Origin of the sequence: Streptomyces aurantiaciflavus (genome assembly GCF_049808595.1) — a bacterium.
In the GTDB taxonomy this organism is placed as follows: Bacteria; Actinomycetota; Actinomycetes; order Streptomycetales; family Streptomycetaceae; genus Streptomyces.
Genome location: NZ_JBNCAQ010000007.1, coordinates 115,679 through 173,349 on the forward strand (window position 1 = coordinate 115,679; position 57,671 = coordinate 173,349).

Sequence of the window (57,671 nt, forward strand, 5' to 3'; positions counted from 1 at the left end):
GGTTGGTGGGGGCCCCCCCCCGGGGGGGGGCGGGGGGGGGGGGGGGGGCCGGGGGGGGGGGGGCCCCCCCCCCCGCGGCCCGTGTGTCCGGATTTCCGTCAGCCGGCCTCGGGGGCGGGTTCCCTGACCGCCGACTGCGCCGGGACGCCCGCGGTCGACGCCTCGTCCGAAGCGTCCGGGGTGTCGGGAGCCTTGCCGGCGGGCCTCTCGGGCCCCTCCTCGCTCTCGTCCGGCAGGGACGCGACGTCCCCGTCCAGCACCTTCCTGGCCCGCTCCAGGTCCAGTGCACCCTCCCAGCGGGCGACGGCGAAGACCGCCACGCAGTTGCCGAGGAGGTTGGTGACGACGCGCATCGAGTCCATGATGCGGTCCACGCCCAGCAGCAGGGCGACCGCGCCGGCCGGGACGGCCCCGAGGGAGGAGGCGGTCGCGGACAGGGCCAGGAAGGCCGAACCTGGGATGCCCGCCATGCCCTTGCTGGTCAGCATGAGCACCAGGATCACGGTGAGCTGCTGGCCCAGGCTGAGGTCCACGCCGACGGCCTGGGCGATGAACAGCGTGCCGATGGACAGGTAGAGCGAGGCGCCGTCGAGGTTGAAGGAGTACCCCGTCGGCAGCACCAGGCCCACGGCGTCGTCTCGGGCGCCCGCCCTGCGCAGCTTCTGCATCACCCGGGGCAGGACGGACTCGGTGGAGGCGGTGCCGAGCGCGAGGAGCATCTCCTCGCGGATGTAGCGCAGGAACTTCCAGAGGCTGAGCCCGGCGACCATCCGGAGAGCGACGGCGAGCAGCACGACGAAGAGCGCCGCGGCCGCGTAACACAGGATGATCAGCTTGGCGTACGTCTTCATCACGCCGAGCCCGTACTGGCCGACCAGGACGGCCATCGCGCCGAACACGGCGATCGGGGCCAGCCGCATGACGAAGCCGACGATCGCGAAGACGATCTCCTGTGCCTGCTCGACGGCGGGGAGCACCTGCGGCACCCGGGTGTGCCCGAGGTGCAGCAGCGCCGCACCCACCAGACAGGCCAGCAGGAGCACCTGGAGCAGGGCGTTCTCGGCGAAGGCGCCCAGGAAACTGGTGGGCAGCGCGTTCAGGACGAACTCGGTCGTCGAGGGCAGCGAACCACCGCCGGTCTTCTCGTCGATCGCCGAGGCGTCGAGCGTGGACGGGTCCACGTTCATCCCCGAGCCGGGCTGCACGACGTTGGCTGCGACCAGACCGATGAGCAGAGCGGCCGTGGACGCGATCTCGAACCAGATCAGGGCCTTGAGCCCGATCCGGCCGAACGCCTTCAGGTCACCGGCCTTGGCGATGCCGACGACGACCACGCAGAACACGAGCGGCGAGATCACCGTCTTGATGAGCCTGGTGAAACCGTCGCCGAGCGGCTTGAGATCCGTGGCGACGCCGGGCCACAGCTTCCCGACGACGATGCCGAGCACGAGCGCGCAGGCGACCTGCGCGAAGAGAGAGGTACGCAGTATGCGTGCGACGCGTCGCGGCAGGGACGGTACGGACTGCGGCACAAGCACTCCTAGAGGGGACGTGGACTCACAGAAGCCGGGAGAGAGACTTCTGCGATACGGAAAGCGGATTCCGTGACGCTCACTCTGGAGGGCGAGTCGCTCAAGCGGAATGCCTCCGTGTTGCGTGCGCGTAAAAGGCCACACGAGTGACACATGGCACACCACTCATCTCCGCACCTGCCGCGCCCCCTTCACGTCAGCAGCCGCCGCGGTCCTCGGTGAGGACGCCCTGCACGGTCGTCAACTCGCGGTCGTGGCAGCCCGAGGAGCCGTGGAACCGGTAGCGCTCGCTCGTCGTGCCGACCGCGTGACGCTGGTCGCGCGGCACGTTCACGGTGAACGTGGCGTCACCCGTGTAGGTGTCGTCGAGCCGCGACCACGCCGTGCGCCGGCCGTTCAGGGTCGTCACGGCGTCGGCCCGGTCGCCGAGGGTCAAGGCCGTGCGCAGCCGGTCGCCGGCACCGAGCGTGGTCGTGCCGTTCATCGTGTAGGTCCGGTGGACACGCGTCGTGCGCGTCGGCCCGCGGCCGTCCACGGTGACCGACTCGTCGTCCCTCCAGGTGGCGTCGAGGCCGTCCACGGTCTCGCCGTCGGTCCAGCGGTGCGCGAAGGTGGCGGCCAGGGAGCGGGTGACGGTGGTCGTCACCCGGCCGTGGGAGGTGTCGACGTAACCGGCGACGGTCAGACGGTGACCGCCCTCGGTGTCCACGCGATGCTCCGCACCGGGCGTGTAGGTGGTGGGGTCGGTGAGGCCGCCCGCCTCCCGCCGGACGAGCTTCCCGCCCACCACGGCCTTCTTCTCGTCCTGCCAGACCAGCACGTTGACCGGTGTGCTCCAGCCGCTCTGTCCCTCGGGCACGCCGACGACGGACACCTCGACGCGGTGCGGACGACCGTCGTTGAGGAGCCCGGCGAAGGGGGTCAGGTCGTATTCGATCGGCTTGATGTCGAAGGCACGGGGGCCCGGAATCACGTACCAGAGGAACGGGTTGGACCAGCCGCCGGTCCACACGTGCGGGAAGGGTGCGGCGATCCCGGCCAGTTGTCCGTCGATCCGGAGCTGCACCTCGCGGTACGGGCCGTCGTCCGCGTGGCAGGAGTAGGGCGCGTCGGCGGGCACCGTCAGGTACCAGTACTCCTCGCAGCCGCCGCCGGAGCCGGTGGCGTAGACCTCGGCGACGATGCGTTCGCTGTTGCGGGGCGTGGTGAGGGTGGCGCCGTCGGCGAGGGTGAGGACGCGGTCGGGGGTGGCGGACGGGCGTCCCGTGAAGAAGGTGAGCGTCACCTTGACGTCGATGACGCCCGTGTACGTGTCGTCGACGACGTTCCCGATGAGCATCTCGACGTCGTGCGTGCCACGGAGGGTGTCGCTGTAGCGCGTGACGTCCTTCTCGACGGACCACTCGATCCCGTCGGGCGACGGCTCTGGCGTCGAGGTACGGAGGATCTCGGCACCGCCCACACGCAGATGGCCCAGACGGTCGAACTGCCGGCCCTTGACCTTGCCGTCGAGCCGCAGCACCACCTTGCTCCAGCGGTCGCCGCAGTCCTTGGGCGGGCTGTACGTCCCGCGGTACGGCGTGAAGTCACGGAACTGCGCCTCGGCGACGGTGACTTGGCAGGATCTGGTGGCCGGCTTGGTCACGGGCGGGGCGGCGGTGAGGGGGTCGCGCCAGTCGGTGCCGAACTCGGCGGGGACCTCTGCTGGTCGAGAGCCGGCGACCCCCGTGTCGACGGAGGCGCCGACCACAGGTGTGGAGGCCGCGTGGGCGGGTGTCGCGGGCAGGGGGGCCGCGTGGGCGGGGGCGGTGCCGAGGAGTGCGCTCGCCAGGAGGGCCGCTCCGGTGAGCATGGACATGATGATCCGGCTTCTCATGGCCGGTGTTCTACGGGGAGTTGAGCCCTCCCGCAATGACGCCTCCCCCGGACGGGTTGCCGGAATCAGGACGTCCGCGCCGCGTCGGGCGGCAGCCGGATCCATGCGCCGCCATGGAAAATCGGTTGATTTTGACCACCCTCCGAAGCGAACCTTGCACGGTTTGTTGCCGCCGCTCCTCCGTCGCGGACTCCCCCTTCGTCCGCTTCCCCCATTCACCCCCTGACACGAGCCACTGGGACGTCATGCAGATCCAAGACCTTCCGTATCCCGACCCGGGTGTGCCCGACGCGCGCTCGGGGCCCCGCTTCCTGTGGTGGCTCGGCCGCAACCAGCTGGGCGGCCAGCTCAGGTCACTGGCCTGGGGACTGCTGCACTTCGTGGCCGTCTCGGCGCAGCCCTTCTGCGTCGGGTTCGCCGTCGAGGCCGTCGTCGACCGCTCCGGTTCGCGGCTCGCTCTCGCCGGCGGGCTGATGGCCCTGTGCGGTGCGGCCACCGCCCTCGGGGACACCTTTCTGCACCGTACCGCCGTCACCAACTGGATCACCGCGGCCGCCCGCGTCCAGCAGCTTCTCGCCCGCAAGGCCTCCCAGCTGGGCTCCGCGCTGAACCGACGGGTCGCCGCCGGAGAGGTCGTCGCCGTCTCCACGGGAGACGTCGAGAAGATCGGCTGGTTCGTGGAGGCCGTCTCCCGCTTCACCGCCGCCGCCCTCACGGTCGTGCTGGTCTGCGTCGGCCTGGTGGTCTACCAGCCGGCCCTCGGCGTGGTGGTCGCGGTGGGCCTGCCCGTCCTCGCGGTCGCGGTGCTGCCTCTGCTGCCCCGCGCGACCCGGCGCGCCGACTTCCAGCGCGAGAAGGCGGGCCGCGCCACCGAGCTGGCCTCGGACACCGTGGCCGGCCTGCGGGTGCTGCGCGGCATCGGCGGCGAGGAACTCTTCCTCGACCGCTACCGCCGCGCCTCCCAGGAAGTCCGGCACGCGGCCGTGCGCAGCGCCCGCATGTGGTCCCTGATCAGCGCCATCCAGGTGCTGCTGCCGGGCCTGCTGCTGATCGCGGTCGTGTTCTACGGCGTCCATCTGGCCCGCGAGGGCCGGATCTCCGTCGGCGAACTCGTCACCGTCTACAGCTCCGTCATGGTCCTGGCGTATCCCCTCCGTCACTTCGAGGAGATCGCGATGGCCTACTCCTTCTCCCGTCCGTCGGCGAAACGCGCCGCCGGGGTGCTGGCGCTGGAACGGGCCACGGACGTCGGCGGGACCCGCCCGGCGGACCTCCCTTCCGGCGATCTGTACGACCCGGCCACCGGGCTGCTCGCCCCGGCCGCCCGTCTCACCGCCGTGGTGTGCGGCGACCCGGACGCGGCCGGGCGGCTGGCGGAACGTCTGGGCGGGCACCCCTCCGAGGGCGGCCCATCGGTCCTCCTCGGCGGGGTTCCGCTGGACGAACTGCCACTGGACTGCGCGCGCACCGCCGTCCTCGTCCAGGACAAGGACCCGGTCCTGCTGTCCGGCTCCCTGCGCGACCTGCTCGACGTGCCCGCCTCGGGGACCGTCGACGCGGCGGCGGCACTGGCGGCCGCCCAGTGCGGGGACGTTCTCGAAGCCCTCGTCCAGGGCTCGCTCGACGCGGACGACCCGCTGGACGCCCGCATCACCGAACGGGGCCGCTCCCTGTCCGGCGGCCAGCGCCAGCGGCTGGCCCTGGCCCGGTCGCTGCTCACGGACCCGGAGGTCCTCGTCCTGGACGAACCCACCTCCGCCGTCGACTCGCACACCGAGGCACGGATCGCCGAGGGGCTGCGGGAACTGCGCGCCGGGCGCACGACAGTGGTGTTCACGTCGTCCCCGCTGCTCCTGGACCGGGCGGACCGGGTCGTCCTCGTGCACGAAGGCCGGGCGGCGGCGGTCGGTGTGCACCACGAACTGCTGCACACCGAGCCGCGGTACCGCGCCGTGGTGACCCGGGAGACCGACGAAGAGGCCGCTCTGAGCGGTGTGCTGACCCAACTGCACGACACGAAACTGGAAGAGATCGAGGAGACCGCATGATCGGCGTGGCGCCACCGGCGTACGACCCGGCGGCACCGACGACGGCGAACACGCTGCCCGTCGGCGCACCCGCCACCGTACGCGCCTACGTGGCCGAACTGTTGCGCAGGCACCGCCGCGCCTTCCTGCTGCTCCTCGCCGTCAACACGGTCGCCACCGTCGCCTCGATGGTGGGCCCGTGGCTCCTGGGCGATGTCGTGGAAAGGCTGTCGGACGGGGCACGGGAGCTGCATCTGGAGCTCACCGCCGCCTTGTTCGTGCTCGCCCTGGTCGTCCAGGCCGCCTTCGTCCGGCAGGTACGGCTGCGGGGCGCCATGCTCGGCGAGCGGATGCTGGCCGACCTGCGCGAGGACTTCCTCGTCCGGTCGGTCCGGCTGCCGCCGGGTGTGCTGGAGCGGGCCGGGACGGGTGACCTGCTGTCGCGCATCACCACGGACATCGACCGGCTGGCCAACGCCATGCGTGAGGCCGTGCCCCAGCTGACCATCGGCGTGATGTGGGCCGCGCTGCTGCTCGGCGGACTCGTCGTCACGGCTCCGCCCCTGGCACCGGCCGTGCTGGTCGCCGTGCCGCTGCTGGTCGTCGGCTGCCGCTGGTACTTCAGGCGGGCACCGGCCGGCTACCGTTCCGAGGCCGCCGGGTACGCCGCCGTGGCCGCCGCCCTCGCCGAGACCGTGGACGCCGGGCGCACCGTCGAGGCCCACCGCCTCGGCGACCGCCGGATCGAGCTGTCGGAGCTGCGGATCAAGCAGTGGACGGCCTGGGAGCGGTACACGCTGTGGCTGCGGTCGGTGCTCTTCCCGGTGATCAACGTCGTGCACGTCACCGTGCTCGGCTCGGTCCTCATGCTCGGCGGGGTGTTCGTCCTGCAGGGCTGGATCGGCGTCGGCCAGCTCACGACGGGCGCCCTCCTCGCCCAGATGCTGGTCGACCCGGTGAACCTGATCCTGCGCTGGTACGACGAGCTGCAGGTGGCCCAGGTGTCGCTGGCCCGTCTCGTCGGCGTGCGCGACATCGAGCCGGACGCCGGGGATCCCGCGCTGGAGCCGGACGGGCGTGACGTGCTCGCCGACCGGGTCCACTTCGGCTACCGCGAGGGGGTCGACGTGCTGCGCGAGGTGTCCCTGGAGGTCGCCCCCGGCACCCGGCTGGCCCTGGTCGGCCCCTCGGGCGCGGGCAAGTCCACGCTGGGCCGCCTCCTCGCCGGCATCTACGCGCCGCGGGACGGCCGGATCACGCTCGGCGAGGCCGAACTGTCCCGGATGACCGCCGAACGCGTCCGCTCGCACGTGGCACTGGTCAACCAGGAGCACCACGTCTTCGTCGGCTCGCTGCGCGACAACCTCCGGCTCGCCCTCCCCCACCCCCGGCTCCACCCCGGCGAGGGGACCGGGGAAGGCGCCGAGGACGCCGAGGACGCCGCACTGTGGGCCGCGCTGGCCGCCGTCGACGCGGACGGCTGGGCACGGGCACTGGACGACGGCCTCGACACCGAGGTCGGCTCGGGCGGGGTCGCGCTGACCCCGGCGCAGGCCCAGCAGATCGCTCTGGCCCGGCTGGTGCTGGCCGACCCGCACACGCTGGTCCTCGACGAGGCGACCTCGCTGCTCGACCCACGCGCCGCCCGCCACCTGGAACGGTCGCTGGCCCGCGTCCTCGACGGCCGCACCGTCGTCGCGATCGCCCACCGTCTGCACACCGCCCACGACGCCGACGTCATCGCCGTCGTCGAGAACGGCCGCATCAGCGAGCTGGGCAGCCATGCGGACCTGGTCGCCGCGGACGGGGCCTACGCGGCACTCTGGCGGTCCTGGCACGGCTGAGCGGGGCGACGGAGCGGCCCGGCCGGTGACGGGGGGCGCCGGTCCGGCGGGCGGCAGTGCGGCGACGGGGCCGTGAGCGGGCGGTCGGCTCCGGGGCTCGGCCACCACGGCGGAACGGCCGCTCTGACCGGTCGAACGACGGTCCTCGTCGGCTGAACGGCGGTCCGGATCGCCTGTGGGCACGGTTCCGCGTCCGCACGGGCGGCTGCCGCGCATTCCGGGTCGGAGCCTCCGTGCCCCGCCTCCCGCGCCCGGGGTCCGGCCGTCCCCTTCCGTTTGCCGTTGCGCGGCCCCGAGCCGGGGTGGAACGCTGGAGAGCGGCACCCGCACTGGAGGCGGTCGGGCTGATCCGTCCGGAGCGCGCCGCGTTCGGCCGGTGTCCCGTGCGGCGGTGTCCCACCGCCGACCGCGGTGAGTACGGGCCCGTCATCCCCTGGAGGTACCCGTGAACAGCCCCGATGGATGGGGGGACGACGTCTACCAGCCCGACGCATCCGAGATCCAGGACGATGCGGGACTGCTCGACGCGGAGGACACACTGGTGAACGACGGCGTCGGCGACCCCCTGGACCGGGGCTGGTCGCCTCCCGAGAGGCCGTGGGCCGTGGAGCACACCGGCGTGACGGCCGCGGAGCGCCGACAGGGCGAGACCCTCGACCAGCGGCTCGCGGAGGAGCTGCCGGACATCGCCCCACCCGACGGCGACGGCCTCGGCGACTGCGACGGCACAGACGGGGAACTCCTGGACAACGAGGTCGGCGCGGCCCGCTCCGGCCGACTGGTGGCGCCGGACGAGGGAGCCCACGAGGACGAGGAAAGCGCTCTGATCGCCACCGACGTCGGCATCGACGGGGCGGCCGCCTCCGCCGAGGAGGCCGCGATGCACATCGTCGACGAGGACACCCTGTCCGGCTGACGGGGCCGCCCCCGGCCCGTCGCCCTTGACCCCACCGCACGAGGAGCACGTATGCAGCAGGACAAGCACCCCGACTACCACGCGGTCGTCTTCCGTGACCGCGCCGCCGGCTACGCCTTCCTGACCCGGTCCACCGCGACGAGCGACCAGACGATCGAATGGGACGACGGCGAGACCTACCCGGTCGTGGACGTGGAAATCTCCTCCGAGAGCCACCCGTTCTACACCGGCAAGGCCCGCACGGTGGACACGGAGGGCCGCATCGCCCGCTTCGAGCGCCGCTACGGCGAGGGCACGGCGACCTGAGCCGCCCCCGCCGACGCGGCCGGGGTTCAGATCACGTTGAGCGCGGCCGCGCCGCCCACTCCCCCGAGCACCATGAACACCGGCATCAGCACCTTCAGCTCGACCCAGCTGCCCGCCCGGAACCGCATCGCCTTGGGCGGACCCAGCGGATACCAGCGCTTGCGCCCGATCGGGATGGGCCACAGGATCGGGCAGCCCGAGACGGTCAGCGCGTCCCCGATGTCGTGCACCAGGGCGCCCAGCAGGATCGGCAGCCCGAGCCACAGGTACTCCTGGCCGGGCTCGGTGAACAGCCAGTCCGCGCCGTTGCCCGGCTTGTCCAGGACCCCGGCCAGGATCCAGGCGCTGGTCGCCGCCAGCAGCCACACCAGCACGTCGCTGCTGGAACCGCGCGCCGCCCGCCACAGCAGACCCTCGATCGCCAGCACCATGTGCACGAAGAGGATCGCCAGCACCGCCCAGCGGCCACCGGTGATGGCCAGCACCGAGGTGCCCGCGCCGATCATGACCGCCCACAGCCAGGTGTGCGTCAGCGTGCGGTGACCTCCGGAGCGGCGCGGGTCGCCCTGCTTCTTGGTGGCCTTGTAGACGCCGTAGGAGAGCTTGTCGACGACCTCGCACAGCCAGCGCGAGAGGGGACCGAAGGCTCGGGAGATCGTCGCGGCCTTGTGGTCGAGATCGGGAGCGAGCGCGGCGCCGGCGGAGATCAACGCACCGCACAACAGGACCGGCCAGGGCATGGAGTGCCCGGCCGCGGCGGCTGCCGCACCGACGCCGAGCCAGGCGGCGGCGCCCGACAGTGAGTGTGCTGGTCCCATCATGGCCGTTGCCCGCCCCATTCCTCGTGAGCCGCTGTCCAGTTGACCGGGTGCGATGACGCTCCGTCGGCGAGACAGCGTAGCGGCCGTGATCTTCGGTCCGGCATCCGATTCCCCCCTCGGGCACCGGGGCAGGCAAGATGGGGGCGTGACCCTCATCGATCAGTTGCCGCCGACCGCAGATCCCGACGCCCTGTACGACGCCTTCGAGTCCTGGGCCCAGGAGCGCGGTCTCACGCTCTACCCGCATCAGGAGGAGGCGCTGATCGAGGCGGTCTCCGGCGCGAACGTGATCGTGTCGACGCCCACCGGCTCCGGCAAGAGCATGATCGCCGCGGGTGCGCACTTCGCCGCGCTCGCCCGGGACGAGGTCACCTTCTACACGGCCCCGATCAAGGCGCTGGTGTCGGAGAAGTTCTTCGAGCTGTGCAAGATCTTCGGCACGGAGAACGTCGGCATGCTGACCGGCGACGCGTCCGTCAACGCCGATGCCCCGGTCATCTGCTGCACCGCCGAGGTGCTCGCCTCGATCGCGCTGCGCGACGGCAAGGACGCGGACGTCGGCCAGGTCGTCATGGACGAGTTCCACTTCTACGCGGAGGGCGACCGCGGCTGGGCCTGGCAGATCCCGATCCTGGAGCTGCCCCAGGCACAGTTCGTCCTGATGTCGGCGACGCTCGGCGACGTGTCCTTCTTCGAGAAGGACCTCACCCGCCGCACCGGCCGCCCCACCGCGGTGGTCCGCTCCGCGACCCGGCCCGTGCCGCTGTCCTACGAGTACCGGTACACGCCGCTCACGGAGACGCTCACCGACCTGTTGGAGACGAAGCAGGCTCCCGTTTACATCGTGCACTTCACGCAGGCGCAGGCCGTGGAGCGGGCGCAGGCGCTGATGAGCATCAACATGTGCTCGCGGGAGGAGAAGGAGCAGATCGCGGAGCTGATCGGCAACTTCCGCTTCACCACGAAGTTCGGCCGCAATCTCTCGCGTTACGTGCGGCACGGCATCGGGGTGCACCACGCCGGCATGCTGCCCAAGTACCGGCGCCTGGTGGAGAAGCTCGCCCAGGCCGGTTTGTTGAAGGTGATCTGCGGTACCGACACCCTCGGCGTCGGCGTCAACGTGCCCATCCGGACCGTGCTGTTCACCGCGCTGACCAAGTACGACGGCAACCGTGTGCGCACGCTGCGGGCCCGGGAGTTCCACCAGATCGCGGGCCGGGCCGGCCGGGCCGGTTTCGACACGGCGGGCTTCGTGGTCGCGCAGGCGCCGGAGCACGTCATCGAGAACGAGAAGGCGCTCGCCAAGGCCGGCGACGATCCGAAGAAGCGCCGCAAGGTGGTGCGCAAGAAGGCGCCGGAGGGCTTCGTCGGCTGGACGGAGAACACCTTCGAGAAGCTCATCGAGTCCGAGCCGGAGCCGCTGACGTCGCGCTTCCGGGTGACGCACACCATGCTGCTGTCCGTGATCGCCCGCCCCGGCAACGCCTTCGAGGCGATGCGGCACCTGCTGGAGGACAACCACGAGCCGCGCAGGCAGCAGCTGCGGCACATCCGGCGCGCGATCGCGATCTACCGCTCGCTGCTGGACGGCGGGATCGTCGAGAAGCTCGACGAGCCGGACGCCACGGGCCGCATCGTCCGCCTCACCGTCGACCTGCAGCAGGACTTCGCGCTGAACCAGCCGCTGTCCACCTTCGCGCTGGCCGCGTTCGAGCTGCTGGACCCGGAATCGCCGTCCTACGCGCTCGACATGGTCTCCGTCGTGGAGTCCACACTCGACGATCCGCGCCAGATCCTCGCCGCCCAGCAGAACAAGGCGCGTGGCGAGGCGGTCGCCGCGATGAAGGCGGACGGCGTCGAGTACGAGGAGCGCATGGAGCGCCTCCAGGACATCACCTACCCCAAGCCCCTGGAGGAGCTGCTCTTCCACGCGTACAACACGTACCGCAAGAGTCACCCCTGGGTCGGCGACCATCCGCTGTCGCCGAAGTCGGTGATCCGGGACATGTACGAGCGGGCGCTGTCCTTCACGGAACTGGTGTCCCACTACGAGCTGGCCCGTACCGAGGGCATCGTGCTGCGCTACCTGGCCAGCGCCTACAAGGCCCTCGACCACACGGTCCCGGACGACCTCAAGTCCGAGGACCTGCAGGACCTGATCGAGTGGCTGGGCGAGATGGTGCGCCAGGTCGACTCCAGCCTGCTGGACGAGTGGGAGCAGCTGGCGAACCCGGAGGAGATGACCGCCGAGGAGGCCCAGGAGAAGGCCGACGAGGTCAAGCCGGTCACCGCCAACGCGCGTGCATTCCGGGTCCTCGTGCGCAACGCGATGTTCCGCCGCGTCGAGCTCGCCGCCCTCGACCAGGTCGACGAGCTCGGCGAGATGGACGCCGAGTCCGGCTGGGACGCCGACGCGTGGGGCGAGGCGATGGACAAGTACTGGGACGAGTACGACGACCTGGGCACCGGTCCGGACGCCCGCGGCCCCAAGCTGCTCGTCATCCAGGAGGAGCCGCAGAACGGGCTGTGGCGTGTCCGCCAGATCTTCGACGACCCGAACGACGACCACGACTGGGGCATCAGCGCGGAGGTCGACCTCGCGGCGTCGGACGCCGAGGGCCGCGCGGTCGTCCGGGTCACCGACGTCGGCCAGCTGTGAGCACCGGATCAGGCACAGAAGCAGGCACAGGAGAAGCGCACCGATGACGAATCCGGCCGAGAGGCTCGTCGACCTGCTCGACCTGGAGCAGATCGAGGTCAACATCTTCCGGGGCCGCAGCCCGCAGGAGTCCCTGCAGCGGGTCTTCGGGGGCCAGGTGGCCGGCCAGGCGCTGGTCGCGGCCGGCCGGACCACGGAGGGCGACCGGCCCGTGCACTCGCTGCACGCGTACTTCCTGCGCCCGGGCCGGCCGGGCGTGCCGATCGTGTACCAGGTCGAACGGGTGCGGGACGGGCGGTCGTTCACGACCCGCCGGGTCACCGCCGTGCAGCAGGGACGCACGATCTTCAATCTCACCGCCTCCTTTCACAAGCCTGAGGAAGGTCCCTTCGAGCACCAGCTGCCACCTGCCCGCGAGGTCCCGGACCCGGAGTCGCTGCCGACGGTCGCCGAGGAGGTCAGGACTCATCTGGGCGCGCTGCCCGAGCAGTTGGAGCGGATGGCGCGTCGTCAGCCCTTCGACATCCGTTACGTGGACCGGTTGCGCTGGAGCGCCGAAGAGGTCAAGGACGCCGAGCCGCGCAGCGCCGTGTGGATGCGCGCGGTCGGGCCGCTCGGCGACGACCCGCTCGTGCACACCTGCGCGCTGACGTACGCCAGCGACATGACCCTCCTGGACGCCGTCCGTCTCCCGGTCGAACCGCTGTGGGGTCCGCGGAACTTCGACATGGCGTCGCTGGACCACGCCATGTGGTTCCACCGGCCGTTCCGCGCGGACGAGTGGTTCCTGTACGACCAGGAGTCGCCGATCGCGACGGGCGGACGCGGTCTCGCTCGCGGGCGGATCTACGACGTGCGGGGCCGTCTGCTGGTGTCGGTCGTCCAGGAGGGACTGTTCCGGCCGCTGTAGGCCGCCGGGAGCGTCACGCGTTTCTGCGGCGCAGCCAGCCCAGCAGCCCGCTCCTGGCTCGCCCGGGGCGCTCGTGGCCGCCGGTCGGCTCGGGTTCCGCCGCCGGGCGCGGCGGGGACGACTTCGGCTTCGGATTCGGATACCGCTTCGGCTTCGGCGAGGGACGTGGCGCGGGTTGATGCGAGCGGGCCTCCTCCAGGGCCTGGGCGAGGTCGGAGCGCAGCCAGTCGATCTCGTCGGGGTCGTCCGCCGTCGTGATCTTTTCGACGAGGTGCGCGGCCGGTGTCCCCGGGGCTCCGTGGGCCGGCGGCCCCGGTCGGAAGCGGTTCAGGTGGGAACGTTCGTAGGGGTCCTTGACGATCTCCGCGATCTGGACGGGGTCGAGCAGTGCGGCCAGTGCTCCCGCGCGTTGCCAGGGGCCGTCGGCCTGCCGCAGCAGAAAGCCGAGGTGGCGTCCGCGCCAGTTGCGGGGCCGCAGGTCCAGGCCGGTGGCCAACTGCTCCCGCAGGTTTCCGGGTGTCCGGCCGGTCAACAGGGGTGCGTTGTCCTTGTCGTCCGCGAACTGCCGTAGTTCGTCGGCGAGATACAGCCAGACGACGGCCCGGTAGCGGTTCAGGTAGAACTTCACGGGCACCACGAGCCCCAGCCGCGCGAGGCGGGTGAAACGGGTGGGCGGCACCTCCATGACGGCCGCGCCCTCGCTGGTCCCCACGGTTTCGACGCTTTTGCGCAGCGCCTCGGGGAGACCGGGCGTCGCCCGCAGCCGGTCGAGCTCGGCGCGGGCCACCCGGCGGCCCCCTCCGCCCTCGTCGGGCACTGTCCTGATGCGTCCCAGATGCACGGCGAGGTCGAACTCGATGCGTTTCAGGCCCAGTTCCCTCGCCGCACGGCTGAAGGTGCAGGAAAGGGTGTGCGGTTGCGTGGCGGTGTTGCCTGACATGGTCCGTCTCCCCCGTGGAGTGAAGTGGCCCGCGCCGTCCGCGGTGGCCTCGAAAAAGACCGTAGCCGGATTCGCGGATCTCGTGGCAGGCCTGTGGATAACTCCACGGGGGATAACGAAAGTGCAGGTCAGAGGTCTGTCAGTGACGCTCGCTCGGGGTGGCGGGCGTCCACCGTGAGGTGCTCGCCGACCCGGTTGACGAGCAGCGCCATCTCGTAGGCGATCTGGCCCATGTCGGCCTGCGCGCCGCTGAGGACGCACAGGCAGCTGCCGGTGCCGGCCGCGGTGACGAACAGCACCGCGTCGTCGAACTCGACCATCGTCTGGCGTACCTGCCCCGCGCCGAAGTGGCGTCCGGATCCCTTGGCGAGGCTGTGCAGTCCGGACGAGACGGCTGCGAGATGCTCGGCGTCCTCCCGGCGCAGTCCCGTGCTCGCGCCGGCCACCAGCCCGTCGTTGGACAGGACCAGTGCGTGCCGCACGTGGTCGACCCGCTCGGTCAGGTCGTCCAGCAGCCACCCCAGTCCTCGCTTCTGCGCCATGTTCCGTCTCCCCGTGTGACGTTCCCCGTTGGTGACGCCCCGCCCGGCCGGCGGGACTGTCCGTCAGCCTTCACCACCACCGGCCACCGAGCAAGGAGGATGGGGGCATGGCACAGAAGATGACCGATGAGGAATGGCGGGCGTTCGTCTCGCACGGCACCCGCACCGGAAAGCTGTCGACGGTCCGGACGGACGGACGTCCGCACGTGGCACCGATCTGGTTCCTGCTCGACGGGGACGACGTGGTCTTCAACACGGGCAAGAACACCGTGAAGGGCCGCAACCTGGCCCGGGACGGCCGGGTCGCCCTCTGCGTGGACGACGACCGACCGCCGTTCGACTACGTCGTGTTGCAGGGTCACGCCGTGATCTCGGAGGATCTCGACGAGGTACGGCACTGGGCGGCCCGGATCGCAGCGCGGTACATGGGCGAGGACCGGGCCGAGGAGTTCGGCGCCCGCAACGGCGTTCCGGGCGAGTTGCTGGTCCGTGTCAGGATCGACCGGGTTCTCGCGGAGAAGGCCGTCGCGGACTGAGGAACCGGCCGCGGTCTCCTCAGCTCACGGAGTCGAGCAGCCGGGCGGTGTGCATCCGCCCGGCGTACTCGACGAGCCGGATCAGCACCTCCTTCCCCGAGTCGCGGTCACGGGCGTCGCACAGGACGACGGGGGTGCCCGGGTCCAGGTCGAGGGCGCGCGAGACCTCGGGGGCTCCGTAAGTCCGCGCCCCCGTGAAGCAGTTGACGGCCACCACGAACGGGATGTGCCGGTGCTCGAAGTAGTCGACCGCCGGGAAGCAGTCCTCCAGGCGTCTGGTGTCGGCGAGGACGACGGCGCCCAGGGCTCCCTGGGACAGTTCGTCCCACAGGAACCAGAACCGGTCCTGGCCCGGGGTGCCGAACAGGTACAGGGAAAGGCCGGAGCGGATGGTGATCCGGCCGAAGTCCATGGCGACCGTGGTGGTGACCTTCTGGTCCACGCCGTCGGTGTCGTCCACCAACTGGCCCGCCTCGCTGAGCAGTTCCTCGGTGCGCAGCGGCCTGATCTCGCTGACCGCGCCCACCAGGGTCGTCTTGCCCACGCCGAAACCGCCGGCGACCAGAATCTTCAACGCCAGTGGGGCCGTGTCGCCGCCCGTGGCGTCGGAGTGCTCGGAGACCATGGATCACTTCTCTCGGGAGGGTCGACAAGGGTGCGGAGCGGGTCCGTACGCTTCCGGATGGGTCTGAACGTTCATCTACAGCGCCCGCAACCCTTCGATGACCTCGCGCAGAATGCGCTCGTCGGGCAGCTGCGCGGGCGGCACAGGACGGCTCACGGTGACGCAGCCGAGTTCCAGCAGGTCGCCGAGGAGCACCCGGACCACGCCCACGGGCAGGTCGGAGCCCGCCGAGAGTTCCGCGACGGACTGGGTCTCCGTACGGCACAGGTCGATGAGGGTACGGTGTTCCGGCCCGAGCCCCACACCGTCGGCTCCGGGCGCGCCCGGGTCCAGGGTGACCAGGGCGATCAGGTCGAAGCGGACCCCGGTGGGCCCGGGTCTCGTGCGTCCGCCCGTCATGGCGTACGGGCGGACGAGGGGCCCTGCCTCGCTGTCGTACCACTGGCTGCCCGGTTCACGCGGGGCGCCGGTCATGTCCTCGGTCATCTGCGGAGGTCGTCCCCTCGCCTCATCCGGCGGCGGGCGGCCGCGCGGAGACGCGCGCCGGCGTGTAGAGGTGCTCCCCGACGCGCTTGACCAGCCGGGCCATCTCGTAGCCGACCAGGCCGATGTCGGCGGTCACGGCGGTGAGGACGGCGAGGCAGGAGCCGTCGCCCGCGGCGGCCACGAACAGGAAGCCGTCGTCCATCTCCACCATGGTCTGGCGTACGCCGCCGGCGCCGAAGTGCCGGCCCGCGCCCTTGGCGAGGCTGTGGAAGCCGGAGGCGACGGCGGCGAGGTGTTCGGCGTCCTCGCGGCTGAGGTCGGTGGAGGCGCCGACGGCGAGGCCGTCGTTGGACAGCACCACGGCGTGCCGTACCTCGCTCACACGCATCACCAAGTCGTCCAGCAGCCAGTCGAGTTCGCCGGAGCGCTGGGGCGACCTCGTGCTCGGGTCCTGGATCATGCGGGGTCTCCTTCACTGCTGTCGCTGCCCGGTGCGGAGTCCGGGACAGCACCGCGGCCGGGTTGCCTGCCACCACCGCGCGCCCAGCCGTCCCGGTAGGCGGCCATCCGGTCCCGTACGAGTTCGGGGGTGCGCCCGTCGTCGCCGCGCGGGCCGGGCGCGTGGACCGGTTCGTCGGGAAGCGGGCGGCGCAGTTGGGGGACGAGGTTCGCCTGCCGTACCCGGCGCGGCAGGTCATCCGATCCGTCGGAGTCGTCCGGTGGGCGGTGCAGGCGCAAGGTCGTGACTCCCGGGGGTGGGGTGTCGGCGGCCGTCGGCTCGGCGGCGGCCCGGACGGGGGCGACGAGCGCCGGCCGGTCTGCGGTCGTGCGGACGGCCTCCGGGTGGCGGTCGGCTGTGGGCACGCGCGCGTACGCGCGTTCCGCGGACCGCTCTTCCGCTTCCGCCACCTCTCGGGCCGAACGCTCCGGCGTGCCGCTGTGCAGCAGGGCGGTGGGCAGCAGGACGACCGCCGTGGTGCCGCCGTAGGGCGAGGTGCGCAGGTGGACCTTGACGCCGTGGCGTGCGGCGAGCCTGCTGACCACGAACAGGCCGAGCCGGTCGCTGTCGAAGAGGTCGAGGGCCTCGGACTGCGCGATCCGCCGGTTGGCCTCGGTGAGCGTCTCCTTGCCCATGCCCAGACCCCGGTCCTCGACCTCGACGGCGTAGCCGTTGCCGACGGGCTCGCCCGTGATGCGCACGCGCGTGTGCGGGGGCGAGAACTGGGCGGCGTTCTCGACGAGTTCGGCGAGCAGGTGGGTGAGGTCGGCGACGGCGGAGCCGATGACGGAGGCCTCCGGGAGCTGCCGTACCTCCACGCGCGCGTAGTCCTCGACCTCGGAGACGGCGGCGCGGACCACGTTGGTCAGGGAGACCGGCATGCGCCAGGCCCGGCCGGGGGCGGCGCCGGAGAGGATGATCAGGCTCTCCGCGTGGCGTCGCATCCGGGTGGTGAGATGGTCGAGCCGGAACAGGTCGCTCAGCTCGTTCGGGTCGTCGGAGCGGCGCTCCATGCTGTCCAGGAGACTGAGCTGGCGGTGGACCAGCACCTGGCTGCGCCGGGCGAGGTTGACGAACACACCGGAGATGCCGCTGGCGAGTTCGGCACGCTCCACGGCGGCGCGCAGGGCGGCCCGGTGCACGGTGCCGAGGGCCTCGGCGACCTGGCCGGTCTCGTCCTCGGCGCGCGGTCCGGGCGGGGCCTCGGCCCGGATGTCGATCTCCTCGCCGGCCCGCAGTTTCCGCATGGCCTCGGGGAGTTTGCGCCGGGCGATCTCCAGGGCGCTGTTGCGCAGGCTCACCAGCTCGACGACGAGTCCGCGGCCGATGCGCACGGAGATGACGAGCGAGGCGGCGACGGCGGCGAGGCCGAACAGGACCGCGGCGCCGGCCGGGGTGAGCAGACCGCGGGTGAACGGGTCGGCGCGGTCGGCGACTTCGCGCGCCGCGTCCGCCTCGATGGTGCGCATGCCGTTCTGCACGCGCGCGTGTGCCGTGCCCCAGGTCGCTTCCGGCGCGGCGCCGAGGGCCTTGGCACCGGGTCCGCCGGCGAGCACCTTGTCCTCGGCGGCGTCCACGACGGCGTAGGCGCTGCCCGCGGCCAGGTTCCGCCAGGCGGTGCGTTGGGGGCCGCGCAGATCCGCCACGGCCGACTCGGTGAGGGTGCGGCGCGTGTCGACGGCGCCGGTGAACAGCCGCAGGCGCTCTCCGTCGAGGCGGCCGGCCAGACGCGCGCTGTCGAGCAGGACGTCCTCCTGGGCCAACGCCTCGCCCGCGCGGGAGAACTCGAGCAGCACGCGCGCGTCGGAGCCGAGTTCTGCGTCCTGGATGCCGGACAGTGCACCGCCGACGGAGAAGGCGGCCGAGATCGTTTTCGTGTACCGGCCGTACGTCTCCTGCCAGCCTGCGCCGCCGTCGAGTACCGCGGTCCGCAGGGAGCGCAGTTCCTCGGCGCCGGTGACGAATGCCTCCAGGCGCTGGGCCACTCCGGCGGGCAGTTCCTGGCCGTCGGCGACGGTGCTGTCCTCGCCGAGCCGGAGCACTGCCACGGCACGGTCCGTGCGCTCGCCGAGCTCCTTGAGGTCGCCGTTCTGTGCGGCGGCCGGGTCGGTGGCGTGGCGCACGGCGGCCGCCCGCTCCGTCTGCAGCGCCGCCACCGCGGTCGCGACGGGGGTGCGGACCTCGGAGTCCACGCGCTGCAACTGCCGCAGCCGGGAGACGTCCTGGGCGGTGCTGACGGTGGCGTACGCCCACAGGGCCAGCAGGGAGACGACCGGCACCATCAGCAGACAGACGATCTTGGCGCGTACGGTGCGCGGCCGGACCTGCCAGCCTTTCCCGCGCGTGGGGGGCGCGTCCGTCGCTGTGCCCGGCTGCTCGTCCGCCCCCTCGTCGGCGGGCGGTCCGGCGTGGGCGCGACGGCCGCGCACGGGGGGCGGCGTCTCGGCGCCGTCCGTGGGGGTCCTCCGGGGTGTACGCATGGCCTCCTCGCTCGGCAGGGGTTCGGGGGTCGTGCCGTCCGGTCCGGTCACGCGGTGCGGGCCTGTTGACGGCCGGCGACGCTCTCCCCCGGCTGCTGTGCGGAGGCGGACGCCTCGCGCTCCCCCGTGGTGGGAGACAGTGCGACGAAGGCCGAGGTCAGGAAGAGATAGGACCCGAGGCCGACGGCGAGGGGGAAGATGAACTGCATCGCCGTGGCCCCGGGCAGGGCCGCGCCGGACGGCGTGACGCGCACGTCCACCGCGAACATGGCGGTGTAGTGCATGCTGCTCACCGCCGCGCCCATGACGAGCGAGGCGAGGGTGACCGCGACCGGCGACTTGATGTTGAGCGCCGCCCAGAGGGCCGCGGTCGCCGCGACGACGGCGATCAGGACGGAGAGTCCGACGAGCATCGGGTCGTAGGTCACGTCGCCGTGCAGCCGGACCGCGGCCATGCCCAGGTAGTGCATGCTCGCCACGCCGAGGCCGGTGGTGAGACCGCCGATCAGCAACGCGCGCGTGCGGTCGCGGCTGTAGCCGACGGCGAAGACGCCGGCGCAGACGACGACCATGGCGACGAGGAGGCTGAGCACGGTCAGGGGAACGTCGTAGCGGATGTCGGTGCCGCTGACGCGAAAGCCGAGCATGGCCACGAAGTGCATGGTCCAGATGCCGGTACCGATCGCGGAGGCCGCCGTGACGAGCCAGTTGCGGCGCGAGCGGCCGGTGGCGCCCAGCGCGCGGACGGTGCAGCGCAGCCCGAGGGCGGCGCCGATGCAGGCCATCACGTACGACAGCACGGGGGTCAGCCAGCCGAAGGTGGCGTGGTCCAGGTGTCCCATGGCTCCGGGACGCTAGTGGGGGCATGGGAGCATAAAGGGGGCGCATTTCGAAAGGTGCCGCAAAATGACATGGAAATGCGCCGGAGCGATCGCCTCACGCTCGAACATGTGCGCCGCGACGTCCTCCGTGCCGGTGAGGGATCATGCGGCACATGAGCGACGACCACACACACGTCCAGGAGTTCTTCACCGCGCGCGCTGCCGACTGGGACAGCCGGTTCCCCGACGACGGTCCCGCCTACGCGGCCGCGGTCGCCGAGCTCGGTCTGCGCGAGGGCGACCGCGTGCTGGACGCGGGCTGCGGCACCGGACGGGCCCTGACGCCCCTGCGCGGGGCCGTGGGGCCCTCGGGAGTGGTCCTCGGCGCCGATCTGACCCCGGCCATGCTCCAGGCCGCCGTACGGGCGGGACGGGACCGCGACGGACGGCTGCTGCTCGCCGACGTGGCCGCGCTGCCCCTGCGCTCGGGGTCGATCGACGTCGTGTTCGGGGCGGGGCTCATCTCCCACCTGCCCGACCCGGCGGCGAATCTGCGCGAGCTGGCCCGGGTCGTGCGCCCCGGCGGCACGCTCGCGCTGTTCCACCCGATCGGCAGGGCGGCGCTCGCGGCACGCCAGGGCCGTCGGATCACGCCCGACGACCTGCGCGCGGAGCCGAACCTCCGCCCGCTTCTGGCCGGTTCCGGGTGGCGTCTGACGTCGTACGCCGACGAGGACACCCGCTTCCTCGCCCTGGCCGTTCGCGAGGACTGACGCTCACGCCCCTCCGGCGACCGCCGTCACGAACGCGTCGGGGTTGTCGAACATGACGTTGTGGCCGGCGGCCTGCACGGTCACCACGCGCACCCCCGCCGTCTGCAGGGCGTCCGCTCCCGCCAGTTCCCCGCTGAGCTCGCCCTGGAGGTAGACGCGCTCGACCGAGTCGAGCGCGGTCAGGATCTCGCGCATGACGGGCGTGGATCCCCGCCGCAGCCCCACGGCGCTGCGGTGCAGGGCGCGCGGGTCGGCCAGCCGCATGGTCGCCGCCCACAGGGGCCCGACCTCGTCCAGCACGCGCGTGTGGCCGCTGTGAAGGAACTCGTCCTCCGTGTACGAGGCGATCCCGCTGCTGCCCGCGGTCGGCGGCGGAGACGCGTCGAGGTTCGCCTCCGTCAGGACGAGCCGGGAGACCAGGTCGGGCCGGCGGTGAGCGAGGACGATGGCCACGGAGCCGCCCATGCTGTGGGCGATCAGCTCGACGCCCGTCACGCCCGCCGCGTCCAGGGCGGCCGCCAGGGCGTCCGCGTGCTCCTCGAGCGTGTAGCCGAAGCCTTCGGGCCGGTCGCTGATGCCGTGCCCGGGAAGGTCGACGAACAGGCTGCGCCGACCGGCCAGTTCCGGACGGGCCGCCACATGCGCGTGGTAGGCGGCCGAGGTGGCCCCCAGCCCGTGCACGTACACGCGCGCGGGTTCCGCGCCCGGGGTCTCCGTCCAGCGGATCCGGCCTTCCCCGCCACCGAACTCGGCCTGTCGCATCACTGCCTCCTGAGGGACATCACGGTCTGAGGGCATCACGGTCACTCGACCGCGCCAACGAAGATACCTCGCTACCGATGTACCACGACAGCGATATATACGACTGCCGGTGTACCACGGCTGTGCGGCAGAATGCAGACATGCTCGAGCTCGCCATCCTCGGCTTCCTGTACGACTCCCCGCTGCACGGCTACGAGCTGCGCAAACGCATCACGGCGCTGACCGGACACGTGCGGCCCGTGGCCGAGAGCACCCTGTACCCGGCGATCAAGCGGCTGGAGAAGTCGGGCTTCCTGGTGCGCGCCACCGAGCCCGGCTCCGTGGCGGCCCCTCGGCACGTCCTGAGCCTCACCGACGAGGGCAGGCGCGAACTGCGCCGACGGCTGGCCGAGCCGGACCAGCGGGACATCACCGACGAGAACCGCTGGTTCACCGTGCTCGCCTTCCTCAGGCACCTGGACGACGCCGCGGCCCAGGCGGCCGTACTGCGCCGCCGGCTGGCCTTCCTGGAAGAACCGGCGAGCTTCTTCTACGACGGTGACCGGCCGCTGCGCGCCGAGGAGGTGGACGACCCGTTCCGGCGCGGCGTACTCACCATCGCGCGGGCGACGTCCCGCGCCGAGATCGGCTGGCTGCGGGAGACGCTGGACTCACTGGGTGGTTGACCCGCCGACAGGCCGCACGGGGCAGCCCCGTACGCCGGGCAGCGGGCGAGTGCCCAGGTCCTCCAGCCGGTAGCCGTTCGGGTAGCCCTTGATCTCCCGGTTCTGCCGTGCGAAGTGCGGTGCGCGGCGCGGGGGCAGCAGCCGGACGGCACGTCCACGCGCGCGTACCGCCTCGCGGACCAGGGCGCGGGTGACGGGGCCCGGCGGGGTGTAGCGGAAGGCCTTCAGGAGCGGTTCGTCGAGCAGGGCGAGGGTGGCGCTGCGCAGCACCGGGGCGAGCGGCCGCGGGTACCAGGAGGCCATCAGGCCGAGCGTGGCGTCCGAGACCCGCCGGGCGTCCTCGTCCCAAGCGAAGTGGGCCTCCTCGTAGGCGTCGAGGCAGGCTTCGAACTCCTCGTAGGACCCGGGGATGTCCTTGATGCCCATGCGCTGTCCGAGGGCGCGGTAGTGGACGGTGGAGGCGACGATCTCGTGACGGGACAGCCTGCGCCATCCGTAGGAGTCGATCCAGCGCTTCGGCATGACGACGAAGGTGCAGAGCACGTACCTCATGTCGTCGTTGCCGATGTCGTAGCCGCGGTGCATCTGGTTGATGCGGCGGACGGCCGTACGGCCCTGTTCGCTGTCGAAGCCGTGCTCGACGACGGCGTCGAGGAGCAGCGAGGTGTCGTCGTAGCGCTTCTGCGCGCGGTGCGTGAGCTCCTGCGTCCGCGCGAGCAGTCCACCGATGCTCGGCACCGCGTAGGTGCGGTACAGGGCCAGTTCGAGAGCGCGGGTGAAGTCCCAGGGGAACTCGTACGCCACGGTGAGCCGGTAGATCGCGGAGGCGTCCTCGTAGGGGTCCATCCGCCGGATCTGTTCCAGCCGCTCGAAGCGCTTCACCGCACAGTCCCCCTTCTGCCGCCGGAACTCCAACTCTACGTTGGGTAGCAGCGGATGAACGCTCGGTTCGCAGAACCACGCAGGGGGAAGGTGGTCGGCATGTTCGACGGGGTCCGCAAGGCCTGGGCGAGAGTTCTCGGCGCCACGCGCACGCAGTCGCGTCCGGGCGGTGAGCAAGCCACGGGTGGGCAGCGGCCCACCGGCACGAAACGCACACACAATCTGTTCGAGGCGGCCGCCGCCTACGTCTCGGCCTGCGCGGAGGACGACCAGGAGCGGATCGACGAGGCGGCGGGCTGGGTGTCGCCGGAGGCGCTGTCCTTCGGGGTCAACGAGCTGGCCTGCCGTGCGGTCATCGCGCTGGCGCGGGAGCGCGACGAGTCGCCGCGCGCGGTGGCTCGGGCGCTGCTCGGGCTGCCGACCGTGTGAGCGCGGTCGACGAGTGGGGGTGATTCGCCCCTGTCCGGTCGGAAAACTGCAGCTCCTGCTGTGTCGGACTGCAGCTCCCGCTGTGTCGGGGAGTCGTGACAAGCGCCTTCCCGCCGCACTAGGGTGCGCGCCGTTGGACGAACTGATGGGGAGGCTGGGATGGCCGGGACGGACGAGGACGCCGTCGCCGCCGCGGACGATGCGCTCTATGTGCTCACGGCGGTGCTGCTGACGCCGGCGAAGTTCCCGAGTGTGCTGGGCGACGACTATCCGGAGGCCTGCGCGGCGCTCGACCTCGCGCCGCTCGCCGACGGATACGGCCTGGTGCTGGGCCAGGACGGCGAGGGCGCGCGGTGGACGGTCGTCATCGACGACGTGTCGCTGGTGGCCGTCGCCATCGCGTCGTGGGACTGCGGCATGGAGTACGACCTGTCGCCCGACGAGCGGACGGTGGTCGCCGCCCTGCCCGGCTGGCCCCTGGAGGTCGCCGTCGCGGCTCCCGGCGTGCCCGCTCCGCACGACCCCGCCCCCGAGGTGGCGGAAGGGCCCGCCCTGTGCCCGCCGGACACGAGCATCTGGGGCCCCGCCCAGCGGCGGCTGGGCGCGGACGAGATCGCGCTCCAGTGGGCCCTGTGGCGCGAGCAGATCGACGACGGCGAGTTCACGCCGCCGCGGGACCCGTCCACGGCCGCCGGCGCGGAGGCGGGGAAGGACGCGCCGAAGGGGCACACGGGCATCCGGCGGGTGCTCGCCGAGGCGCGCGCCTATGTCGACTCCCCGCCTCCTCTCGGCCGAGTGCGCTCCTCTTTCGCGCCCGGTGACGCACGCACCCTGCGCGCCGACGGTCCCGGCTGGTCGCTGGTGGCCAGGACCGACGACATCGCGTTCGTCCTGCTCGACGACGAGCCCGGCGAGGTGCTGCCGGTCGGCCGGGGACCCGAACTGCCGGGGCTCCTGGAGGCGCTGGACAAGATGGCGGTGCGGCCGAGCTGAGCCCTGACCGGCCCGACGGACCGGCGACGGGGACCGCGTCGCGGCCCCCGCCACCTCAGCGCCCGAGCTCCTTGCGGGTGACGCGGCGCAGCCTGCGCCGCTGCGAGGGGTCCAGGGCGAGGTACGCCGCCGCCGGGACTCCCAGCACGATCAGCAGGGCCGCCCACCAGGGCAGCCAGAACAGCAGAAGGAGCCCGACGGCCACACCTCCTGCGGCGATCTTCGCGTTCTTCGACATGTGCGTCGCCTCCTTCGCGGCGGGTGCCGCTCTCTGTTCTGAGAACGGGTCCGCGCGGCGCGCGGTTCCACCCACACCCCTGAGAGGTCCCTGACCTCCATCCCCTAGGTGCCCCGGAGAAAGCCCTCCCTCCCACGCGCCACGAGAACCCACGGAAAAGGCGTGCGCGCCCGGCGTCCAAGTGTTGTACCCTCGGCGACCGACCTCAGTAGTCAAATTTGAGGAGCAGGCCCATCTCTGCGCAGAGGGTTTCCGCGGAAACGCCGTACGACATCTCCGAACTGGCCCGGTGCCCAGCCGTGTTCGTGCCCGGCACGCCCGCGCGTACCGGCAGCGTCGCCTTCTGGCGGCACGACGGTGGGGCTCCTCCCCACGTGGCGTCCGGGTCCGTCGGGGAGGTGCGTGTGGTCCGGCCCGCCGTGGGAGGTGTGGAGCTCGTGCGCCTGCCTGCCGTCCTGCTTCCGGTGCGCGAGGCCCTGCCCGTCCTCACGCGCGCGCGTGCCGTCCCCGACGGGCACCGGGCCGTCGCCTTCTGGGGCGCGGCGGCCCTGACCGCACTGGAGTTCGTGGCCCGTGGCCTGCTGCTGCCCGGTCTGACCCCGGACGACCAGGACGCCTGGCGCGTGGGTCCGCTCGCCCCGGAGGACATGGACCGTGTGCGCCGGCTGGCCGCCGCGATGCCTCCCGAGGCGCACGCCGTGCCGGTGCACGACGGCCCGCCGCTGCTTCTGCCCCACCCGGAGCGGCTGCTGCGGGCCTTCCTGGACGCGGTCGCGGACGCGCTGCCCCGCTCCCCCGCCGCGCCGCTCCTGACGGGCGGCCCGGCGTACGCGGCCCGGCAGCCCCTGTACCTGCCGGAGCTGCGCGCGTGGACCGCCGACGTCGCCGCGGGACATGACGCCGGCGTACGGATCTCGCTGCGGATCGAGGTGTCGGGACTGTCCGCCTCGGCGCCCGAGGAAGCGGCCGGGAGCTTCCGGGCCGTGCCGCAGGTGCACAGCGTGAGCGATCCCGCGCTCGTCGCTGACGCCGCCGACGTGTGGCAGGACTCCGGGCCCGCCGGGCAGGCGTTCGGCCCGCGCGCGCGGATGGACGCGTTGCTCGCACTGCGCCGTGCGGCCCGAGCCTGGCCCGCGCTCACGCCCTTGCTGTCGGCGGCCGTCCCCGACGCCGTCGACCTGCTCGACGAGGAGGTCACCGAACTTCTCGGGGAGGGCGGACGGGCGCTGGCGAGCGCGGGCGTCGAGGTGCACTGGCCGAGAGAGCTGGCCCGCACCCTGACCGCCCGCGCGGTGGTGGGGCCACCGGAGGACGGAACGGCACCGGACCGGGCCGGCTCGGACACGCCGTCGTTCCTGTCCGCGGACGCGCTGCTGTCCTTCACCTGGTGGTTCGCCCTGGGCGACCAGCAGCTCACGCGCGAGGAGCTGGACCGTCTCGCCGAGGCCAACCGCCCGCTCGTGCGGCTGCGCGACCAGTGGGTCCTGATCGACCCCGCGGAACTGCGTAGCGCGCGGGCGCAGCAGGATCGCAAGGTGACGCCGATCGACGCGCTCGGCGCGGCCCTGACGGGCTCCACCGAGATCGACGGCCGCCGGGTCGAGGTACGGCCCACCGGATGGCTGGCGGCTCTGCGGGAGCGGCTGACGCATCCCGAGGAGCAGGAGTCGGTGGCCCAGCCCGCCGCGCTCGACGCGACGCTGCGCGACTACCAGCGGCGCGGTCTCGACTGGCTGGCCCGCACCACGTCCCTGGGACTCGGGTGCTGCCTCGCCGACGACATGGGACTCGGCAAGACGGTCACGCTGATCGCCCTGCACCTGCACCGCCGTACGGACCCCTCGGCCGCCGGTCCCACCCTGGTGGTCTGTCCGACGTCCCTGATGGGCAACTGGCAGCGGGAGATCGAGAAATTCGCTCCCGGCACGCCGGTGCGCCGCTTCCACGGCCCGCGACGCGACCTGGACGGCCTGGCCGACGGGGAGTTCCTGCTCACCACCTACGGCACCCTGCGGATGGACGCGAGCCGGCTCGGCGAGGTGCCGTGGGGGCTGGTCGTGGCGGACGAGGCGCAGCACGTGAAGAACCCGTACTCGGAGACGGCACGGGCCCTGCGCACCATCGGCGCACGCGCCCGCGTGGCGCTGACGGGCACCCCGGTGGAGAACAACCTGTCCGAGCTGTGGGCGATCCTGGACTGGACGACGCCGGGACTGCTGGGCCGGCTGGGCACCTTCCGCACCCGGTACGCGCGAGCCGTCGAGGGCGGCGGGGATCCGGCCGCGGCGGAGCGGCTCGCCCGGCTCGTGGGGCCGTTCCTGCTGCGCCGCCGCAAGTCGGACCCGGGCATCGCCCCCGAGCTGCCGCCGAAGACCGAGACCGATCGCCCGGTGTCCCTCACCCAGGAGCAGGCAGGCCTGTACGAGGCGGTGGTCCGCGAGACGCTCGCGGCGATCGCCGAGGCCGACGACATGGCGCGCCGCGGGCTGGTCGTGAAGCTCCTGACGGGCCTCAAGCAGATCTGCAACCATCCGGCGCAGTTCCTCAAGGAGGAGCGGCCGAGGACCGCCGGACGGTCCGGGAAGTTGGAGCTCCTGGACGAGCTGCTCGACACGCTCCTCGCCGAGGGGGCGAGCGTCCTGGTGTTCACGCAGTACGTGCGGATGGCCCGGGTCCTCGAACGGCACCTGGCCGCACGGGGCGTGCCGACACAGTTCCTGCACGGCGGGACACCCGTCCCCGAGCGTGAGGAGATGGTCCGGCGTTTCCAGGACGGCGAGGTCCCCGTGTTCCTGCTGTCACTGAAGGCGGCGGGCACCGGACTCAACCTCACGCGCGCGGAGCACGTCGTGCACTACGACCGTTGGTGGAACCCGGCCGTCGAGGCGCAGGCCACCGACCGGGCGTACCGCATCGGCCAGACCCGGCCCGTGCAGGTGCACCGGCTGATCGCCGAGGGCACGATCGAGGACCGCATCGCCGACATGCTGCGCCGCAAGCGGGACCTCGCCGACTCCGTGCTGGGCACCGGCGAGGCCGGCTTCACGGAACTGACGGACGCCGAGCTGGCCGAGCTGGTGGAACTGCGAGGGGGCGCGCGATGAGCCGGTACGACAGCGACACGGAGCGTACGTTCGCGGCGATGCCTCCCGCGGGCGGCAGGGGCTTCGCGCAGACCTGGTGGGGCCAGGCGTGGCTGGCCGCCCTGGAGGACGGGGCACTGGACGCGGAGCAGGTGCGGACGGGCCGTCGGCTCGCGCGCGCGGGAGGCGTGGGCGCGGTGTCGGTGCGGCCGGGACGCGTCACGGCCGTCGTCCAGGACCTCGACCGCACGGCGCACCGGGCCGACGTGCTGCTCGACGTCCTGACGGACGCTCAGTGGGACCGGTTCCTGGACCTGACCGTGGGACGGGCCGGGCATGTCGCCGCCCTGCTCGACCGCGAGATGCCGCCGCACCTGGTCGAGGACGCGGAGACGGCCGGAATCGACCTGCTGCCGGGTCTGGGCGACCTGGAGGCGGAGTGCGAGTGCGGCGCCTGGGACCACTGCGGTCACACGGCGGCGCTCTGCTATCAGGTGGCGCGACTGCTCGACCAGGACCCGTTCGTCCTGCTCCTCCTGCGCGGACGTCCCGAGCGGGCCCTGCTGGACGACCTCCAGGCCCGCGGCGGCGCCGCACCGGACGAGACGGCACCTCGTCGGCCGGACGGCGTGGACGCGGCGGAGGCGTATCGGGCGGGGCACGTCCTGCCTCCGCTGCCCGCCGACCCGGATCTCCCGGAAGGGCCCGGCGTGCCGCCCTCGTTGGACACCGACATCCCGCCCCCGCCCGGGGTGGATCCGGCGGCCCTGGAACTCCTCGCCGCGCGGACGGCCGCGGAAGCCTACGTCCTGCTCGCGCAGGCACGTCGCGAAGGAGCGGAACAGCGCCCGCCGGCTGCCCGGCTGACGGCCGCCCAGGACGCCGTACGCCTGGCAGCAGGCCGTCTTGGCGACCGTGAGACTCCGCAGCCCGTGGCCGACCGGCTCGCCGCCGGATCGGGGCGCCGCCGGGAGCAGTTGGCGCCGGCCGTACGGGCCTGGCGGCTCGGCGGTGCGGCCGCTCTGTCGGTGCTCGAGGAGGAGTGGTCCGTCGAGGGCGAGTTGCTCGCACGCGCGCGTGCGGCCCTGGAGTCGGCGTGGGAGGAGGACCAGCGGCCCGTGCTGCGGGCGAGGGGCAACCGGTGGACGGTCGTCGGGGCGCCCGGCCAACTGCGGCTGGGACGGGACGGCCGCTGGTGGCCGTACGGCAAGGAGCGCGGCCGTTGGGTGCCGGCGGGGGACGCGGCGCAGGATCCGGCGACGGCCCTGGCCTCGATCGGCCCCGAGGACGAGTAAGCGCTTTCCCATCACTGAGCCGGGCGCTGATCGCCGATTCGGTCGGCCTGCGGGTGTCCCGCCGGCCGGCCGAACCGGCCATGAGGCGGGTCGGCCCGTCGGGCGGCCGACGCGCCGCGTTCACCGGTACGTCGCACGGCGTTCGGTACGTGCCCCAACTCTGGCCGCTGTCACCGAACTTGCCCCAGGAGGCCCGATGTCCCCGCACCCCACCGGCCGGCGCCGCGTCCACCGTTCCGTCGCTGCGGGTGTACCGCTCGCCGTGCTGGCCGCCCTCGCCGCCGCCGGACCGGCCGCCGCGCACACGCCGTCCGCGGAGGCGTACGTCACCCGTACGGCGACGCTCGGCGACATCCCGCTCGGGGCGTTCAGCAACGCGCTGCTGCCGGGCACGGTGGCCGACGACCGGGGTGTGGACCTCGGTGGCATCGGCAGCGACATCTACCCCGCCGGCCGCGAGGGCGAGTTCTGGACGGTCACCGACCGCGGACCCAACGGCCAGATCAAGGTGGACGGCGCCAAGCGCCGCACGTTCCCCGTGCCCGGCTTCGACCCGGCGATCGTCCGGATCCGGGTCACCGGGAACACCGTGAAGGTGCTCAAGGCGATCCCCCTCACCACGTCGTCCGGGAAGCCGGTGACCGGCCTGTCGAACCAGGCGGGACGCGACGAGGCGCCGTACACCTACGACGCGAGGACGCCGCTGCCGTACAACCCGAACGGGCTGGACACCGAGGGCGTGGTGCGGGCCGCGGACGGGAGCTTCTGGCTCGTCGACGAGTACGGCCCCTCCCTCGTGCACGTCTCCGCGCGGGGGAAGGTCCTGACGCGGTATGTGCCCGAGGGGCTGAACCTCGAAGGCGCGGACTACCCGGTCGTCGAAGCGCTGCCCGAGGTCCTGCTGCACCGGAAGATCAACCGCGGTTTCGAGGGACTCGCCCAACTGCCGGGCGGCGACCTCGTGCTGGCGGTGCAGAGCCCGCTGTCGCTGCCGGACACGGACGCGGGCGAGGCCTCGCGCACCGTGCGTCTGCTGCGCTTCTCGCCGAAGAAGAAGGCGGTCACCGCCGAGTACGCGTACCGCTTCGACCCGGTTAACGTGGTCGACCCGGGCGAGGACGACACCTCCGAGCTCAAGATCTCCTCGGTGGTCGCCGTGGGCGGTGACCGGCTGCTCGTCGAGGAGCGCACCGACAAGGCCGCCCGGCTGCAGCTGGTACGGCTGGACCGCCGTGCGGACATCCTGGGCGGCCGCTGGGACGACGAGGCGACGTCGCCCTCGCTGGAGCAGCTCGACGAGCCCGCCGGGTCGGGCGTCCCGGTCCTGCCCAAGCGGCTCGTCGTCGACCTGGGCAAGGTCGCCGGGGTGCCCGGGAAGATCGAGGGTGTCGCGCGCGTGGACCGCGACACCCTGGCACTGATCAACGACAACGACTTCGGGATGACGGACGGCGCCGGGGCGTTCGACGCGCAGGGCCGGCTGGTCGACAGCGGTGTCGAGACGACGGTGACGTACGTGCGACTGCCCCGGAGCGTGTGACGCCGGCGGTGCCGCGTGGACTTGTCCCACGGCACACGCGCGTGTGCGGGAGGAACCCTCCCGCGCGCGCCCTACGGCAGCCCGGACGGCAGCAGTTCGCCCAAGGACGGCAGGAGCGACTCCAGGTCGCTCGGCACCTCCGTCGGCAGCTCGCTGGGGAACCCGGAGGGCAGCTCGCTCGGGAAACCGCTGGGCAGCTCGACAGGAAGGCTGACGGACGGGCCGGGAGAGGAACGCGTGCCCGCCGGCGGGCTCTCGTCCGGCGAGTCGTCGCCGCCCGAGGCCATCAGCACCACCACGACGACGGCTGCGGCGGCGACCAGCAGCACGAGCACGGCGAAGAGGGGGTTCCTGCGCCGCCCGGAGCCACCGCGCGGGTCCGGCGGCGGAGACGGCGGCCGGCCGCCCCCTCCCGCGCCGTACTCGGGACCCTCGGGGCCGTAGCCCGAGGGAGGCGGACCGAAGCCGCCCGGAGGCGGCGTGTCACCCGGCGGTCCGGGCGGCTGGGGCGGTACGGGCGGCATGGCCATACCGCCCAGAGTCGCCGCGGACCGGCCGGGGCGCGACCGTCCCGCGGAACTTGATACGGGCTCATGCCACGGACCGCATGATTCCGTCGTATTCCATACGCAGATCGACGAAACGTCGTGCGCGCGGGGCACGCCCGCCGCTTCAGCACCGCCCCGGGTCGCGCGGAACGCCGACGGGTGGGCGCCGCACGCGCGTGTGCGTGCTCAGCGAGCGCACGTGTGCGTGCATCCCCTGGGGGACAGTCACGCGCGCGTGCATCCGTCTGAGGAACAAAGCCACGCGCGCGTGCATCCCCGGGAACAGTCACGCGCGCGTGGGCGCGCTCGGCGGCAGGCCCCCGCCCGTCACCCGCCCCCACGCGCGCGTCCGCTCAGCCCCGAGCGCCGAGCAGGTGGTCCATGGCCAGCTGGTCCAGGCGCTCGAAGGCCATGCCGCGGGCGGCGGCCGCCTCGGCGTCGAAGTCCTCGAAGGCGGAGCGGTCGGCCAGCAGGGCCTGCAGACCGTCGGCGGCGGTCGGCTGGGCCAGCTGGTCCAGACGGGCGTCGCGCAGCGCCTGCTGGACCTCCGGGTCGTCACGGAAGGCCGCCGCACGCTCCTTGAGGATCAGGTAGTTGCGCATGCAGCCCGCGGCCGACGCCCACACGCCGTCCAGGTCCTCGGTGCGCGGCGGCTTGAAGTCGAAGTGGCGCGGGCCGGTGTAGCCGGCGCTCTCCAGCAGGTCGACCAGCCAGAACGCGGAACGCAGGTCGCCGGCGCCGAAGCGCAGGTCCTGGTCGTACTTGATGCCGGACTGGCCGTTGAGGTCGATGTGGAAGAGCTTGCCCGCCCACAGCGCCTGGGCGATGCCGTGCGGGAAGTTCAGGCCCGCCATCTGCTCGTGGCCGACCTCCGGGTTGACGCCGTACAGCTCCGGGCGCTCCAGGCGCTCGATGAACGCCAGCGCGTGGCCGACGGTCGGCAGGAGGATGTCGCCGCGGGGCTCGTTCGGCTTGGGCTCGATGGCGAAGCGCAGGTCGTAGCCCTGGGAGGTGACGTACTCGCCGAGCAGGTCGAAGGCCTCCTTCATGCGGTCGAGGGCCGCGCGCACGTCCTTGGCGGCACCGGACTCCGCGCCCTCACGGCCGCCCCAGGCGACGTAGATCTTCGCGCCGAGCTCGACGGCCAGGTCGATGTTGCGGATCGTCTTGCGCAGGGCGTAGCGGCGCACGTCACGGTCGTTCGCGGTGAACGCGCCGTCCTTGAAGACCGGGTGCGTGAAGAGGTTGGTGGTGGCCATCGGCACGGTCATACCGGTGGCGTCCAGCGCCTGGCGGAAGCGCTTGACGTGCGCCTCGCGCTCGGTGTCGGAGGACCCGAACGGGATCAGGTCGTCGTCGTGGAAGGTCACGCCGTACGCGCCCAGCTCGGACAGGCGCTGCACCGTCTCCACGGGGTCCAGGGCACGCCGCGTGGCGTCGCCGAAGGGGTCCCGTCCCTGCCAGCCGACGGTCCACAGGCCGAAGGTGAACCTGTCCTCGGGGGTGGGCTGGTAGTTCATGCCACGGCTCCTTGCTTGAAGACTGTCTGGCCGACTATTTCGTCATGGCCGTTTACAAATTAGTATGCGGACGCATCTCTGGGAAGACAGATCCCGCAGAGCCGTGGAAAAACTTAGGGAGAGCCCGATGTCAGCAGCCGAGGGTCCGCTCGTCGTCGGCGTGGACACATCCACCCAGTCCACCAAGGTGCTGGTCGTCGACGCGGCCACGGGCCGGGTCGTAGCGAGCGGCCAGGCGCCGCACACCGTGTCCTCCGGGGCCGGCCGGGAGAGCGACCCGCGCCAGTGGTGGGACGCCCTGTGCGAGGCGCTGCGCCAGTGCGGTGACGTGGCGCACGAGGCGGCCGCCGTGTCGATCGGCGGGCAGCAGCACGGGCTCGTGACGCTGGACGAACACGGTGAGCCGGTGCGCCCGGCGCTGCTGTGGAACGACGTGCGCTCGGCCCCGCAGGCCCGGCGCCTGATCGAGGAGCTGGGCGGCGCGAAGTTCTGGGCGGAGCGCACCGGTTCCGTCCCGGCCGCCTCCTTCACGGTCACGAAGTGGGCCTGGCTGGCCGAGCACGAGCCGGAGGCCCTGCGTGCGACGAAGGCCGTCCGTCTCCCCCACGACTACCTCACCGAGCGCCTCACCGGCGAGGGCACGACCGACCGCGGCGACGCCTCCGGCACCGGCTGGTGGGCGTCCGGCACGGAGGGCTACGACACGGAGATCCTCGCCCACGTGGGCCTCGATCCCGCGCTGCTGCCGCGCGTGGTGCGACCCGGCGAGGTGGCGGGCACCGTGCGCGACAGCCACGACCTGCCGTTCTCCAAGGGCACGCTGGTCGCCCCGGGCACCGGCGACAACGCGGCGGCCGCGCTGGGCCTGGGGCTGCGTCCCGGCACCCCCGTGCTGAGCCTCGGCACCTCGGGCACGGTGTACGCGGTGTCGCGGCGGCGGCCGGCCGACCCGACCGGGACGGTCGCCGGATTCGCCGACGCCCACGGCGACTGGCTGCCGCTGGCCTGCACCCTGAACTGCACGCTCGCCGTGGACCGCGTCGCGGCCCTGCTGAACCTGGACCGTGAGGCCGTCGAGCCCACCACGGACCTCACACTCCTGCCCTACCTGGACGGAGAGCGCACCCCGAACCTGCCGAACGCCTCCGGAATCCTGCACGGCCTGCGTCACGACACCACCGCCGGCCAGCTCCTCCAGGCCGCCTACGACGGCGCCGTCCACTCCCTGCTGGGCGCGCTGGACCTCGTCCTCGACGAGGACGCGGACCGCTCCGCCCCGCTGCTGCTGATCGGCGGCGGGGCGCGGGGCACGGCCTGGCAGCAGACCGTGCGCCGGCTGTCCGGGCGGCCGGTGCAGATCCCCGAGGCCAAGGAACTCGTCGCGCTGGGCGCGGCGGCGCAGGCGGCCGGGCTGCTGACCGGGGAGGACCCGGCCGCCGTCGCCCGGCGCTGGAACACCACGCGGGGCCCGGTCCTCGAGGCCGTGGAGCGGGACGAGTCGGCCCTGTCCAGGATCGCCGGGGTACTCTCCGACGCGGCCCCGCTGCTGGAGCGGAGCACGGACACCCACTGACCATCGACGAATCGACACAGGCATGACCGCACCGCCGCACGAGGCTCGCCCGACCGGCCCGGCACGCGCGCTGCCCGACACCCAGCAGGGCATGCGCCGCCGCAACCTGGCCCGGGTGATGCACGCCGTCAGCGCCGAGGGTCCGCTCTCCCGGGCGGCGGTCGCCTCACGCATCGGCCTGACCCGGGCGGCGGTGTCGACCCTCGTCGACGAGCTCATACGCACCGGCCTGCTGGAGGAACTGGGCCCGGAGCGGCCCGGCCGGGTGGGGCGGCCCGGCTCCGCGCTCGCCGTCAGCGGACACGGGCCGGCCGGGATCGGCGCCGAGGTCGGCGTCGACCACCTCGCGGTCTGCGCCGTCGACCTGCGCGGCGAGGTACGGGCACGCGCCGTACGGCACGGCACCAACCGGGGCCGCTCCCCCGAACCGGTGATCGAGGAACTCACCCGGCTGCTGCGCGAGGTCGTCACCGAGGCGGAGCGCGAGGGGCTGTGGCTGGCCGGGCTCGCCGTGGCCGTCCCCGGCCTGGTGGCCCGCGACGCCCACACCGTGGTCCGCGCCCCCAACCTCGACTGGCACGACGTCGACCTGGGCGCGCTGTTGCCCGGCGAGTTCCCGCTGACCGTGGACAACGAGGCCAACTTCGGCGGTCTGGCCGAACTCTGGCTCGGCGCCGACACCCCGCGGGACTTCGTGCACGTGTCCGCCGAGATCGGCATCGGCGCCGCGCTCGTCGTCGACGGCACCCTGCTGCGCGGCACCCGCGGCTTCGCGGGCGAGCTGGGACATGTGCCGGTGCATCCCGACGGCCCGCAGTGCGTGTGCGGCGGGCGGGGTTGCCTGGAGCAGTACGCCGGCGAGGAGGCGGTGCTGCGCGCGGCCGGTCTGGAGCTGGGCGAGGACCGAGTCGGCCTGCTCGCGGGACGCGCCGCGGACGGCGACGAGAACGTACGGCGGGCCCTGCACGAGGCGGGAACGGCGCTCGGCATCGCCCTGACCGGGGCGCTGAATCTGCTGGACCCCGAGGGAGTCGTGCTCGGCGGCGCCCTGGCCGGTCTCGCGCCCTGGCTGCTGCCGTCGCTGGAGGCCGAACTCGCCCGGCGCACCGCGGGCCCGCCCTGCCCCGTGTCCGTCTCGCGGCTGGGCCCCGAGGGGCCGTTGCTCGGCGCGGCGCACTCCGTGGTGCGGGCCGTGCTGGACGATCCGGCGGCGGTGGCGGCGCGGGGCTGAACCCGTGCCGGCGGGCGCACGGTGGGCGTGGCGCCGGCCGACCTGGAGGTCCGTTCGGCCCCGGTGCCCGACGCGCGCGGCGGGAACAGGGACACGCCCGAGATGCGGGCCGGGGGGTGAGCTGCTGTGTCGGGGTGAACGTCGAGGGAGCGTTGCCGGCCACGCCGCAACCCCGGCCGTCGGGTCGGCGTTGGCCAGTGCGTGCGACACCAACGACACGCGTCCGGCCCACACGGAACGGCCGCCGGCTCGCGAGGCACACCGCGGACTGCCCGCGCGGCTGCGCGAGACGGCCGTGGCGTCGGGGAACCGACACGCGCCGAGCCACCCCGGACGTCCGCTCGCCCGATCCCTGAAAGGCACCTCCCCGTGGAACGACCCAGAGTCCTGCCCGACCGGCGACGGATCCTGAAGGGCGCCGCCCTCGTGGCCGTCCCGTACGCGGTCCTCCCCGGCGCACGGGCCGGCGCCCACACCCAGCCCGTCGACCACGCGCTCGCCGAGTGGCAGCCCGCGACCCCCGCCAACTACACGGCGTCGAACCGCCCCGCCGACCACACCGTCGACCGGGTCGTCATCCACGTCACGCAGACCACCTACTCCAAGGCCCTGTCCGTCTTCCAGAACCCCAGGAAGAAGGTGTCCGCGCACTACGTCGTGCGCTCCGCCGACGGTCATGTGGCGCAGTGCGTCCGTGAGACCGACGTCGCCTGGCACGCGGGGAACTGGGACTACAACACACGCAGCGTCGGCATCGAGCACGAGGGGTGGGTGGACCGGCCGGCCTACTTCACCGACGCCCTCTACGAGGAGTCCGCCCGGCTCACGGCGGCGATCTGCGACCGGTACGGCATCCCCAGGGACCGGGCGCACGTCATCGGCCACCACGAGGTACCGGGCACCGACCACACCGATCCCGGCCCGGACTGGGACTGGGCCCGCTACCTGAGACTCGTCAACTCCTACTGAGCGGACGTCCGAAACGGTTGTCGCCGCGCACCCCCGGAGTGACGATGTCCCCAGCAGCATCGCCTTCCGGGAGGCCGAGTTGACCGATCCCTGGGTGGCCCTGGAACCGGGGGCCGACCCTGCCGAGCGTGTGCGGATACTGCGGCGCGCGCACGAGACGTTCACCGAGGCCGGCACGGTGCCGCGGCCGGTGCGGGCCGTGGTGGCCGACTCGTGGCGGCGTTCGGCGCGGGCCGGCGTCGGACCCGACGGCACCGCGAGCGTGGAGCTGACGGACAGTGACCTCGGCGCCTACCGGGCCGAGCATCCGCTGGCTCGGGTGATGCCTCTGTTCCGCGAACTCCTGGGCACGTTCGCCGCCGACGGGGAGCATCTCCTCGCGGTGTGCGACGCGCACGGCAGACTGCTGTGGGTCGAGGGCCACCCGGCGACGCGGCGCAGGGCGGATCGGATGAACTTCGTGCCGGGTGCGCGGTGGGCGGAGAGCGCGGTCGGGACGAACGCGCCGGGCACGGCGGTCGCCGTGGACCGGCCGGTGCAGGTGTTCGCGGCGGAGCACTTCATCCGCCGGGTGCAGCCGTGGACGTGCGCGGCGGCCCCGGTGCACGATCCGCGGACCGGGCGGGTGCTGGGCGCGGTGGACATCACCGGGGGTGACGGACTGGCCCATCCGCACAGTCTGGGCTTCGTCCAGGCGGTCGCGCGGGCCGCCGAGTCCCATCTGGCCCTGCTCGCACCGCAGGAGCCGGACACCGCGGCTCCGCGGCTGTCCGCGCTGGGCCGGGACGAGGCGCACCTGACCGACGGTGGCCGCAGGATCAGACTCAGCCGCCGGCACAGCGAGATCCTGGTCCTGCTGGCCCGCCACCCGGAGGGCCTCACCGGCGACGAGTTGCTGTGCGCGCTGTACGAGGACGAGTCGGTGCCGCCGGTGACGCTGCGGGCCGAACTGGCCCGGATGCGCGGGATCCTGGGTCCCGGGCTGCTGGCCTCGCGTCCGTACCGGCTCACCGTTCCCGTCGAGTCGGACGTCGCCGTCGTCGAACGGCGGCTGGCGGCCGGCGCGGTGACCGCGGCCGTGACGGCGTACGCCGGACCGCTGCTGCCGGCGTCTCAGGCGCCGGCGGTGGTGCGGCTCAGGCAGCGTCTCGCCGACGGCCTGCGCGCCGCGCTGATCGCCCGCCGCGACCCCGACCTGCTGGGGAACTGGGCGCACGCGCCGTGGGGCGAGGACGACCTCGAGGTGTGGCGGGCGCTGGCGGCGGCGCGTCCGACGGCCGCGGTCCTGGCCCGGCTGACCGCTCTGGAGTCGGAGCTGACGGCAACGGCCGGCTGGACCCGCCCCCGGTCGGCTCCCCGGTCCGCTCCCCGGTGAACGGGATCGGCGCAACGTACCTGCAACGTCCGGGTCCCTAGCCTCCCGCCGAGAGCTGTCCAACGGCGGGCAGCACTGCTGAGGGAGGCAGGCCACCATGACCCGTTACGCGGCGCCCGGAACCGAGGGCGCGATCGTCTCCTACCAGGCGCGCTACGACCACTTCATCGGCGGCGAGTACGTGCCCCCGGCTCGCGGGCAGTACTTCGAGAACCCGTCTCCGGTGAACGGGCAGCCGTTCACCGAGGTGGCTCGCGGCACGGCGGAGGACGTGGAGCGGGCGCTGGACGCGGCGCACGCGGCCGCGCCGGGCTGGGGGCGGACGTCGGCGACCGAACGCTCCGACATCCTGCTGAAGATCGCCGACCGCATGGAGGCGAACCTCGAGCCGCTGGCGGTGGCGGAGAGCTGGGAGAACGGCAAGCCGGTCCGCGAGACGCTGGCAGCGGACATCCCCCTGGCCATCGACCACTTCCGCTACTTCGCCGGAGCGGTGCGCGGGCAGGAGGGCTCGCTCAGCGAACTCGACGAGGACACGGTGGCGTACCACTTCCACGAGCCGCTCGGCGTCGTCGCGCAGATCATCCCGTGGAACTTCCCGATCCTGATGGCGACGTGGAAGCTCGCGCCGGCCCTCGCCGCGGGCAACGCGGTCGTCATCAAGCCCGCCGAGCAGACCCCGGCTTCGCTGCACTACTGGATGAGCCTCGTCGCGGACCTGCTGCCGCCGGGCGTGGTGAACATCGTGAACGGTTTCGGCGAGGAGGCGGGCAAGCCGCTCGCGTCCAGCCCGCGGGTGGCGAAGGTCGCGTTCACGGGTGAGACGTCCACGGGCCGGCTGATCATGCAGTACGCGGCGGAGAACCTGAAGCCGGTCACGCTGGAGCTGGGCGGGAAGTCGCCGAACATCTTCTTCGACGACGTGTGGGAGAAGGACGACGACCTGCGCGACAAGGCCCTGGAGGGCTTCACGATGTTCGCGCTGAACCAGGGCGAGGTGTGCACCTGCCCGTCCCGCGGCCTGGTCCAGCGCGGCAACTACTCCGACTTCATGGCCGCGGCGGTCGCCCGCACCGAGCTGATCAGGCCCGGGCACCCCCTCGACACCGACACGATGATCGGCGCCCAGGCCTCCGGCGACCAGCTCGCCAAGATCCTCTCGTACATCGACATCGGCCGGCAGGAGGGCGCCAAGGTTCTCACTGGCGGCGAACGCGCGGAGTACGACGGCGAGTTGAAGGGCGGCTACTACGTCCAGCCGACCGTCTTCGAGGGCGACAACCGCATGCGGATCTTCCAGGAGGAGATCTTCGGCCCGGTCGTCTCGGTGGCCTCGTTCGACGACTTCGACGACGCCGTGAAGATCGCCAACGACACGTCGTACGGCCTGGGAGCCGGGGTGTGGACGCGGGACATCAACACGGCGTACCGGGCGGGCCGGGCGATCCAGGCGGGCCGTGTCTGGACGAACTGTTACCACGCCTATCCCGCGCACGCGGCGTTCGGCGGCTACAAGCAGTCCGGGATCGGCCGCGAGACGCACAAGATGATGCTGGAGCACTACCAGCAGACGAAGAACCTGCTGGTGTCGTACTCGCCGAAGAAGCTCGGCTTCTTCTAGACGTAGAAAATGGGCGCCTGACCAGGGAAAGCGCCGGTCAGGCGCCCATCTCCGGGTGCACCTGGATCACGAGCCGAGATTCGGCCTTACTCCCGATTTCTCCCACCAGTGTCCCACCTCTGACCAGCGATCATCCACGGGTTCCGTGTAGGCCCGGCCAGACCGCCATCCACCGGCGGCTCTACCGCCGCGCGGACCACTCGCCAGGTCGTCTCGCGGGTACACGTCGAGGAGTTGGCTGGATGTCAGTCCAGATGGAGCCACATGATGGGGCGCAGTGGAGAACGCCAAGCTGTACGCATTCGGTTCCGCCCCTGAACGCCACGAGACTGCACTGGTCGCCCAGCCTCGTCTCGCGACATGCCGACATCGCGGTACCTGCATAGTTGCGCCATCAACTTATGTACCCTCAACGCGACGGCGGTCGTGGACGACCACACCGACCGCCGTTTCGCTTCCCGGGGAAACCCGGCGTGCGGCGGTCGCCGGAGAGGACTACCGGTGGTTGCCACGACCATTCAGCGACCATTCAGCGAGGACCAGCCATGAAGATCGGTTTTGCGCTTCCGCAGTTCCATAAGCAGGCTTTAGGCATAGCCCGGACCGCAGAGTTCGCCCGCGAGGTGGAGAACGCGGGGGCCGGGAGTCTGTGGGTGAGCGACCGCAACCTGGCCGCCGTCAATCCGAAGATCGGGTACGGAGGGCTGGGCACCACCATCCCCGCCGAACTCAACGCGGCCGCAGACCCGTTCGTACTCCTGGGCATCGCGGCGAGCGCCACCGAGCGTGTGCTGCTCGGCACGCATGTGCTCATTGCCCCGCTGTATCCGCCGATGCAGCTGGCCAGAGCGCTCACCAGCATCGACCTCATCAGTGAGGGACGTCTGCTGCCCGGGTTCGGCATCGGCTGGTCGCCGGAGGAGTACGAGGCCGCGGGTACGGACTTCACCCGGCGCGGCGCGAGGATGAACGAACTGCTCGACGCTCTCGACGCCATCTGGACCACCGACCCGGCCCAGCACAGCGGTGAGTTGATTTCGGTGCCTCTGCACCACGCTCCCCTCAAGCCCGCCCGGCGCCCCCGCCCGCCGTTCTATCTCGGCGCTCTGTCCGAGCGCGCTCTGCGGAGGGTCGCCGAGCGCGGTGACGGCTGGCTGCCGCTGGTCGTGGTGCCCAGTTATGTGGACATCGACGGACTGGTGAACCAGCGGGCGCTCATCGATCGGCTGGCCCGGGAGGCCGACCGGGACCCCTCCGCTATCGACACGGTCCTGCGGGTCAACATCGACGAGGGCACCACGACGCAACAGGTCGCAGACGTCATCAAGGCGGTCCACGTGCGCACCGGGATCGACCACTTCATGGTCGACTCGCTGTACACCGTCCACAGCGTCGACGGATCCATCGCCCACGCCGCCGAGCTGATCGCCCTGGTCGAGAAGGGCTGACAGCGGTACCGATCCGATGGTCGTACGGCTCGCTCCGGACGCCGTCCGCCTGGGGGAGGGTGAGCCGTACGCGGCGAGACCGACGAGGAGTGCCGTCCGGACGACCCCGCCCGTGGCATCCGGACGCAGGCCCGAGGCCGGGACACAACAGCATGCCTGCGGCCTTCTGTCCAGGCACTGGGAGTACCTGCCACTTGCTTGGACTTTCCCCCGTCAGCCCACCGCGCCAGGCATCCACCGGACTGCGCCGGCAGCTCCCGCTGGAATCGTCGTAGACGACGCGTCCCCACGCCCGCGACCTGTCTCCGGCGACCGCGCGGGAGCCCGACTCGGCGTCAAGCGCCAGGAGAAGGACTGCCGCGCTTTCAACGCCCGACTCGGCTGGACCGTTGTCGAGGTGTATGACGACAACGACATGTCGGCGACCAACCGCCGGAAGAAGTGCAAGGGAAGCGCTGGTTGAACTCGTCATCCATGGCGTCCGCGTAGGCGTCCGCGCGCACGTCGATCAGGGCCTGGCGGATCTGCGCCAGGCCCTTGTTGCCGTTGGCGCCTGACCGGTCGGCTGCCCCTCCGGCTGCCGCTCATTGACCGTGAACGAGTACGTTACCGACGGCACGGGCCGCCGTCCTCGTCACCGGAAGCACCAGGCGCCGGGCCTCCACCCACATCTCGGTCTGCCCGACGGAAGCAGCGTCGCCGACGGAGACCGTCACGTCATAGTTGCCGGGTGAGACCGCGTTGGCCGACGGAGCATCCGCCGCAAAGGGCTACCCACTGTCACCAGACGGAGCTCTGACGCTGAGGCATGGGCCACGTCCGGAGGGTGATCCGCGTCGCCTCGGAGCCGGTGAGACTTGCTATGCAACGAGTTGCATAGCACGATCGGTGTCATGGCGCTCGAGCACGCGATCCTGGTGTCGCTCTTGGAGAAGCCGGGATCCGGCTATGAGCTGGCCCGGCGATTCGAGCGGTCCATCGGCTACTTCTGGACCGCGACCCACCAGCAGATCTACCGCGTGCTCAAGCGCATGGAGAACGATGGTTGGGTCGACGTCCGGGACGTCGCGCAGCAAGGCCGGCCGGACAAGAAGGAGTACTCCGTCGCCGACCTCGGCCGGGCCGCGCTGTCCTCGTGGCTGCACGATCCGATCGAGCCCGAGAGCGTCCGCCACGACCTGGCAGTGAAGATCCGCGGTGCCGCCTTCGACGACCCGGCCGCCCTGATCCGCGAGGTGGAGCGGCACCGGCAGGCGCATCGGGACCGGCTGGCGCACTATCTCACGGGCGAGGAGCGGGACTTCACCGGGCCCGAGGCGAGCGCGGCCGCTCTCGAGGCGCCGCTCGACGCGGAGCGAGAGCTCCAGCACGCCGTTCTGCGCGGCGGCATCGCGTACGAGCGGATGATGATCGACTGGCTGGACGACGTGCTCGCCACGCTGGCCCGCTTCGGCACGAGCCGCTGATCACCGCCGCACCCCCCTACGACTCCTCCTCTCCCCTCGACTCCTCCAGCCGCCAGACCTTCCGATTGCCATCCGTCCACCAGCCGAAAGGGGTCCTCACCATGGCTGACCAACTGCTCTTCAACCCGCGCACGTACGACCCCGCGCACTTCGACCCCGAGACACGCCGCTTGCTGCGTGCCACCGTCGACTGGTTCGAGGAGCGCGGGAAGCGGCAGCTGATAGAGGACTACCGGAGCCGTGCGTGGCTCGGTGACTTCCTCGCCTTCGCCGCCAAGGAGAACCTGTTCGCCATCTTCCTGACTCCGTCGTCCGCCGCCGGGGAGGGGGAGCCGGACAAACGGTGGGACACCGCCCGTATCGCCGCGCTCAACGAGATCTTCGGCTTCTACGGCCTGGACTACTGGTACGCCTGGCAGGTCAGCATCCTCGGCCTCGGCCCGGTCTGGCAGAGCGACAACGTCGCCGCCCGAGCCCGCGCCGCGGAACTCCTCGCCCAGGGAGAGGTGTTCGCGTTCGGCCTGTCCGAGAAGTCCCACGGCGCCGACATCTACTCCACCGACATGCTGCTCGAGCCCGACGGCAACGGCGGCTTCCGCGCCACCGGCTCCAAGTACTACATCGGCAACGGCAACGCCGCCGGACTCGTCTCCGTCTTCGGCCGCCGTACCGACGTCGAGGGCCCCGACGGATACGTGTTCTTCGCCGCCGACAGCCGTCACCCGGCCTACCACCTGGTCAAGAACGTCGTCGACTCGTCCAAGTTCGTCAGCGAGTTCCGCCTGGAGGACTACCCCGTAACGGCCGAGGACGTCCTGCACACCGGACGCGCCGCCTTCGACGCCGCCCTCAACACGGTCAACGTCGGTAAGTTCAACCTGTGCACCGCCTCGATCGGCATCTGCGAACACGCGATGTACGAGGCCGTCACCCACGCCCACAACCGCATCCTCTACGGCCGCCCCGTCACCGCCTTCCCGCACGTGCGGCGCGAGCTGACCGACGCATACGTCAGGCTCGTCGGCATGAAGCTGTTCAGCGACCGCGCCGTCGACTACTTCCGCTCCGCCGGCCCCGACGACCGCCGCTACCTGCTCTTCAACCCGATGACGAAGATGAAGGTGACCACGGAGGGTGAGAAGGTCATCGACCTGATGTGGGACGTGATCGCCGCCAAGGGTTTCGAGAAGGACAACTACTTCGGCCAGGCAGCGGTGGAGATCCGCAGCCTGCCGAAGCTGGAGGGCACGGTCCACGTCAACCTGGCGCTGATCCTGAAGTTCATGCGCAACCACCTCCTCGACCCGGCCGAGTACCCCAGCGTGCCGACCCGCCTCGACGCGGCCGACGACGATTTCCTGTTCCGGCAAGGGCCGGCCCGCGGCCTCGGCTCGGTGCGCTTCCACGATTGGCGCCCGGCCTTCGAGGCGTACGCGCATCTGCCCAACGTCGCTCGCCTGCGCGAACAGGCTGACGCGCTCTGCGAGTTCGTCGCCACGGCCGCCCCCGACGCGGAGCAGAGCCGCGACCTCGACCTCGTCCTCGCGATCGGCCAGCTCTTCGCGCTCGTCGTGCACGGGCAGCTCGTCCTGGAGCAGGCCGGCCTGACCGGACTCGACGAGGACGTACTCGACGAACTCTTCGCCGTCCTCGTACGCGACTTCTCCGGGCACGCCATCGAACTGCACGGCAAGGACTCGGCGACCGAACAGCAGCAGGAGTGGGCGCTGCGCTCGGTCCGGCGGCCAGTCGTCGACAAGGCGCGCACGGAGCGAGTCTGGCAGCGGGTCGAGGCGCTGTCCGGCGCGTACGAAATGGCCCCGTAGCCGGGCCGTACGCATCACCGGTGGCGGGGCCCGCGCAGTGCCCGGCCACCGGTCGGTCAGAGCCGCTCAACGGACCTGACCGGCTAGGGGCAGGCGTCCTCGTAACCGTCACGCTGCCGAGCAGGGCCATCCTGGTGATCAAGGGCCGCCGGAGCCGGACCCCACGTGAACAAGCCTCGAGGTGTGCGAGCACACTCGATGCAGCCGTACCGACCATGAGCTTTCGCAGGCCCCTGAAGACGGGCGGATCAGCGCAGTCCGGCGAAGAGGTCGTTCTCGGGCAGGGCCGCGCCGGTGGTGTCCTGGACACGTACGAAGGTCTCGACGCCCATCAACTCGGTGAACCTTTCCTGGCCCATCTTGAGGAAGAAGATGTTCTCGCCCTGGCTGGCGTGTGCGGCCAGCGCATCGAACTTGTCACCACCGAACGCTGTGGTGTCCACCAAGTGGTGATCTCCTCGTCGGGGAGTCCGATCTCGGCCAGCGCGGCGGCCTCGGCGGGATCCGGCTCCTGCCAGTCCACACCCAACTCGCGCATGGCCTCCCCGAATCGCTGCATCACCGAGCGGGGCGCCGTCGTCCAGTACACCTTCGGTGTCGGCACCGTCATCGCCAGCGCCGCCATCGTGATGCGGTTCGCCTGGATGTGGTCGGGGTGACCGTAGAAGCCGTTCTCGTCGTAGGTGACGACCACATCGGGTCGGTGGTGCCGCATGAGCTCCGCGAGTCGGGCAGCGCCCTCCTCCGTCCAGCAGCGTGGACGAAAGACGCCGCCCCGGCGGTCCGGGAAGCCGGGCTCAGCCGCCGCGCCGCACCCGGGCCGCCTTGCGGGCCTCCGCGAGCTTGCGGGCCTCGCTGCTCTTGCGGGACGACCTGCCACCGGAGCCGCTCTGCGCGTCCTTGGCGCTGCCCAGGCCGCGGAACGGGGCGTTGTGGTTCTTGGGGCGCGATACGGCCGGCCCGCCGTCGAGAGGCTCTCCGGAGGGGGCCTTGGCGCCGGTGATCCGGCTTAGCTCCGCCTCGCCGGACCGCACTTTGGTGACCTTGGGAGCGACGTCTGCGTCCGCCATGACCTGGCTCGTCGCGCGGCGCTGTCCCGACAGGACGAGTGTCACGACGGTGCCGAGGCGGCCGGCCCGAGCCGTGCGGCCCGCGCGGTGCAGATAGTCCTTCGGGTCGGTGGCCGGGTCGACGTTGACCACGAGGTCGAGGTCGTCGATGTGCAGGCCGCGTGCGGCGACGTTCGTCGCCACCAGCGAGGTGACCTGCCCGTTCCTGAACTGGGCCAGAGTCCGGGTGCGCTGCGGCTGGGACTTCCCGCTGTGCAGGGCGGCGGCGGCCACGCCGCTGGCCCGCAGATGGCGCGTGAGCTGGTCGACGGCGTGCTTGGTGTCCAGGAACAGAAGGACGCGGCCGTCCCTGGCGGCGATCTCCGTGGTCACGGCGTACCGGTCCGGGCCGTGCACGACGAAGACGTGGTGCTCGATCGTGGGAACCGCGCTGGACGAGGGGTCCACGGAGTGGACGGCGGGGTCGCGTAGGTAGCGCTGCACCAGTTGGTCGACGTCGCTGTCGAGGGTGGCGGAGAACAGCATCCGCTGCCCGTCGGAACGCACCTGGTCCAGGATCTCGGTGACCTGCGGCAGGAACCCCATGTCAGACATCTGGTCGGCCTCGTCCAGGACCGCAATGCGCACCCGTCCCAGTCGGCAGGCCTTGCGCTCGATGAGGTCGTGCAGCCGGCCGGGCGTGGCGACGACGATCTCGGCACCGTCCCGCAGCACGGCGGTCTGCCGTCCGATGGACACTCCACCCACCACGGTCGCGAGCCGCAGCCGCAGCGCCGCGGCGTACGGGGTGAGCGCCTCACCGACCTGCTGCGCCAGCTCCCTGGTGGGGACCAGAACGAGCGCCAACGGCTCCTTGGGCTGCGCGCGCTGCCCGGCAGTCCGGGCAAGCATCCCCAGGCCGAAGGCGAGCGTCTTGCCGGATCCTGTACGGCCCCGGCCCAGGACGTCCCGTCCCGCGAGCGCGTTCGGCAGGGCCGCAGCCTGGATGGGAAAGGGCACAGTCACACCGTGCTCGTCGAGCACCCGCAGAACCTCGGCCGGCAGCCCCAGCTGTGCGAAGGACGCCACCGTGGGCAGCGCCGAAGTGGCGCCCGCCGGCTCGGACACACAGTCCTGCTGCCGGGCATCGACACGTGCTGATTCGCTCACAGAAAGCCTTCCTCGAAGGGACCGTACCGAGGAAGGCGCGGCAGGGACGCGGTCACCGGCCAGGGCCCCCGAACGGAGCACCGACACAGCGACGCTGCAAACAGCCAACGCTAGCACGGGGCACGCCGCCCGGGTCTCCCATGGCCGCGCCGCTCAGCCGAGGAACGACAGCCGGACCTGCCTGCGCGGCTTGTCCCGACGCGCCTGGACCACAACGCCTTCACCTGTGAAAACAGCCCGCGCCTGGACCTCGTGGACGCCAGAACACGCTTCTGACGACCTGCGCCGTGTGGTGGCACGGGGCCCGCGTCGACACCCGGCACCGCCCCGCCACCTATCCGGACCAGGAGCGGACCAACTTCGCCACTCCTCCGGCCATTTCACTCATTTTTGCAGGTCAGGGGCGGTCTGGGCCGTGTACCGCGAGCAGACGAAGAACCTGCTGGTGAGCTACTCGCCGAAGAAGCCGGGCTTCTTCTAGACGCCCGAAGAGAGGCGCCTGACCTGCCTTTTCGCCGGTCAAACGCCTCTCGATCATCCCACTCACCGCAGGGCCCGGGGTTGCGCAGTGACGCCGGCCAGTCGAACGCCCCCGGGCAAGGCGAACCCGGCGGTGGTCACCGCGAGCCCGGTCCGCTCCGTCCGTTTCTGCTTCATGAAATGCCATGTGCGGCCGATGGCCTTTCCTGGTGGTTTTCCTGTCGTGCCAGGGGGTGGCGGCCCAGCCATGCGGCGGCGCTCATGGCAGCCGCAGCCCAGTGCGTCTGCATCATGTCCTCCGACGCGTCACTCCTCGTCGCGCAGCCGGGCCGCCAAGGAGATCAGCGGCTCGGTCTCCTCGGTGTGGCCCAGGGCGGTCAGGCGGGAGACCGCCGCGTCGACGCGGGTGAGGGCGGGAGCGGGGCGCTCCAGGTAGACGCCCTCCACGACACCCGCGAGGCGGACGCACTCGGCCCACTCGCCTGCGCGGTCGTCCTCCGGTCCCGGCTCACCGAGCAGGGCGACGGCCTTCTCCAGCGCGGCCAGCGCGTCCTCGTACGCGCCGGCGTAGGCGTTGACCCGCCCGTGCTCATAGGCCAGCGCCGTGTCCAGGGAGCGGCCGTGGGCCTCGTACTCGGCGGCGCGGGCCTCGTCGGCGATCCGGCCGGCGTCGTCCAGGAAGGCGCGGGCGTCGGCCAGGCCGTCGGGGCCCTGCTGCTGGGCCTGGAGGCGGGCGAGTTCGCGCAGGCAGTTGCTGAGCTGTTCGTAGCGCGGGGCCCGGGCGTGGGCGGCGAGTGCCTGGTCCGCGGCCTCGCGGGCCCGGCCGAACTCACCGGACTCGCCGAGGAGTACGGCCGTCTCCGCGGCGATCATGGCATGGCTTCCCGGGTCGTCGTCCCAGCCGGCCGACTCGGCCGCGAGGGCGACGAACTCCGCCGTGGCGGCCTTGAGGTCCTCCCCCGCGCGCAGCGCGCGGGCGCGGGTCAGGCGCAGCTGGGCGACGAGCCGGTCGTCCACCTCTCCGGCGGCGACGTCCGGTTCGGCCAGCAGGGAGTCGAGCAGGGCGATGCAGTCCTCGACGCGGTCCAGGTCGAGGCTGAGCTGTGCCGCGTTGCTGTAGGTGCAGAACGCGTCGAACCGGCTGCCCCGGCGAAGGGCCACCTCCGCCGAACGCGTCAGGTGCCGCAGTGCCTCCTCCGGACGGCCCAGGTGCATGCAGGCCTCGGCCAGGTCGCCGTGGAGGCGGGTGGTGTCGACCGCGTCGGCCGGCCAGTCGGCCGCCCGGCGCAGGCCCTCGGCGAGGTCTGCGTACGCGGCCTGCGCGTCCCGGAGGCCGAGTTGGAGCCGGCCGCGCAGTCCGAGCGTGCGGGGCAGGTGCCAGGCGGGGCCGTGTGCCTTCAGCCGGTCGAGGAGGGCGTCGATCTCGGTGACCGCGGCGGGCAGGTCGCCGGAGATGGCGTAGGTGCTGGCCCGCAGCAGCAGGGCGCCGGAGACCTGCCCGACGACGTCGTGCCGGGTGGCGAACGTGTGCAGCAGGTCCACCTCGGCGAAGACCGGCGCGACGTGCTCCTCGCTCCTCGTGGCCTGCAGGCGCAGGCCGAGCGTGGTCGCCCGCAGCCGGAGCAGGCGGGCCTCCTGGTACGGAGCGAGGCCGGGCGTCTCCTCGTGCAGGCGGACCATGGACGCGTGGGCGGCGGTCAGCGCGGCGGCCTTCGCCTCGGTTCCGTCGGCGCCCTCCGCGGAGTTCTCGGCGGCGGCGAGCAGGGCGCAGGCGCGGGCGAGCGCCGCGTCGCCCGGCAGGCCCGCGTCGTCGTACAGGGCCGCGGCCTCCTCGTGGAGGGCGACGGCGTCGGCGAACTCGTCCTTCTCGCCCGCCCGGCCCCCCTCGTCGGCCAGCAGGTCCGCGCGCAGCCGGACGAGCGGGCCCACGGCCGGGTCGTCGGGGTGGGCGTAGTCGCGGGCGGCGACCAGCGTACGCAGCCGCGCCCAGCGGGCCTGCGCGTCCGGGTGCCCCTGCTCCTCCAACGCCCTTGCCTGCAGGATGAGTTCGGGCAGCGAGTCGGGGACGGTGGCGGCCGTGCGGCCGGTGGGCGCGGCGACCGGGGCGGCCGGGGCCACGTCGTCGAGGCTGCGGGTGCGCAGGGTCAGTTCCAGCTCGTCCAGGAGCGGCGCCCGGTCGAGGCGGGCCTTGCGGCGGTCGGTGTGGGCCGTGGTTCCGTTGCGGGCGTCGAAGCGGGCGGCGAGGTCGTCGGCGCGGCTGCGCACCTCGGCGCGCAGGCCGGCCACCGTCCAGGTGCGGCCCGCGTATCCGGCGGCGGGCAGTTCGCCGTGGCCGAGGAGTTCGACGCGCTGGAGCAGGACGTCGACGCCGGTGAGGAAGTCGAGCTGGTCCAGCGGCGAGTCGACCTCGTCGAACAGGTTGCGGTTCTCGGCGAGCAGTTCCAGGCCACGAGCCTCGTTGCCGGTGAGCGCGCAGAACTCCAGGTGCCGGCCGACCTCCCCGGACATCGAGGGGTTGCGGCGGCAGCCGCGGTAGCCGGCGAGGTGCAGTTCGCGGGCCCGGTCGGCGCGGCCGGTGCGCAGCAGGGGCAGCAGCGCGTACGAGAAGGAGCGGGCGGGCTCCTCCTGGCAGGACTCCTTCCCGGCCAGGACGGGCTCCCAGGTGCGCAGCGCCCGCTCGTCGTCGCCCGCCCTGAGGTGGTGGCGGGCGCGCTGGCAGATCTCGCAGGCCTCGCAGTCGCTGAGCCGGGTGCGGGTGCGGCCCGCCCACAGTTCGTAGGCGAGGGTGGTGTCCTCGCCGACGTGGGCGGCGAGCTGATAGGCCGCTCCGTAGTAGGGCTGGAGGCCGAGGCCGGCCTTCTCGTAGCGGTCGCGCATCTCCGTCAGCCACTGGCGCAGGCTGGCGAGCGGTATCTCGGGCAGCTGGCGCAGGGCGTGGGCCACCCACTTGAACCGCCAGAACAGCATGTGGCGCAGGCGCTCGTCGAAGACGTCGGGCTGCTCGTCGAAGAGGGTGAGCAGGCGGGCGAAGACGACGGGCGACTTGCGGGGTTCGGAGCCGTAGGTGTACGCCTCCTGGAGTTCGAGGAGCGCGTGGATCAGCGGGACGGGCTCCGCGAACTGCTCGGCGGCGTCGACGAGTTCCTCGGCGGTGACGGTGCGGGTGCGGCCGTAGGGGCGCTGGTCGTTCTCCTGGAGCGCCTGGTACAGCTCGTCTGTGTTCTGGGGACGGGGTGCGGTCGGCATCGTCAGCTGTCCTTGCGGAGGGCGTGGGCGAGAAGGTCGAGGAAGGAGCGGTTGATGAGGCTCGACTCGGCGGGCCTGAGCGGACGCCGGGACAGCATCGCGGCCTGCCCGTAGAGAGCTTCGGCGCTGGTGCGGGCCAGTTCGGGTTCGTCGATGGTGACGGCGGTGCGGACGAGGGGGTTGAGCTGGTTGAGGATCAGCTGGGCCCGCGGAGCCTCCTGACGCAGGTGGCCGAGGATGTCGCCCCACAGGCCGCCCTGCTGCTCGCGCGCGAGCCGGGAGCGGGTGCGCTCGTGCCGGGCCTCGCGGCTGTCGAGGAGGAGGGCGGGGGCGGAGGCGGGCTGGAAGGTGCGCAGCGCGACGTCGCAGTCGAAGACGGCGAGGGCGTCGCGGGCCTGGGCGAGGTAGGCCGCGGCGGCCAGTTCCGTCTCCCGGTCGACGGGGTCGAGATGGGCGGTGAGCGTGGCCGGGTCCAGGTCGGCGACGCTCACCTCGGGCCTGATCTCCGGCAGCCGGTGGACCAGTTCACGGTCGTAGGTGTAGCCGCCGTTGACGACGCCGAGCCCGGCGGCCGAGGCGATCGCCGCGACCTGCCGGAACTCCTCCACGCTCGATGTCACGAGCACGGTGCGGTGGGTGCGGGCGAACTCGTCGAGGGTGGTGTGCCCGTCGGTGGTCTCGAACGGCAGCCAGGGCAGCAGCATCCGCAGGATCTCGTCGTCGTGCACCGCGAGCGACTTCACGGCCAGGTGGTGGGCCTGGAGGAAGCGGTGGAGCAGGTCCGGGTCGCTGGCGGCGGCCCGGGCGATCCAGGCGCGCAGCCGCTCGGCGAGGGCCTCGCGGACGGCGGCGAGGGTGTCGTCCTCGTACAGGGACTCGCGGGACGCCGTCGGGCGCAGGCTCTCGGCGTCGACGACGCAGCGGACGAAGAACGCCCAGTCGGGCAGGATCTCCTCGGCCTGCTCGGACAGCAGCATGCCCTTGACGTGCACGCGGTGCCCGTGGCGGCGGCCGGCCGGCACCGCCTCGGGCAGCACGCAGGCGATGCCCTTCAGGCCCACGGCCGGCAGGTCCAGCTCGATGGTGTCCAGCGGCGTGAACCCGAAGACCTCCTCGCCGTACGCGGCCAGCGCGCGGGAACGCGCTCCCGGCGTCGGGTACGTGCGCGCCCAGGGCGCGGGCTCGGGGTTGACGGACGCGCCCGGGCCGCCCGTGCCGTCGTCGAAGGTCACCGGGTGGCGCAGCAGGGAGCCGAAGTGGCGCGCCAGCGCGTGCACCTGCGCCGGCCGGGTCCACTCGCCCGCGTCGGCGCGCGGTGTCAGGGTGACGGTGGTGCCGGGCCGGGGGCGGGCGGAGGCGGGAAGGGTGCGGACGGTGTAGCTGCCGTCGCCGCGTCCCCGCCACTCCACGGCGGGTGCGTCGGGGGTGCGGGCGGAGCGGCTCAGGACGTGGATCTCGTCCGCGACGAGGAAGCAGGAGAGCAGGCCGATGCCGAACTGGCCGATGAAGTCGGCGCGTTGTTCGGCGATCTGGTCGGCGCGCTTGCTGCTGCGGCCGATCGTGGCGAGGAAGGTGTGCACGTCGGCCTCGGTGAGACCGACGCCGTCGTCCTCGACGCGTACCACCGCACCGTCGGCGTACAGGCGGATGCCCAAGGGATCGGCGGGGGCCGCCGGTTCGAGGCGGTGCCGGGCGGTGAGCGCGTCCACCGCGTTCTGCAGCAGTTCGCGCAGGTAGACGCGGGGGCTGGAGTAGAGGTGGTGGGAGAGGAGATCGACGAGGCCGCGCAGATCGACCTGGAAGGTGCGGTCGGCGGCGGGGCTCAATGGGGTGTCGGGCAGAGTCATCGGGCAGTCCGGGGTGAGGTCTTCGACGAGTGGCGGGCGGGGCGGGTTCAGGCGCGGCGCCGGAAGCGGGCGTACGCCTTCTCCGGCTGGGCCATGTACTTCCAGGGCCAGGGGGTGTAGGCGCCGTCCAGTTCGTGGAAGACACGTGGGGCCACGATGCTCTCGGCGGACAGGGCCAGGGCCATGGCGAAGATGTTGAAGTCCTCCTGCCAGCCGGGGCGCCGCTCGTACGCGGGGTGGAGGATGCTGCGCCGGGCCGCCTCCCTCAACTCCTCCTGGGTCTGGGGTGTGTCGAGGTGGTCCTGGTTGTCCGACTCCACCCACTCCTCGATGTGGGCCATGGCGATCACACAGCCGAGACGGTGTCCGTCGGGCGCGCCGGCGAAGGCTTCACGGGCGAACGCCAGGGCCTGGCCCGGCTCGCCGCTCCATCGGGGCTGCAACTGCGACACCCACTCGATGTGGGTCTCCAGGTCCAGCGGGTCGCGGCGCAGGGCGGCGTCGAGCCGGGTCTCGTTGACGGCGGGGCCCAGCGACATGCCGCGGCCGGAGGTGAGGAGGCGGCGCCACGGCGTGACCCATTCCGGCCGCAACTCGGCCGCCTCGAGCAGTTACTCCTCGGCGATGTGGAGCCGCTCGTGGAAGATCCGCCACTGCTCCTGCGTGACGTTCACGGCAAGCGCGGAGGTGCGCGCCTCCCAGCCCCAGATGATGTGGCGTGCCCCGGATATCAGCAGGGCCGTCGCCCGGTGCTCCTTGTCCTCCTCGACGGCCCGGCCGATCCAGTCCTGCACACCGTCCAGGTCGGCGAGCTCACCCAGGACCTGGTGGTCGCGGCCGAGGTCGAAGGGGGCCAGCGCCGTCTTGACCGCGTCCCAGTCACCCGCGTCGGCGGCTTCGACCAGCGCGAGCACCCGCGCGTCCCCGAGCGCGCGCAGCGCGTACGTCCCGTTCTTCTGCCTGCGCGGGACGGGAAGGGCGTGCGGATCCGCCGCCGGTCTCTCCGCACTCCTGCCGAACAGCTTGCCGAACATGCCGCGCCCTCCCCTGGTCCCGCGTGATCGTCCGGTGCAGCATAAACGGCACCACTGACACCACCTCCACCGAGTTTTCAGCGGAGTTCACGGGCCTGGTCCCAGGGCGCTCCCCCGGGTCTCAGAAGCTGCTGAGCCGCTTGTGCAGGGCCTCTCTGATCTTGGCTTTGATGACCTTCCGCAGGCGTGCCTCCTCCGAGATGAGGAAGTCTCGTCCGGCGCGGTCCTGGTGCGGCGCGTCCAGCCCTGCCAGTGCTCCCAGGGGGTGTGGCCGCGTGCGGAGTTGGCCGATCGCACCAGGGGGACGAGGCGAGGCCCTCGTGGCCGCGGGGTGCGGCAGAGCCGCACCCCGCAACGCTCGTCGTGCCCCGGTGAGGCTCAGAGAGCGGTGAAGGTCCACAGCAGGTTGGTGCTGCTGCCGTACGTCCACTGCTTGGTGACGGAGCCCGAGGCCACGTTGCCGCCGCCGTCGAGGACGAGTCCGGTGGTGCGGTTGGCGATCGTGTAGCGGCCGCCGCCCCGGTGGGTGATCTTCCACTGCTGGTTGGACCCGGTGTTCCAGGCGGCCTGCCGGGCGGCGGAGCCGTCGGCGGTGGCGCCCCAGCCGTCGGCGACCATGCCGTTGGTACGGTTGACCAGCCTGTAGTAGCCGCCTCCGACCTCCACGGCCTGCCACTGGAGGTTGTTGCTGCCGTCCCAGGTCCACTGCTTCAGGTTGGACCCGGAGGCGACGTTGCCGCCGCTGTCCAGGGCGAGGCCGTCCGTGACGTTGGTGAGCCGGAAGTACCTCGCAGGGTCGAACCGCACCTTCAGCGAGGTGACCTGGTCGTTGTTGCCGGTGACGCGCAGATCGGGGTTGTCGGCGGTGAAGGTCCAGGAGGTTCCGGTGAAGTTGTCGCCGGAGTAGCCGATCACCTGGTAGCCCGAGGCCAACCGCAGGGAGGACAGGGTGCGCGCGCCCAGGCCGGCTGTGGTCAGGTCGGCCGCCGTGTACTCGCCGAGGCCGAGCACGGCGGCGGTGCCCGTGTAGTTGACGTCCTGGTAGCCGATGAAGCCGGTCTGCGGCCGCAGGGACGGGATCGCGCCCGGGAAGGAGAGCTTCAGGACGTAGGCGCCCGCGCTGTACGGAGCCGAGGACGGCAGGGTGACCGTGAGGCCGGACGCGCTCTGGACCGGCGTGGGCAGGTCGATGTAGGAGCCGGCGGTGGCGCCGAGGAGCTTCGCCGACGTCAGCGACGAGAGGTTGATCTGGTCGGAGCTGAGGGTCTTGATCGTCAGCGAGCTGCCGGGCCAGCCCAGGACGGTGGCGTACAGGACGTTGTTCGCCTTGTTGCGGGTGAAGCGGATGTCCTGCGCCGTGCCGGCGTGCGGGGTGGTGAACGCGCCGCCGCCCATCTTCGTCGGACCCTCGCCGTACGCCTCCCAGGCACGCGTCGAGTACACCGACTCCCCGAAACGGTTCAGGTAGTCCCCGATGGCCAGCAGGATGTCCTTCTGCCCCTGGGGAATGGTCCCGTCGGCCATCGGCGCGATGTTCAGCAGCATGTTGCCGTTCTTGCTGACCCGGTCGATGAGCGAGTGCAGCATCTGCTGGAAGCTGTAGTAGCCGATGCCCTGGGTGTAGCACCAACTGCTGCTGGAGATGCTGTCGTCGGTCAGCCAGTAGGGGGTGGTCAGGTCGCCGGGGCCGCCGCGCTCGTAGTCGAAGACCTCGCCCCTGCTGTTGAAGCCGTCCTTGTAGGTGGCGACGACCTCGCGGCCCCAGCTGTTGGCCTGGTTGTAGTAGTACGAGAGGAAGTTCAGGCGCTGCGTCTCGTCGACGGCGTCGAGCTTGAAGTCCTGCCAGAGGATGTCGGGCTGGGCGCGGTCGATGACCTCCTTGAGCTTGTCGTACCAGAGCTGGTTCTCCGCCGCCGCGCCCAGCTGGCCGTAGAGCTTCTTCAGGCTCGGGTCCGTCTGGGCGGGGGCGTACTCGTAGTAACCGTTGTAGTTGTACGCGTGGTGCATGGCCACCAGGAGCTTGAGGCCCTTGGCGCGGATGGCCGTGGTGAAGAGCTGGAGCAGGTTCAGCCCCGGGCCCTTGTCCACCGAGTTCCACTCGTTGACCTGGCTGTCCCACATGGAGAAGCCGTCGTGGTGTTCGGCGACGGGGCCGGCGAACTTCGCGCCGGCGTCGACGAACAGCTGCGCCCACTCGTCGGGGTCGAAGTTCCCGCCCGCCGACTTCAGCTTCGGCGCGAACTTCACGGTGTTGCCCGCGAGGTCCTGCGCTCCGTCGATGAAGTTGTGGAACGGCCACGCCGAGGGCTGGCCGTAGGTCGCGATGTGGTGCTTGTTGGCGTTGCTGCCACTCGCGTACATGTTGCGCGGGTACCACTCGCTGTCGTAGGCGGGAACGCTGAAGGCGCCCCAGTGGAAGTAGATGCCGAACTTGGCGTCCTGGAACCACTCCGGGGCCGGCGGGTGCTGGTCGACCGAGTTCCAGTCGGGCGTGTAGGTGCTGGGCGCCGCCTGCGCGACGGCGGCGCCGAGGACACCTCCCGCCACGGCCGCCGCGGCCACGAAGGTGGCACCGGCCAGGAACTGGCGTCTGTTGATCGAACTCGACATAGGACATCCCTGATGCGGAGGGGGACAGGGGAAGGCAGGGGGAAGAGGGGGAGGACAGGACCGGCGCGGCTCGCAGCCACTGGGCGCCGGCTGTTACGCACGAAGGTCGTCCATGTGTCCCCTGGATGTCAACGGGCGTGCAGGGATGAAAAGCAAGGATTGACCAGGGATTTTGTGAGTTTCATTCGACTTTATCCCCATTTGTCCATAGCCAGACATCGCATGTCTTCTTCGCGCGAGATGGCTGGATCACAGCAGAAGAACGATTCGATTGATGGGATGGATTGAGCCAGCGAAGCCGTCTCTGTAGCTCAGCAGAACGGGCTTAGCTGGGCATTTCCGGCGATACGTGGCGAGGGGCTGGACAGGAGCTCGCCATCCCTCTATACATACATCCCATCTCTCCGACGCGGCGGCACGCAGATGCCGCCCAGTCGAAACATCTCCCGCTACGGGACCAGCGCGAGGAAGCACCGATGAGACTCAGAACCGTCCTCTGCTCCACCGCCTCCGCCCTGTCCGCACTGGCGCTGCTCAGCGCCTGCGGTGGCTCCGGCACCGCCGCCACCTCGAGCGACACGCCGCTGGTCGGCGTCGACTACCCGCGCTCCGACACCGACTTCTGGAACTCGTACATCAAGTACACGCCGGAGTACGCCAAGGAGCTGGGCCTCTCACTCAAGACCACCAACTCGCAGAACGACGTCGCCAAGCTCACCGCCAACGCGCAGACGTTCATCAGCCAGGGCGTGAAGGGGCTCGCCATGGCCCCGCAGGACACCGCCGCCATCGCACCGACCCTGGCGCAGCTGGAGGCGAAGAAGATCCCGGTCGTCACCGTCGACACCCGCCCCGACAGCGGCAAGGTCTTCATGGTGGTGCGCGCCGACAACCGGGCGTACGGCGAGAAGGCGTGCCAGTACCTGGGCACCAAGCTCGGCGGCAAGGGCAAGGTCGTCATGCTCCAGGGCGGCCTGGACTCCATCAACGGCCGTGACCGCACCGAGGCGTTCAACGACTGCATGAAGAAGAACTACCCCGGCATCAAGGTGTTCGGCGAGGCCACCAACTGGGACGGCGCCGTCGCCGCACAGAAACTCCAGACCGACCTCACCGCCAACCCGGACATCAAGGGCGTCTACATGCAGTCCAGCTTCGCCCTGGCCGGCACACTCCAGGTCCTCAAGCAGAAGGGCCTGTTGGTCGACCCGAAGGACAAGAAGCACGTGTTCGTCGTCTCCAACGACGGCATCCCCGAGGAGCTCAAGTCCATCGCCGCCGGGAAGATCGACGCCACGGTCTCCCAGCCGGCCGACCTCTACGCCAAGTACGCGCTGTATTACCTCAAGGCCGCGATCGACGGGAAGACGTTCAAGCCCGGCAAGACCGACCACGACAGCACCATCATCCAGGTGCGTGAAGGCCTGCTGGAGGACCAGCTCTCCGCCCCGCTCGTCACCGCCGACGGCGGCACCTACGGCGGCGTGCCCAGCGTCAGGAGCGACGACAAGTCCCTGTGGGGCAACAACCTCGGCTGACGGTCGCTGCACAGTGCAACAGCTCACGAACACAAGGCGGTTGAGATGAGCGACGGGGAGCGAGCAGTCACCCCCGCACCTGCCCCGGCGGACGGCGGACGGGTCCCGGCGGATCCGCCCGTCGTCGAGGCGACGGGCATTGTCAAACGATTCGGTCCGACGGTCGCCCTGAACGGCGCCCGGATCACCATCCGAGCCGGCGAGACCCACGCGCTCGTCGGCCGCAACGGAGCCGGCAAGTCGACGCTGGTGTCCGTCCTCACCGGGCTGCAGGCCCCGGACGAGGGAACGGTCACCTTCGGCGGCGCCCCGGCGCCCCGGCTCACGGAACGCGACGCCTGGCGGCAGCGCGTGGCCTGCGTGTACCAGAAGTCGACGATCATCCCCACCCTGACCGTCGCCGAGAACCTCTTCCTGAACCGGCACGACCACGGCCGCGGCCGCCTGATCAGCTGGCAGGGTGTGCGCCGCCGGGCGCAGGAGCTGCTGTCGACCTGGTCCGTGGACGTGGATCCGCAGACCCCGGCCGGTGATCTCACCGTGGAGCAGCGGCAGTTCGTCGAGATCGCCCGTGCGCTGTCCTTCGGTGCCCGGTTCATCATTCTCGACGAGCCGACCGCCCAGCTCGACGGCGCCGCGA

At 71.8% G+C, this 57,671-nt stretch carries 43 protein-coding genes and 4 pseudogenes (1 of these 47 cut by a window edge); 25 read left to right on the top strand and 22 right to left on the bottom strand.

The window, feature by feature from the left end; all coding sequences use genetic code 11:
• Positions 1-98: 98 nt before the first annotated feature.
• Positions 99-1,532 (bottom strand): cation:dicarboxylate symporter family transporter, encoded by a 1,434-nt coding sequence (locus ACPT94_RS09870; RefSeq protein ID WP_425245658.1) that lies wholly within the window; start codon positions 1,530-1,532, stop codon positions 99-101.
• 196 nt (positions 1,533-1,728) lie between these two features.
• Complete coding sequence (locus tag ACPT94_RS09875; RefSeq protein WP_425245659.1) at positions 1,729-3,408, bottom strand: peptide-N4-asparagine amidase; 1,680 nt, start codon at positions 3,406-3,408, stop codon at positions 1,729-1,731.
• Between the two features lie 245 nt (positions 3,409-3,653).
• Here ACPT94_RS09875 and ACPT94_RS09880 point away from each other — a divergent pair, with 245 nt between their 5' ends.
• From ACPT94_RS09880 to ACPT94_RS09895, 4 genes are all read left to right on the top strand, one after another.
• Complete coding sequence (locus ACPT94_RS09880) at positions 3,654-5,456, top strand: ABC transporter transmembrane domain-containing protein (RefSeq protein WP_360331482.1); 1,803 nt, start codon at positions 3,654-3,656, stop codon at positions 5,454-5,456.
• Positions 5,453-7,279: an ABC transporter ATP-binding protein gene (locus tag ACPT94_RS09885; RefSeq protein WP_360331485.1), complete on the top strand. Its 1,827-nt coding sequence runs from the start codon at positions 5,453-5,455 to the stop codon at positions 7,277-7,279. Before ACPT94_RS09880 ends, ACPT94_RS09885 begins: the two co-directional genes overlap by 4 nt.
• A 445-nt stretch (positions 7,280-7,724) precedes the next feature.
• The gene (locus ACPT94_RS09890) at positions 7,725-8,195 is read left to right on the top strand and encodes a DUF5709 domain-containing protein (protein ID WP_360331487.1); all 471 of its coding nucleotides are present in this window, start codon (positions 7,725-7,727) and stop codon (positions 8,193-8,195) included.
• Positions 8,196-8,246: 51 nt separating this feature from the next.
• Positions 8,247-8,501 (top strand): type B 50S ribosomal protein L31, encoded by a 255-nt coding sequence (locus tag ACPT94_RS09895; RefSeq protein ID WP_360331490.1) that lies wholly within the window; start codon positions 8,247-8,249, stop codon positions 8,499-8,501.
• Between the two features lie 26 nt (positions 8,502-8,527).
• Here ACPT94_RS09895 and ACPT94_RS09900 read toward each other — a convergent pair whose 3' ends face one another.
• Complete coding sequence (locus ACPT94_RS09900) at positions 8,528-9,322, bottom strand: metal-dependent hydrolase (RefSeq protein ID WP_425245660.1); 795 nt, start codon at positions 9,320-9,322, stop codon at positions 8,528-8,530.
• Positions 9,323-9,467: 145 nt separating this feature from the next.
• On the opposite strand from ACPT94_RS09900, the gene ACPT94_RS09905 reads away from it, so the two are divergent.
• Together ACPT94_RS09905 and ACPT94_RS09910 are read left to right on the top strand one after the other, a co-directional pair.
• Entirely contained in the window at positions 9,468-11,981 is a 2,514-nt protein-coding gene (locus tag ACPT94_RS09905; RefSeq protein ID WP_360331496.1) for a DEAD/DEAH box helicase, read from the top strand.
• A 43-nt stretch (positions 11,982-12,024) separates the two neighbouring features.
• The gene (locus tag ACPT94_RS09910; protein ID WP_360331499.1) at positions 12,025-12,891 is read left to right on the top strand and encodes an acyl-CoA thioesterase; all 867 of its coding nucleotides are present in this window, start codon (positions 12,025-12,027) and stop codon (positions 12,889-12,891) included.
• A 13-nt stretch (positions 12,892-12,904) separates the two neighbouring features.
• On the opposite strand, the gene ACPT94_RS09915 is transcribed toward ACPT94_RS09910, so the two are convergent.
• Complete coding sequence (locus tag ACPT94_RS09915) at positions 12,905-13,831, bottom strand: DUF6397 family protein (RefSeq protein ID WP_425245661.1); 927 nt, start codon at positions 13,829-13,831, stop codon at positions 12,905-12,907.
• A gap of 128 nt (positions 13,832-13,959) precedes the next feature.
• On the bottom strand, positions 13,960-14,373 hold the full coding sequence (locus ACPT94_RS09920) for a roadblock/LC7 domain-containing protein (RefSeq protein ID WP_360331505.1): 414 nt from the start codon (positions 14,371-14,373) through the stop codon (positions 13,960-13,962).
• A gap of 107 nt (positions 14,374-14,480) precedes the next feature.
• On the opposite strand from ACPT94_RS09920, the gene ACPT94_RS09925 reads away from it, so the two are divergent.
• Positions 14,481-14,909, top strand: a complete 429-nt coding sequence (locus tag ACPT94_RS09925) for a PPOX class F420-dependent oxidoreductase (RefSeq protein ID WP_425245662.1) — start codon at positions 14,481-14,483, stop codon at positions 14,907-14,909.
• 19 nt (positions 14,910-14,928) lie between these two features.
• Here ACPT94_RS09925 and ACPT94_RS09930 read toward each other — a convergent pair whose 3' ends face one another.
• From ACPT94_RS09930 to ACPT94_RS09950, 5 genes are all read right to left on the bottom strand, one after another.
• Complete coding sequence (locus tag ACPT94_RS09930) at positions 14,929-15,534, bottom strand: GTP-binding protein (RefSeq protein WP_360331511.1); 606 nt, start codon at positions 15,532-15,534, stop codon at positions 14,929-14,931.
• Between the two features lie 75 nt (positions 15,535-15,609).
• On the bottom strand, positions 15,610-16,020 hold the full coding sequence (locus ACPT94_RS09935) for a DUF742 domain-containing protein (protein WP_360331514.1): 411 nt from the start codon (positions 16,018-16,020) through the stop codon (positions 15,610-15,612).
• 22 nt (positions 16,021-16,042) lie between these two features.
• The gene (locus tag ACPT94_RS09940; protein WP_360331517.1) at positions 16,043-16,480 is read right to left on the bottom strand and encodes a roadblock/LC7 domain-containing protein; all 438 of its coding nucleotides are present in this window, start codon (positions 16,478-16,480) and stop codon (positions 16,043-16,045) included.
• Complete coding sequence (locus ACPT94_RS09945; RefSeq protein WP_425245663.1) at positions 16,477-18,999, bottom strand: sensor histidine kinase; 2,523 nt, start codon at positions 18,997-18,999, stop codon at positions 16,477-16,479. The genes ACPT94_RS09940 and ACPT94_RS09945 overlap by 4 nt, the downstream gene beginning before the upstream one ends.
• A 47-nt stretch (positions 19,000-19,046) precedes the next feature.
• Positions 19,047-19,841, bottom strand: a complete 795-nt coding sequence (locus ACPT94_RS09950; RefSeq protein WP_425245664.1) for an MHYT domain-containing protein — start codon at positions 19,839-19,841, stop codon at positions 19,047-19,049.
• A 152-nt stretch (positions 19,842-19,993) separates the two neighbouring features.
• On the opposite strand from ACPT94_RS09950, the gene ACPT94_RS09955 reads away from it, so the two are divergent.
• Positions 19,994-20,593, top strand: coding sequence for a class I SAM-dependent methyltransferase (locus tag ACPT94_RS09955; protein ID WP_360331526.1), 600 nt, complete (start codon positions 19,994-19,996; stop codon positions 20,591-20,593).
• A 3-nt stretch (positions 20,594-20,596) separates the two neighbouring features.
• Here the strand turns inward: ACPT94_RS09955 and ACPT94_RS09960 are convergent, their stop codons facing one another.
• On the bottom strand, positions 20,597-21,355 hold the full coding sequence (locus ACPT94_RS09960; protein ID WP_425245665.1) for an alpha/beta fold hydrolase: 759 nt from the start codon (positions 21,353-21,355) through the stop codon (positions 20,597-20,599).
• 140 nt (positions 21,356-21,495) lie between these two features.
• On the opposite strand from ACPT94_RS09960, the gene ACPT94_RS09965 reads away from it, so the two are divergent.
• Positions 21,496-22,020 (top strand): PadR family transcriptional regulator, encoded by a 525-nt coding sequence (locus ACPT94_RS09965; RefSeq protein ID WP_425245666.1) that lies wholly within the window; start codon positions 21,496-21,498, stop codon positions 22,018-22,020.
• On the opposite strand, the gene ACPT94_RS09970 is transcribed toward ACPT94_RS09965, so the two are convergent.
• Positions 22,006-22,902, bottom strand: a complete 897-nt coding sequence (locus ACPT94_RS09970) for an oxygenase MpaB family protein (protein WP_425245667.1) — start codon at positions 22,900-22,902, stop codon at positions 22,006-22,008. The two genes, ACPT94_RS09965 and ACPT94_RS09970, sit on opposite strands and share 15 nt — an antisense overlap.
• Before the next feature lie 99 nt (positions 22,903-23,001).
• On the opposite strand from ACPT94_RS09970, the gene ACPT94_RS09975 reads away from it, so the two are divergent.
• Together ACPT94_RS09975 and ACPT94_RS09980 are read left to right on the top strand one after the other, a co-directional pair.
• Positions 23,002-23,331 carry a hypothetical protein gene (locus ACPT94_RS09975; RefSeq protein WP_360331539.1) on the top strand — a complete coding sequence of 110 codons (330 nt, stop codon included), beginning with the start codon at positions 23,002-23,004 and terminating at the stop codon, positions 23,329-23,331.
• 159 nt (positions 23,332-23,490) lie between these two features.
• The gene (locus ACPT94_RS09980) at positions 23,491-24,324 is read left to right on the top strand and encodes a hypothetical protein (protein ID WP_425245668.1); all 834 of its coding nucleotides are present in this window, start codon (positions 23,491-23,493) and stop codon (positions 24,322-24,324) included.
• A gap of 55 nt (positions 24,325-24,379) precedes the next feature.
• Here the strand turns inward: ACPT94_RS09980 and ACPT94_RS09985 are convergent, their stop codons facing one another.
• The gene (locus tag ACPT94_RS09985) at positions 24,380-24,562 is read right to left on the bottom strand and encodes a hypothetical protein (RefSeq protein ID WP_360331545.1); all 183 of its coding nucleotides are present in this window, start codon (positions 24,560-24,562) and stop codon (positions 24,380-24,382) included.
• Positions 24,563-24,843: 281 nt separating this feature from the next.
• Between ACPT94_RS09985 and ACPT94_RS09990 the strand changes: the two genes are divergently transcribed.
• From ACPT94_RS09990 to ACPT94_RS10000, 3 genes are all read left to right on the top strand, one after another.
• Positions 24,844-27,666 carry a DEAD/DEAH box helicase gene (locus ACPT94_RS09990; RefSeq protein WP_425245713.1) on the top strand — a complete coding sequence of 941 codons (2,823 nt, stop codon included), beginning with the start codon at positions 24,844-24,846 and terminating at the stop codon, positions 27,664-27,666.
• Positions 27,663-28,940, top strand: coding sequence for an SWF or SNF family helicase (locus ACPT94_RS09995; RefSeq protein WP_425245669.1), 1,278 nt, complete (start codon positions 27,663-27,665; stop codon positions 28,938-28,940). Before ACPT94_RS09990 ends, ACPT94_RS09995 begins: the two co-directional genes overlap by 4 nt.
• A 196-nt stretch (positions 28,941-29,136) precedes the next feature.
• The gene (locus ACPT94_RS10000; RefSeq protein ID WP_425245670.1) at positions 29,137-30,480 is read left to right on the top strand and encodes an esterase-like activity of phytase family protein; all 1,344 of its coding nucleotides are present in this window, start codon (positions 29,137-29,139) and stop codon (positions 30,478-30,480) included.
• 71 nt (positions 30,481-30,551) lie between these two features.
• Here ACPT94_RS10000 and ACPT94_RS10005 read toward each other — a convergent pair whose 3' ends face one another.
• A complete protein-coding gene (locus ACPT94_RS10005; RefSeq protein ID WP_425245671.1) occupies positions 30,552-31,010 on the bottom strand; it encodes a hypothetical protein in 459 nt (152 codons plus the stop codon).
• 371 nt (positions 31,011-31,381) lie between these two features.
• Positions 31,382-32,548 carry a xylose isomerase gene (gene xylA, locus ACPT94_RS10010; RefSeq protein ID WP_360331558.1) on the bottom strand — a complete coding sequence of 389 codons (1,167 nt, stop codon included), beginning with the start codon at positions 32,546-32,548 and terminating at the stop codon, positions 31,382-31,384.
• Positions 32,549-32,675: 127 nt separating this feature from the next.
• On the opposite strand from xylA, the gene xylB reads away from it, so the two are divergent.
• From xylB to ACPT94_RS10045, 7 genes and pseudogenes are all read left to right on the top strand, one after another.
• The gene (gene xylB / locus ACPT94_RS10015; RefSeq protein WP_360331561.1) at positions 32,676-34,121 is read left to right on the top strand and encodes a xylulokinase; all 1,446 of its coding nucleotides are present in this window, start codon (positions 32,676-32,678) and stop codon (positions 34,119-34,121) included.
• A 22-nt stretch (positions 34,122-34,143) separates the two neighbouring features.
• Positions 34,144-35,352: an ROK family protein gene (locus tag ACPT94_RS10020; RefSeq protein WP_360331564.1), complete on the top strand. Its 1,209-nt coding sequence runs from the start codon at positions 34,144-34,146 to the stop codon at positions 35,350-35,352.
• Positions 35,353-35,370: 18 nt separating this feature from the next.
• Positions 35,371-35,764, top strand: a pseudogene (locus tag ACPT94_RS10025) (hypothetical protein); the annotation flags it as partial.
• Positions 35,722-36,321: an N-acetylmuramoyl-L-alanine amidase gene (locus tag ACPT94_RS10030; RefSeq protein ID WP_360331566.1), complete on the top strand. Its 600-nt coding sequence runs from the start codon at positions 35,722-35,724 to the stop codon at positions 36,319-36,321. The pseudogene ACPT94_RS10025 and the gene ACPT94_RS10030, both read left to right, overlap by 43 nt.
• 79 nt (positions 36,322-36,400) lie before the next feature.
• Entirely contained in the window at positions 36,401-37,696 is a 1,296-nt protein-coding gene (locus ACPT94_RS10035) for a GAF domain-containing protein (protein WP_360331569.1), read from the top strand.
• 97 nt (positions 37,697-37,793) lie between these two features.
• On the top strand, positions 37,794-39,317 hold the full coding sequence (gene exaC / locus ACPT94_RS10040) for an acetaldehyde dehydrogenase ExaC (protein ID WP_425245672.1): 1,524 nt from the start codon (positions 37,794-37,796) through the stop codon (positions 39,315-39,317).
• A gap of 545 nt (positions 39,318-39,862) precedes the next feature.
• Positions 39,863-40,765, top strand: a complete 903-nt coding sequence (locus ACPT94_RS10045; protein WP_360331575.1) for a TIGR03619 family F420-dependent LLM class oxidoreductase — start codon at positions 39,863-39,865, stop codon at positions 40,763-40,765.
• Positions 40,766-41,211: 446 nt separating this feature from the next.
• Here ACPT94_RS10045 and ACPT94_RS10050 read toward each other — a convergent pair.
• Positions 41,212-41,298, bottom strand: a pseudogene (locus tag ACPT94_RS10050) (GNAT family N-acetyltransferase); the annotation flags it as partial.
• Positions 41,299-41,658: 360 nt separating this feature from the next.
• On the opposite strand from ACPT94_RS10050, the gene ACPT94_RS10055 reads away from it, so the two are divergent.
• Both ACPT94_RS10055 and ACPT94_RS10060 read left to right on the top strand, forming a co-directional pair.
• Positions 41,659-42,231, top strand: a complete 573-nt coding sequence (locus tag ACPT94_RS10055) for a PadR family transcriptional regulator (protein ID WP_425245673.1) — start codon at positions 41,659-41,661, stop codon at positions 42,229-42,231.
• 101 nt (positions 42,232-42,332) lie between these two features.
• Complete coding sequence (locus ACPT94_RS10060; RefSeq protein ID WP_425245674.1) at positions 42,333-44,057, top strand: acyl-CoA dehydrogenase family protein; 1,725 nt, start codon at positions 42,333-42,335, stop codon at positions 44,055-44,057.
• 248 nt (positions 44,058-44,305) lie between these two features.
• On the opposite strand, the pseudogene ACPT94_RS10065 reads toward ACPT94_RS10060, so the two are convergent.
• From ACPT94_RS10065 to ACPT94_RS10090, 6 genes and pseudogenes are all read right to left on the bottom strand, one after another.
• Positions 44,306-44,802, bottom strand: a pseudogene (locus ACPT94_RS10065) (PIG-L family deacetylase); the annotation flags it as partial.
• A 52-nt stretch (positions 44,803-44,854) separates the two neighbouring features.
• Entirely contained in the window at positions 44,855-46,276 is a 1,422-nt protein-coding gene (locus ACPT94_RS10070) for a DEAD/DEAH box helicase (RefSeq protein WP_425245675.1), read from the bottom strand.
• Positions 46,277-47,062: 786 nt separating this feature from the next.
• Positions 47,063-50,002 (bottom strand): hypothetical protein, encoded by a 2,940-nt coding sequence (locus ACPT94_RS10075; protein WP_425245676.1) that lies wholly within the window; start codon positions 50,000-50,002, stop codon positions 47,063-47,065.
• Between the two features lie 2 nt (positions 50,003-50,004).
• Entirely contained in the window at positions 50,005-51,849 is a 1,845-nt protein-coding gene (locus tag ACPT94_RS10080) for an HSP90 family protein (RefSeq protein ID WP_425245677.1), read from the bottom strand.
• A gap of 47 nt (positions 51,850-51,896) precedes the next feature.
• Positions 51,897-52,883 (bottom strand): annotated as a pseudogene (locus ACPT94_RS10085) (hypothetical protein).
• A 378-nt stretch (positions 52,884-53,261) separates the two neighbouring features.
• Positions 53,262-55,493, bottom strand: coding sequence for an alpha-L-fucosidase (locus ACPT94_RS10090; RefSeq protein ID WP_360331658.1), 2,232 nt, complete (start codon positions 55,491-55,493; stop codon positions 53,262-53,264).
• A gap of 476 nt (positions 55,494-55,969) precedes the next feature.
• Here ACPT94_RS10090 and ACPT94_RS10095 point away from each other — a divergent pair, with 476 nt between their 5' ends.
• Together ACPT94_RS10095 and ACPT94_RS10100 are read left to right on the top strand one after the other, a co-directional pair.
• On the top strand, positions 55,970-57,031 hold the full coding sequence (locus ACPT94_RS10095) for a sugar ABC transporter substrate-binding protein (RefSeq protein WP_360331661.1): 1,062 nt from the start codon (positions 55,970-55,972) through the stop codon (positions 57,029-57,031).
• Between the two features lie 45 nt (positions 57,032-57,076).
• Positions 57,077-57,671 carry the beginning of a sugar ABC transporter ATP-binding protein gene (locus tag ACPT94_RS10100; RefSeq protein ID WP_425245678.1) on the top strand. It continues 968 nt past the right edge of the window, so 595 of the gene's 1,563 nt are visible here — the first part of the coding sequence; the start codon lies at positions 57,077-57,079; its stop codon lies off the right edge, out of view.

Coding starts and splice junctions, on each gene's coding strand:
- ACPT94_RS09920 (WP_360331505.1), bottom strand. CDS start 14,373: ATGGCGCAGAAGCGAGGACTGGGGTGGCTGCTGGACGACCTGACCGAG.
- ACPT94_RS09915 (WP_425245661.1), bottom strand. CDS start 13,831: ATGTCAGGCAACACCGCCACGCAACCGCACACCCTTTCCTGCACCTTC.
- ACPT94_RS09985 (WP_360331545.1), bottom strand. CDS start 24,562: ATGTCGAAGAACGCGAAGATCGCCGCAGGAGGTGTGGCCGTCGGGCTC.
- xylB (WP_360331561.1), top strand. CDS start 32,676: ATGTCAGCAGCCGAGGGTCCGCTCGTCGTCGGCGTGGACACATCCACC.
- ACPT94_RS10005 (WP_425245671.1), bottom strand. CDS start 31,010: ATGGCCATGCCGCCCGTACCGCCCCAGCCGCCCGGACCGCCGGGTGAC.
- ACPT94_RS10060 (WP_425245674.1), top strand. CDS start 42,333: ATGGCTGACCAACTGCTCTTCAACCCGCGCACGTACGACCCCGCGCAC.
- ACPT94_RS10000 (WP_425245670.1), top strand. CDS start 29,137: ATGTCCCCGCACCCCACCGGCCGGCGCCGCGTCCACCGTTCCGTCGCT.
- ACPT94_RS09980 (WP_425245668.1), top strand. CDS start 23,491: ATGGCCGGGACGGACGAGGACGCCGTCGCCGCCGCGGACGATGCGCTC.
- ACPT94_RS10095 (WP_360331661.1), top strand. CDS start 55,970: ATGAGACTCAGAACCGTCCTCTGCTCCACCGCCTCCGCCCTGTCCGCA.
- ACPT94_RS09940 (WP_360331517.1), bottom strand. CDS start 16,480: ATGATCCAGGACCCGAGCACGAGGTCGCCCCAGCGCTCCGGCGAACTC.
- ACPT94_RS09885 (WP_360331485.1), top strand. CDS start 5,453: ATGATCGGCGTGGCGCCACCGGCGTACGACCCGGCGGCACCGACGACG.
- ACPT94_RS09935 (WP_360331514.1), bottom strand. CDS start 16,020: ATGACCGAGGACATGACCGGCGCCCCGCGTGAACCGGGCAGCCAGTGG.
- ACPT94_RS09900 (WP_425245660.1), bottom strand. CDS start 9,322: ATGATGGGACCAGCACACTCACTGTCGGGCGCCGCCGCCTGGCTCGGC.
- ACPT94_RS10055 (WP_425245673.1), top strand. CDS start 41,659: ATGGCGCTCGAGCACGCGATCCTGGTGTCGCTCTTGGAGAAGCCGGGA.
- xylA (WP_360331558.1), bottom strand. CDS start 32,548: ATGAACTACCAGCCCACCCCCGAGGACAGGTTCACCTTCGGCCTGTGG.
- ACPT94_RS10045 (WP_360331575.1), top strand. CDS start 39,863: ATGAAGATCGGTTTTGCGCTTCCGCAGTTCCATAAGCAGGCTTTAGGC.
- ACPT94_RS09960 (WP_425245665.1), bottom strand. CDS start 21,355: ATGCGACAGGCCGAGTTCGGTGGCGGGGAAGGCCGGATCCGCTGGACG.
- ACPT94_RS09880 (WP_360331482.1), top strand. CDS start 3,654: ATGCAGATCCAAGACCTTCCGTATCCCGACCCGGGTGTGCCCGACGCG.
- ACPT94_RS09925 (WP_425245662.1), top strand. CDS start 14,481: ATGGCACAGAAGATGACCGATGAGGAATGGCGGGCGTTCGTCTCGCAC.
- ACPT94_RS10090 (WP_360331658.1), bottom strand. CDS start 55,493: ATGTCGAGTTCGATCAACAGACGCCAGTTCCTGGCCGGTGCCACCTTC.
- ACPT94_RS09950 (WP_425245664.1), bottom strand. CDS start 19,841: ATGGGACACCTGGACCACGCCACCTTCGGCTGGCTGACCCCCGTGCTG.
- ACPT94_RS09875 (WP_425245659.1), bottom strand. CDS start 3,408: ATGAGAAGCCGGATCATCATGTCCATGCTCACCGGAGCGGCCCTCCTG.
- ACPT94_RS09910 (WP_360331499.1), top strand. CDS start 12,025: ATGACGAATCCGGCCGAGAGGCTCGTCGACCTGCTCGACCTGGAGCAG.
- ACPT94_RS09930 (WP_360331511.1), bottom strand. CDS start 15,534: ATGGTCTCCGAGCACTCCGACGCCACGGGCGGCGACACGGCCCCACTG.
- ACPT94_RS10075 (WP_425245676.1), bottom strand. CDS start 50,002: ATGCCGACCGCACCCCGTCCCCAGAACACAGACGAGCTGTACCAGGCG.
- ACPT94_RS09945 (WP_425245663.1), bottom strand. CDS start 18,999: ATGCGTACACCCCGGAGGACCCCCACGGACGGCGCCGAGACGCCGCCC.
- ACPT94_RS09975 (WP_360331539.1), top strand. CDS start 23,002: ATGTTCGACGGGGTCCGCAAGGCCTGGGCGAGAGTTCTCGGCGCCACG.
- ACPT94_RS10020 (WP_360331564.1), top strand. CDS start 34,144: ATGACCGCACCGCCGCACGAGGCTCGCCCGACCGGCCCGGCACGCGCG.
- ACPT94_RS09995 (WP_425245669.1), top strand. CDS start 27,663: ATGAGCCGGTACGACAGCGACACGGAGCGTACGTTCGCGGCGATGCCT.
- exaC (WP_425245672.1), top strand. CDS start 37,794: ATGACCCGTTACGCGGCGCCCGGAACCGAGGGCGCGATCGTCTCCTAC.
- ACPT94_RS09955 (WP_360331526.1), top strand. CDS start 19,994: ATGAGCGACGACCACACACACGTCCAGGAGTTCTTCACCGCGCGCGCT.
- ACPT94_RS10080 (WP_425245677.1), bottom strand. CDS start 51,849: ATGACTCTGCCCGACACCCCATTGAGCCCCGCCGCCGACCGCACCTTC.
- ACPT94_RS09965 (WP_425245666.1), top strand. CDS start 21,496: ATGCTCGAGCTCGCCATCCTCGGCTTCCTGTACGACTCCCCGCTGCAC.
- ACPT94_RS09895 (WP_360331490.1), top strand. CDS start 8,247: ATGCAGCAGGACAAGCACCCCGACTACCACGCGGTCGTCTTCCGTGAC.